The 54861-nt window shown below is 66.5% G+C and carries 59 protein-coding genes, 1 tRNA gene and 1 pseudogene (1 of these 61 running past the window's edge); 24 read left to right on the forward strand and 37 right to left on the reverse strand.

Going from position 1 to position 54861, the window contains the following annotated elements:
• Positions 1 to 205 carry the 3' portion of a response regulator gene (locus AmiPiv_RS12495; protein WP_340037795.1) on the forward strand. Its footprint begins 182 nt before the window's first position, so 205 of the gene's 387 nt are visible here — the last part of the coding sequence; the start codon falls outside the window, past its left edge; its stop codon occupies positions 203 to 205.
• Here AmiPiv_RS12495 and AmiPiv_RS12500 read toward each other — a convergent pair.
• Together AmiPiv_RS12500 and AmiPiv_RS12505 are read right to left on the reverse strand one after the other, a co-directional pair.
• Positions 191 to 739: an RNA polymerase sigma factor gene (locus AmiPiv_RS12500; protein WP_340037796.1), complete on the reverse strand. Its 549-nt coding sequence runs from the start codon at positions 737 to 739 to the stop codon at positions 191 to 193. The genes AmiPiv_RS12495 and AmiPiv_RS12500 overlap by 15 nt on opposite strands.
• Before the next feature lie 6 nt (positions 740 to 745).
• Positions 746 to 943, reverse strand: coding sequence for a NepR family anti-sigma factor (locus tag AmiPiv_RS12505; protein ID WP_340037797.1), 198 nt, complete (start codon positions 941 to 943; stop codon positions 746 to 748).
• 194 nt (positions 944 to 1137) lie between these two features.
• Between AmiPiv_RS12505 and AmiPiv_RS12510 the strand changes: the two genes are divergently transcribed.
• The 5 genes from AmiPiv_RS12510 (at position 1138) to AmiPiv_RS12530 (ending at position 4201) form a co-directional block, all read left to right on the forward strand.
• Positions 1138 to 1932: a response regulator gene (locus AmiPiv_RS12510; RefSeq protein WP_340037798.1), complete on the forward strand. Its 795-nt coding sequence runs from the start codon at positions 1138 to 1140 to the stop codon at positions 1930 to 1932.
• Positions 1933 to 2009: 77 nt separating this feature from the next.
• Positions 2010 to 2177: a DUF1328 domain-containing protein gene (locus AmiPiv_RS12515; protein ID WP_269931296.1), complete on the forward strand. Its 168-nt coding sequence runs from the start codon at positions 2010 to 2012 to the stop codon at positions 2175 to 2177.
• Positions 2178 to 2429: 252 nt separating this feature from the next.
• On the forward strand, positions 2430 to 3398 hold the full coding sequence (locus tag AmiPiv_RS12520) for a sensor histidine kinase (RefSeq protein WP_340037799.1): 969 nt from the start codon (positions 2430 to 2432) through the stop codon (positions 3396 to 3398).
• Between the two features lie 102 nt (positions 3399 to 3500).
• On the forward strand, positions 3501 to 3815 hold the full coding sequence (locus AmiPiv_RS12525) for a hypothetical protein (protein ID WP_340037800.1): 315 nt from the start codon (positions 3501 to 3503) through the stop codon (positions 3813 to 3815).
• 140 nt (positions 3816 to 3955) lie between these two features.
• Complete coding sequence (locus AmiPiv_RS12530; protein WP_340037801.1) at positions 3956 to 4201, forward strand: YMGG-like glycine zipper-containing protein; 246 nt, start codon at positions 3956 to 3958, stop codon at positions 4199 to 4201.
• A 96-nt stretch (positions 4202 to 4297) separates the two neighbouring features.
• Here AmiPiv_RS12530 and AmiPiv_RS12535 read toward each other — a convergent pair whose 3' ends face one another.
• The 4 genes from AmiPiv_RS12535 to xylF all read right to left on the reverse strand — a co-directional run bounded on the left by AmiPiv_RS12535 (position 4298) and on the right by xylF (position 9377).
• Positions 4298 to 5905, reverse strand: coding sequence for a CHASE domain-containing protein (locus AmiPiv_RS12535; RefSeq protein ID WP_340037802.1), 1608 nt, complete (start codon positions 5903 to 5905; stop codon positions 4298 to 4300).
• 126 nt (positions 5906 to 6031) lie between these two features.
• Entirely contained in the window at positions 6032 to 6823 is a 792-nt protein-coding gene (locus AmiPiv_RS12540) for an ATP-binding cassette domain-containing protein (RefSeq protein ID WP_340037803.1), read from the reverse strand.
• Positions 6824 to 6838: 15 nt separating this feature from the next.
• On the reverse strand, positions 6839 to 8155 hold the full coding sequence (locus AmiPiv_RS12545) for a sugar ABC transporter permease (protein WP_340037804.1): 1317 nt from the start codon (positions 8153 to 8155) through the stop codon (positions 6839 to 6841).
• Between the two features lie 181 nt (positions 8156 to 8336).
• Positions 8337 to 9377 (reverse strand): D-xylose ABC transporter substrate-binding protein, encoded by a 1041-nt coding sequence (xylF, locus tag AmiPiv_RS12550; RefSeq protein ID WP_340037805.1) that lies wholly within the window; start codon positions 9375 to 9377, stop codon positions 8337 to 8339.
• Between the two features lie 253 nt (positions 9378 to 9630).
• Between xylF and AmiPiv_RS12555 the strand changes: the two genes are divergently transcribed.
• Entirely contained in the window at positions 9631 to 10872 is a 1242-nt protein-coding gene (locus AmiPiv_RS12555) for an ROK family protein (protein ID WP_340037806.1), read from the forward strand.
• 32 nt (positions 10873 to 10904) lie between these two features.
• Here the strand turns inward: AmiPiv_RS12555 and AmiPiv_RS12560 are convergent, their stop codons facing one another.
• The 12 genes from AmiPiv_RS12560 to AmiPiv_RS12615 form a co-directional block, all read right to left on the reverse strand.
• A complete protein-coding gene (locus tag AmiPiv_RS12560) occupies positions 10905 to 11627 on the reverse strand; it encodes a hypothetical protein (RefSeq protein WP_340037807.1) in 723 nt (240 codons plus the stop codon).
• The gene (locus AmiPiv_RS12565; RefSeq protein ID WP_340037808.1) at positions 11624 to 12097 is read right to left on the reverse strand and encodes a hypothetical protein; all 474 of its coding nucleotides are present in this window, start codon (positions 12095 to 12097) and stop codon (positions 11624 to 11626) included. The genes AmiPiv_RS12560 and AmiPiv_RS12565 overlap by 4 nt, the downstream gene beginning before the upstream one ends.
• Positions 12098 to 12170: 73 nt before the next feature.
• Complete coding sequence (locus AmiPiv_RS12570) at positions 12171 to 12974, reverse strand: L,D-transpeptidase (protein WP_340037809.1); 804 nt, start codon at positions 12972 to 12974, stop codon at positions 12171 to 12173.
• Between the two features lie 271 nt (positions 12975 to 13245).
• Entirely contained in the window at positions 13246 to 13650 is a 405-nt protein-coding gene (locus AmiPiv_RS12575; protein WP_340037810.1) for a hypothetical protein, read from the reverse strand.
• Between the two features lie 339 nt (positions 13651 to 13989).
• The gene (gene phoB / locus AmiPiv_RS12580; RefSeq protein WP_340038101.1) at positions 13990 to 14679 is read right to left on the reverse strand and encodes a phosphate regulon transcriptional regulator PhoB; all 690 of its coding nucleotides are present in this window, start codon (positions 14677 to 14679) and stop codon (positions 13990 to 13992) included.
• Between the two features lie 98 nt (positions 14680 to 14777).
• On the reverse strand, positions 14778 to 15482 hold the full coding sequence (gene phoU / locus AmiPiv_RS12585; RefSeq protein ID WP_340037811.1) for a phosphate signaling complex protein PhoU: 705 nt from the start codon (positions 15480 to 15482) through the stop codon (positions 14778 to 14780).
• Positions 15483 to 15520: 38 nt separating this feature from the next.
• A complete protein-coding gene (gene pstB / locus AmiPiv_RS12590) occupies positions 15521 to 16342 on the reverse strand; it encodes a phosphate ABC transporter ATP-binding protein PstB (protein ID WP_340037812.1) in 822 nt (273 codons plus the stop codon).
• A 23-nt stretch (positions 16343 to 16365) separates the two neighbouring features.
• Entirely contained in the window at positions 16366 to 17682 is a 1317-nt protein-coding gene (gene pstA, locus AmiPiv_RS12595) for a phosphate ABC transporter permease PstA (RefSeq protein ID WP_340037813.1), read from the reverse strand.
• Positions 17679 to 19145, reverse strand: coding sequence for a phosphate ABC transporter permease subunit PstC (pstC, locus tag AmiPiv_RS12600; protein WP_340037814.1), 1467 nt, complete (start codon positions 19143 to 19145; stop codon positions 17679 to 17681). The genes pstA and pstC overlap by 4 nt, the downstream gene beginning before the upstream one ends.
• Before the next feature lie 98 nt (positions 19146 to 19243).
• The gene (locus AmiPiv_RS12605; RefSeq protein ID WP_340037815.1) at positions 19244 to 20281 is read right to left on the reverse strand and encodes a PstS family phosphate ABC transporter substrate-binding protein; all 1038 of its coding nucleotides are present in this window, start codon (positions 20279 to 20281) and stop codon (positions 19244 to 19246) included.
• A gap of 278 nt (positions 20282 to 20559) precedes the next feature.
• On the reverse strand, positions 20560 to 23508 hold the full coding sequence (locus tag AmiPiv_RS12610) for a response regulator (protein ID WP_340037816.1): 2949 nt from the start codon (positions 23506 to 23508) through the stop codon (positions 20560 to 20562).
• Positions 23509 to 23628: 120 nt separating this feature from the next.
• Positions 23629 to 23985: a putative quinol monooxygenase gene (locus tag AmiPiv_RS12615; protein ID WP_340038102.1), complete on the reverse strand. Its 357-nt coding sequence runs from the start codon at positions 23983 to 23985 to the stop codon at positions 23629 to 23631.
• Positions 23986 to 24739: 754 nt separating this feature from the next.
• On the opposite strand from AmiPiv_RS12615, the gene AmiPiv_RS12620 reads away from it, so the two are divergent.
• Both AmiPiv_RS12620 and AmiPiv_RS12625 read left to right on the forward strand, forming a co-directional pair.
• Complete coding sequence (locus tag AmiPiv_RS12620) at positions 24740 to 24967, forward strand: hypothetical protein (protein ID WP_340037817.1); 228 nt, start codon at positions 24740 to 24742, stop codon at positions 24965 to 24967.
• A 253-nt stretch (positions 24968 to 25220) separates the two neighbouring features.
• Positions 25221 to 25721, forward strand: coding sequence for a hypothetical protein (locus tag AmiPiv_RS12625; RefSeq protein WP_340037818.1), 501 nt, complete (start codon positions 25221 to 25223; stop codon positions 25719 to 25721).
• Between the two features lie 61 nt (positions 25722 to 25782).
• Here the strand turns inward: AmiPiv_RS12625 and AmiPiv_RS12630 are convergent, their stop codons facing one another.
• From AmiPiv_RS12630 to AmiPiv_RS12650, 5 genes are all read right to left on the reverse strand, one after another.
• Positions 25783 to 25911, reverse strand: coding sequence for a hypothetical protein (locus tag AmiPiv_RS12630; protein ID WP_340037819.1), 129 nt, complete (start codon positions 25909 to 25911; stop codon positions 25783 to 25785).
• A gap of 214 nt (positions 25912 to 26125) precedes the next feature.
• The gene (locus tag AmiPiv_RS12635) at positions 26126 to 26473 is read right to left on the reverse strand and encodes a hypothetical protein (RefSeq protein ID WP_340037820.1); all 348 of its coding nucleotides are present in this window, start codon (positions 26471 to 26473) and stop codon (positions 26126 to 26128) included.
• A 428-nt stretch (positions 26474 to 26901) separates the two neighbouring features.
• Positions 26902 to 26976: transfer RNA gene (locus AmiPiv_RS12640), tRNA-Glu, on the reverse strand.
• A 77-nt stretch (positions 26977 to 27053) separates the two neighbouring features.
• Complete coding sequence (locus AmiPiv_RS12645; RefSeq protein ID WP_340037821.1) at positions 27054 to 27464, reverse strand: VOC family protein; 411 nt, start codon at positions 27462 to 27464, stop codon at positions 27054 to 27056.
• Entirely contained in the window at positions 27461 to 27844 is a 384-nt protein-coding gene (locus AmiPiv_RS12650; protein WP_340037822.1) for a fimbrial protein, read from the reverse strand. The genes AmiPiv_RS12645 and AmiPiv_RS12650 overlap by 4 nt, the downstream gene beginning before the upstream one ends.
• Before the next feature lie 25 nt (positions 27845 to 27869).
• On the opposite strand from AmiPiv_RS12650, the gene AmiPiv_RS12655 reads away from it, so the two are divergent.
• Positions 27870 to 28898: an RluA family pseudouridine synthase gene (locus AmiPiv_RS12655; protein ID WP_340037823.1), complete on the forward strand. Its 1029-nt coding sequence runs from the start codon at positions 27870 to 27872 to the stop codon at positions 28896 to 28898.
• Between the two features lie 185 nt (positions 28899 to 29083).
• Positions 29084 to 29983, forward strand: a complete 900-nt coding sequence (gene rpoH / locus AmiPiv_RS12660; protein WP_340037824.1) for an RNA polymerase sigma factor RpoH — start codon at positions 29084 to 29086, stop codon at positions 29981 to 29983.
• Positions 29984 to 30113: 130 nt separating this feature from the next.
• Here rpoH and AmiPiv_RS12665 read toward each other — a convergent pair whose 3' ends face one another.
• Both AmiPiv_RS12665 and AmiPiv_RS12670 read right to left on the reverse strand, forming a co-directional pair.
• Positions 30114 to 30476, reverse strand: coding sequence for a cell division protein ZapA (locus tag AmiPiv_RS12665; protein ID WP_340037825.1), 363 nt, complete (start codon positions 30474 to 30476; stop codon positions 30114 to 30116).
• Between the two features lie 7 nt (positions 30477 to 30483).
• Positions 30484 to 30756 (reverse strand): DUF4164 domain-containing protein, encoded by a 273-nt coding sequence (locus AmiPiv_RS12670; protein ID WP_340037826.1) that lies wholly within the window; start codon positions 30754 to 30756, stop codon positions 30484 to 30486.
• Between the two features lie 285 nt (positions 30757 to 31041).
• On the opposite strand from AmiPiv_RS12670, the gene tkt reads away from it, so the two are divergent.
• The 5 genes from tkt (at position 31042) to ybaK (ending at position 37273) form a co-directional block, all read left to right on the forward strand.
• Complete coding sequence (gene tkt, locus AmiPiv_RS12675; protein WP_340037827.1) at positions 31042 to 33030, forward strand: transketolase; 1989 nt, start codon at positions 31042 to 31044, stop codon at positions 33028 to 33030.
• A gap of 23 nt (positions 33031 to 33053) precedes the next feature.
• Positions 33054 to 34064: a type I glyceraldehyde-3-phosphate dehydrogenase gene (gene gap, locus AmiPiv_RS12680; protein ID WP_340037828.1), complete on the forward strand. Its 1011-nt coding sequence runs from the start codon at positions 33054 to 33056 to the stop codon at positions 34062 to 34064.
• Between the two features lie 190 nt (positions 34065 to 34254).
• Positions 34255 to 36114 (forward strand): potassium/proton antiporter, encoded by a 1860-nt coding sequence (locus AmiPiv_RS12685; protein ID WP_340037829.1) that lies wholly within the window; start codon positions 34255 to 34257, stop codon positions 36112 to 36114.
• A 149-nt stretch (positions 36115 to 36263) separates the two neighbouring features.
• Positions 36264 to 36737, forward strand: coding sequence for a VOC family protein (locus AmiPiv_RS12690; protein ID WP_340038103.1), 474 nt, complete (start codon positions 36264 to 36266; stop codon positions 36735 to 36737).
• A gap of 62 nt (positions 36738 to 36799) precedes the next feature.
• Positions 36800 to 37273, forward strand: a complete 474-nt coding sequence (ybaK, locus tag AmiPiv_RS12695) for a Cys-tRNA(Pro) deacylase (RefSeq protein ID WP_340037830.1) — start codon at positions 36800 to 36802, stop codon at positions 37271 to 37273.
• A gap of 40 nt (positions 37274 to 37313) precedes the next feature.
• On the opposite strand, the gene AmiPiv_RS12700 is transcribed toward ybaK, so the two are convergent.
• Entirely contained in the window at positions 37314 to 39050 is a 1737-nt protein-coding gene (locus AmiPiv_RS12700; RefSeq protein WP_340037831.1) for an alpha/beta hydrolase, read from the reverse strand.
• A 179-nt stretch (positions 39051 to 39229) separates the two neighbouring features.
• Positions 39230 to 41137: a propionyl-CoA synthetase gene (locus AmiPiv_RS12705; RefSeq protein WP_340037832.1), complete on the reverse strand. Its 1908-nt coding sequence runs from the start codon at positions 41135 to 41137 to the stop codon at positions 39230 to 39232.
• Positions 41138 to 41378: 241 nt separating this feature from the next.
• Between AmiPiv_RS12705 and AmiPiv_RS12710 the strand changes: the two genes are divergently transcribed.
• Complete coding sequence (locus tag AmiPiv_RS12710) at positions 41379 to 41537, forward strand: hypothetical protein (protein WP_340037833.1); 159 nt, start codon at positions 41379 to 41381, stop codon at positions 41535 to 41537.
• 22 nt (positions 41538 to 41559) lie between these two features.
• Here the strand turns inward: AmiPiv_RS12710 and AmiPiv_RS12715 are convergent, their stop codons facing one another.
• Positions 41560 to 42375, reverse strand: a complete 816-nt coding sequence (locus tag AmiPiv_RS12715) for an FkbM family methyltransferase (RefSeq protein WP_340037834.1) — start codon at positions 42373 to 42375, stop codon at positions 41560 to 41562.
• A 360-nt stretch (positions 42376 to 42735) separates the two neighbouring features.
• Positions 42736 to 43419 (reverse strand): hypothetical protein, encoded by a 684-nt coding sequence (locus AmiPiv_RS12720; protein WP_340037835.1) that lies wholly within the window; start codon positions 43417 to 43419, stop codon positions 42736 to 42738.
• Positions 43420 to 43716: 297 nt separating this feature from the next.
• On the opposite strand from AmiPiv_RS12720, the gene AmiPiv_RS12725 reads away from it, so the two are divergent.
• Complete coding sequence (locus AmiPiv_RS12725) at positions 43717 to 44241, forward strand: hypothetical protein (protein WP_340037836.1); 525 nt, start codon at positions 43717 to 43719, stop codon at positions 44239 to 44241.
• A gap of 55 nt (positions 44242 to 44296) precedes the next feature.
• On the opposite strand, the gene AmiPiv_RS12730 is transcribed toward AmiPiv_RS12725, so the two are convergent.
• Positions 44297 to 45322, reverse strand: coding sequence for a class I fructose-bisphosphate aldolase (locus AmiPiv_RS12730; RefSeq protein WP_340037837.1), 1026 nt, complete (start codon positions 45320 to 45322; stop codon positions 44297 to 44299).
• A gap of 294 nt (positions 45323 to 45616) precedes the next feature.
• Entirely contained in the window at positions 45617 to 46813 is a 1197-nt protein-coding gene (locus AmiPiv_RS12735) for a phosphoglycerate kinase (protein WP_340037838.1), read from the reverse strand.
• Positions 46814 to 47000: 187 nt separating this feature from the next.
• Here AmiPiv_RS12735 and AmiPiv_RS12740 point away from each other — a divergent pair, with 187 nt between their 5' ends.
• The 5 genes from AmiPiv_RS12740 to AmiPiv_RS12760 all read left to right on the forward strand — a co-directional run bounded on the left by AmiPiv_RS12740 (position 47001) and on the right by AmiPiv_RS12760 (position 49572).
• Entirely contained in the window at positions 47001 to 47168 is a 168-nt protein-coding gene (locus AmiPiv_RS12740; protein ID WP_340037839.1) for an SDR family oxidoreductase, read from the forward strand.
• Positions 47169 to 47483: 315 nt separating this feature from the next.
• A complete protein-coding gene (locus tag AmiPiv_RS12745; protein WP_340037840.1) occupies positions 47484 to 47654 on the forward strand; it encodes a hypothetical protein in 171 nt (56 codons plus the stop codon).
• A 20-nt stretch (positions 47655 to 47674) separates the two neighbouring features.
• Positions 47675 to 48265, forward strand: a complete 591-nt coding sequence (locus AmiPiv_RS12750) for a DJ-1/PfpI family protein (RefSeq protein ID WP_340037841.1) — start codon at positions 47675 to 47677, stop codon at positions 48263 to 48265.
• Positions 48266 to 48335: 70 nt separating this feature from the next.
• Positions 48336 to 48743, forward strand: coding sequence for a hypothetical protein (locus tag AmiPiv_RS12755; protein ID WP_340037842.1), 408 nt, complete (start codon positions 48336 to 48338; stop codon positions 48741 to 48743).
• 115 nt (positions 48744 to 48858) lie between these two features.
• The gene (locus AmiPiv_RS12760) at positions 48859 to 49572 is read left to right on the forward strand and encodes a helix-turn-helix transcriptional regulator (protein ID WP_340037843.1); all 714 of its coding nucleotides are present in this window, start codon (positions 48859 to 48861) and stop codon (positions 49570 to 49572) included.
• A 10-nt stretch (positions 49573 to 49582) separates the two neighbouring features.
• Here AmiPiv_RS12760 and AmiPiv_RS12765 read toward each other — a convergent pair.
• A pseudogene (locus tag AmiPiv_RS12765) lies at positions 49583 to 49858 on the reverse strand (type II toxin-antitoxin system YafQ family toxin).
• Positions 49855 to 50112 carry a type II toxin-antitoxin system RelB/DinJ family antitoxin gene (locus AmiPiv_RS12770; protein WP_340037844.1) on the reverse strand — a complete coding sequence of 86 codons (258 nt, stop codon included), beginning with the start codon at positions 50110 to 50112 and terminating at the stop codon, positions 49855 to 49857. Before AmiPiv_RS12770 ends, AmiPiv_RS12765 begins: the two are co-directional and overlap by 4 nt.
• A gap of 172 nt (positions 50113 to 50284) precedes the next feature.
• Here AmiPiv_RS12770 and AmiPiv_RS12775 point away from each other — a divergent pair, with 172 nt between their 5' ends.
• Positions 50285 to 50713, forward strand: coding sequence for a GFA family protein (locus AmiPiv_RS12775; protein WP_340037845.1), 429 nt, complete (start codon positions 50285 to 50287; stop codon positions 50711 to 50713).
• A gap of 109 nt (positions 50714 to 50822) precedes the next feature.
• On the opposite strand, the gene AmiPiv_RS12780 is transcribed toward AmiPiv_RS12775, so the two are convergent.
• The 4 genes from AmiPiv_RS12780 to AmiPiv_RS12795 form a co-directional block, all read right to left on the reverse strand.
• Complete coding sequence (locus AmiPiv_RS12780; protein WP_340037846.1) at positions 50823 to 51527, reverse strand: DUF1013 domain-containing protein; 705 nt, start codon at positions 51525 to 51527, stop codon at positions 50823 to 50825.
• Between the two features lie 250 nt (positions 51528 to 51777).
• On the reverse strand, positions 51778 to 52266 hold the full coding sequence (locus AmiPiv_RS12785) for a GlcG/HbpS family heme-binding protein (protein WP_340037847.1): 489 nt from the start codon (positions 52264 to 52266) through the stop codon (positions 51778 to 51780).
• Positions 52267 to 52388: 122 nt separating this feature from the next.
• Complete coding sequence (locus AmiPiv_RS12790; protein ID WP_340037848.1) at positions 52389 to 52973, reverse strand: response regulator transcription factor; 585 nt, start codon at positions 52971 to 52973, stop codon at positions 52389 to 52391.
• Between the two features lie 3 nt (positions 52974 to 52976).
• Complete coding sequence (locus AmiPiv_RS12795; protein WP_340037849.1) at positions 52977 to 54725, reverse strand: sensor histidine kinase; 1749 nt, start codon at positions 54723 to 54725, stop codon at positions 52977 to 52979.
• Positions 54726 to 54861: the final 136 nt, after the last annotated feature.

The raw sequence follows: 54861 nt of genomic DNA on the forward strand, positions 1-54861 counted from the left end.
CGGCGAATCCACGCTTGATTTCGCCCGCGCCCTGCAGGCCAATGCCGTGCCGTTCGTCTTTGCCTCTGGATACGACCGTCAGGACGACATCTTCGCCAACTTTCCCAGCGTGGCGCTGGTGACCAAGCCCTATTCCGGGGCCGAACTCGTCGACGCGGTCGCCGCCAGCATCGGCGGCGCGGCCGGGCGGTCAGCCGACGGTTGAACCCATCACCTGGGCCGCGATCGCGTCGGGGCCGTAATCCGCCTCGCCCGAAATATCGAGGATCTCCTGGAGCCGGTTGCGGGCGCGGCTGACGCGGCTCTTGATCGTGCCGACGGCGCAGCCGCAGATTTCGGCCGCCTCCTCGTAGGAGAAGCCCGAAGCGCCGATCAGGATGATCGCCTCGCGCTGGTCCTCCGGCAGCTGTTCCAACGCCTTGCGGAAGTCCTCGAGGTCGAGGCGCCCCGGCTGGCTCGGATGCACGGCCAGGCGCGCCGTCATGATGCCGTCGCTGTCCTGGACCTCGCGCCCGCGCTTGCGCATCTGCGAATAGAATTCGTTGCGCAGGATGGTGAAGAGCCAGGCCTTGAGATTGGTGCCCGGCTGGAAGCTCGCCTGTTTGTCCCATGCCTTGACCAGGGTCTCCTGCACCAGGTCGTCGGCCCGGTCGGCATTCTGCGAGAGCGACATGGCGAAGGCGCGCAGGCCGGGGATCGCGGCGAGCAGGTCGGCCTTGAAGCCGGATGTGGCTGCCATGCGGGATCAGTCCTTCTGCTGTGCGGGTTCGGCTTCTTCCAGCTGGCTCAGCAACTGGGCGAAGCGGTCCGGCACGTCGTCGGACACGAGCTCATCGTAATATTGCTTGAGTTTTCGGCCGATCTCGGAATTGGTTCCCAGAAGGTCTCCGTCGCCCCGACGGTTCGGCTGGGCGTTTCGTGCGCCACTTGTCTGCCTTGTCATTTACGTGCTTTGCCCTTTGTGCCGACAGGCTGTCACCCAGAATCAGGGCCACGTGACAGCCTTGTCCGGTCGCCCGAATTCTGCATCAAACTCCCGGGAACGGGATAGGTTCCATGCGAGGAACTTTCGCAACGGCAAAACGTTGAAAGCTTTCTTCGAAGGTCTGCAACGTCACATGAGGGAGACGTCCACAAATGACCCTTTCCACGCGAATTGCACCGCATCTGCCCTATCTGCGCCGCTTTTCGCGCGCCGTGTCGGGCTCCCAGGAGAGCGGTGATGCGCTGGTCGCGGCAATGCTCGAGGCAATCATCGCCGACATCGAGATATTCCCCACGGCCTCCAATGACCGCATAGCGCTCTACCAGATGTTTGCCCGCCTCTTCACGTCGGTCTCCATCCGCATACCCCAGGAGACGGCGTCGCCCGGCTGGGAGCAGCGTGCCGCGGCCAATCTCGCAGCGGTCGCCCCACGTCCGCGGCAGGCCTTCCTGCTGGTTGCCGTCGAAGGCTTTTCCGAAGTCGAGGCAGCCGAGATCCTCGGCGTCGAGGACGACGAATTCGACCGTCTGCTCCGGGAAGCCAGCACCGAGATCTCGCGCCAGGTAGCAACCGACATCCTGATCATCGAAGACGAGCCGCTGATCGCGATGGACATCGAGGAAATGGTCGAAAGCCTCGGCCACCGCGTCGTCGGCACCGCCCGCACCCGCACGGAGGCCACCGCGCTGTTCCACAGGACGCATCCCAAGATGATCCTCGCCGACATCCAGCTCGCCGATGGCAGTTCGGGCATCGACGCGGTCAACGAAATGCTGACCTCGCGGTCCTTGCCGGTGATCTTCATCACCGCCTTCCCCGAGCGCCTTCTCACCGGCGAACGGCCCGAGCCGGCCTTCCTCGTCACCAAGCCGTTCAACCCAGAAATGGTGAAGGCGCTGATCAGCCAGGCATTGTTCTTTGACAGACAAGCAAAAGCTGCCGCATAGGCTTTTTTTACCGCCCGCCCGGGGAACCAATCGCTGGGGCGGCACGTTTTTTAGGCATCATTTGAAGGAGATAGATCATGCTTTACTGGGCGCTTGTATTCCTTGTCGTGGCGATAATCGCCGGCGCGCTCGGTTTCGGCGGGATCGCCGGAACCTCGGCCGGCATCGCACAGATACTCTTCTTCATCTTCCTGGCGTTCTTGGTCATTTCCTTGATCGCGGGCCTTTTCAGGCGCGCAGGGTGACGCCGGAAACATGGAGAATTGACTCGAAACTGGAAGCCGCTCCCCTCAATCGGTTTCCAGCACCGCCGGGTAGCGCCCTCGCAATGAGGCGCCGCCCGGCGGGACCTTCTTCGGGTGGTGCGGTCGACCGGCCGGCGGCAGCTCCTTTCGGACCTTATCCGCCGGCCCTCTGCCATTCAGGCAGGCTTGAGCAATGCTGGCATTGATCGCATGGCCACCACCTCTCCTTCCCAGGCCGGTCAACCTCCAAGGGTGAACACGGCCCTTCTGCATGCGTCGCGCAATGCCGGCATCGCGGTGCTCTACCAGGATCGCCAGCTGCGTACGGTCTGGTCGCATAATCTCCAGCCGCCATGGTCCGAGGCCCTGCAGGAAGATGGCGAAGCCGGGAACCTGCTGCCGGCCCAGCAGGCCGACCGCCTCGACGCCGCCAAGAAGAACGTGCTCGCCACCGGCAATCCCGATGGGCTGGAGATCAGCCTTGCCGATTCGGACTCGGGCATGCGCTGGTTCGAGATCTGGGTCGACGCCGACAGGGGGCCGCGCGGCCGCATCAAGGGCGTCGTCATTACCGTCGTCGAGGTGACCGACCAGAAGCGCCGCGAACAGACGCTGAAGGCGCTGCTGCGCGAGGTGAGCCACAGGTCCAAGAACCTGCTCGCCATCATCCAGAGCATCGCCAGCCAGACCGGGCGTTACTCCGGTTCGATCGACGGCTTCCTGGTGCGCTTCCGCGGGCGGCTGCAGTCGATCTCGGCGTCCCAGGATCTGGTGACGTCGTCCAACTGGCGCGGGGCGAGGTTCCGTGAGCTCGCCATCGGCCAGATCGGGCGCTACAGCGACGATACCGCCCGCGCCATCAGCTTCTCCGGAAGTGACCCTTACCTCAACCCCAACGCCGCCCTGCATGTCGGCCTCGCCATCCACGAACTGGCGGTGAACTCCGTCTCCTACGGCGCCCTCTCGCGGTCGAACGGGATCGTTGAGATCACCGCCGACATCGACGGCTCGGAACACGAGGACGGCCCGATCATGATGCTGCAATGGACCGAGGCGATCGACACGACGGGCGATCTCCAGACGCGTCAGAAGCGGTTCGGCAGCATCGCCCTGGAACGCGTCGTGCCGACGGCGCTCGGCGGCAGCGCCGAGCTCGAAATCGGCCCGGACCAGCTTCGCTATCGGCTGGCGATGCCGTCGGCGAACTACGAGCTCGATTGAGCCGCCGCCGGCGGGCGAGCCAACCCACTTCAACCGATTGAGGTACTGCCGGCCGTGGAACTTCCGGGCCGATGGGCCGTTACTTGGCCCAGGTGGTTGGCCATGGAACACATTGCTGCACTGCTGTTGCTGGTGTCCTGTTCGCAAGACCTTTCGGGCTGCCGCGAAGTCGAGCCGCCCGTCGCCCTGTTCGAAGCCTACGAGGACTGCCAGGCGACGCTGCCCGAGACGCTGCGCAGCCTCGCTCCGCAAAACCCGCGCCTGTTCGGCAAGTGCCTCGAGGTCGACCCGGCGCTGGAGGACGACTACGACCAGCTCGTCTGGAACGTCCGGGCCGACGGCACGCTCGAGGCCGAGCTCAAGGTCTCACACATCGTCGCGGTCGTCGGCAAGCCGGGCCAGCTTCCCGAGCGGTGAAAGGGTGCGCTGCGTTGCAAGCCTCCCCCGGCAGGGCTACGCGCCGAAACCACGTGCAGTATTCCGAAAATCGATTTCGGATTTTTCGCCGATGCGATAAGTATCGGCGGGGACGTTGTTAAAGTGAGAGGACCTTACACATGAAGTCTGCAATTCTGGCGCTCGTCGCCGTGGTCACACTGGCGGCCTGCACCACCACCGAACGCGACGTCGCGACCGGTGCCGGCGTCGGCGCCGTGGCCGGTGCCGTCATCGGCGGCGGCAGGGGTGCGCTGATCGGCGGCGCCGTCGGCGCGGCCTCTGGCCTGCTCGTGCGCAACCTGCGCAACGGCTACTGCGAATACCGCGACAGCCGCGGCCGGCTCTACACCGCCCGCTGCAACTAGTCTAAGCGCAAACGACCGCCCGGGGGCCGGCGATGCCGGCCTCCGGGGCTTCTGTATGCCTCGGGCTATCGACTCCGGTTCTCGCGCAGGCTTCGGTCAGGCGGGATAAGGGATGTCGATTTCGACCCTGAGCCCCTCGCCGTCATAGTGCCGATCGATTCGCCCCCCCAGTTCACGTCTGATGTTCATGTCGATCAGCTTCGTGCCGAAGCCGGTCCGCTGCGGCGCTTCCACGCCGTTGCCGTTCTTTTCCCGCCAGTTGAGCACCAGGCGCCTGTCCGCGCCCTGGCCCTGCACCCGCCAGTCGACCTTCAGGTCGCCACCGGAAATGTCAGCCTCGCCATATTTCAGCGCATTGGTGGCCAGTTCGTGGAAGGTCAGGCCGAGCGCCTGCGTCGTGGTCTCGTCCAGTTCCACCGCCGGCCCGGCCACGGCGTCATCCGGCAGATCCTTGCCGAACACCTGGCCGAGCTCGATCCTGAGCAGTTCGCCGAGGTCGGCCCGCTGCCAGCGCGACCTGGTCAGCATGTCCTGGGAGGCGGCCATGGCCTGCAGCCTGGCCGAGAAGGACGCGGAAAACTCGTCGATGTCGCGGCTGTTGGCAGCCGTCTGGCGTGACATGGCCAGCACGCGGGCGATCGAGTTCTTGATCCGGTGCTTCATCTCCTGAAGCATCAGGTCCTTCTCGAGCAGGCTCTTCTCTGTCGTTTCATGCAGCTTGGCAGCCGTCTCATAGGCGCGCTGCTGGTAGCGGGCGACCAGCGCGATGGCTGCCGCCAGCACCAGGCCGAAGATGCCCAGCATGATCGGTGCCGCCCGCGGCGACGGCGGCTCGAAGGCCGTGGTGGGCCTGAACAGGATCGTCCATGCGCGGCCGGCGACCTTGGTCTCGCGGCGCACCACGAAGTCGTCGCCCCACGAGGCATCGGGCGGCGTCGCGGTCTGGAAAAGCAGCGCGTCGTCGGCCGGCGCACCGTCGAACACCTCCGCCGTCACCGGCAGCAGCGGCCCCTTGCCGAGCGCGGCCTGGAACAGCTCCGCGGTACGGAAGGCGACATAGACGAGGCCCGTCGGCGGCGCGGCCCCTCCGTCCGCTCCATCGAGCCGCGCGAAGACCAGGATGCCGGATTGAGGGCTGGCCTTGCCGGTGATCGCACCGAGCAGGACCGGGCCCGTGGCGCGCGGCTCGCCGCCCCCTGCCATCGCCGCTTCGATCGCTGCGCGGCGCGCGTCGTCGGTGAACATGTCGTAGCCCATGGCGTCGAGGCCGACCCTGTCCATCGGTTCGAACAGCACGATCGGGGCGAGCCAGGCGCGATCGGACGGCGGAAACGGCGTGCGGTCGATGCCGTAGCCCTGCTTCAGCTCGTGTACGACCTGGGCTTCTTCGCCGCGCCGCACCAGCCGCAAAAGGCCGATGCCGCTCAGGCCCGAGAAGTTGCGGGTGACGTCGAGCGCGCCGAAGAAGGTGCGGAACTGGTCGCGCGAGATCGCGCCGCGCTGCGACAGGAACATCGCCTGGGTCGCCCGCAGCAGCGACAGGTCGAATTCCACCCTGCCCTCGATGCGGTTGAGCGCGTCGTCGGCGACCGCCTGGAACTTGATACGCGCCGCCTCGACCGTGGCGAAATAGACGAGCCCCGCCATCGCCAGGCCAACCAGCGTGACGGCCGCGAAAATGAGGCTCGGAAAATATCTCTTCAACTCGAGCTGGCCTGCGGTCTCCCCTCGACCCCATTAAAGCACGTTCTTCGGGAGAGGGAATGCCCAGGCCTTGCGATGCGGCAGGCCAGAGGCCTGGCGGCAGCGCCGCCGGCCCCCGCGCGCGACCTAAGCCGCGGCGGCCTGCATCGCTCCCGGTCCCGGGATCGCGCCAGGCGGGCACTTGCCGAGGATGATCATGCCGAGCACCTCGTCCTTGGTCACGTCCTGGGTGCGGGCGGTGCCCACCACCTGGCCGTTCTTCATCACGCAGACCCGGTCGGCGAGGTCGAACACGTCGTGGATGTCGTGGCTGATCAGGAAGATACCGATGCCGTCGGCCTTGAGCTGCTTGACCAGTTCGCCGACCTGCGCGGTCTCCTGCGGCCCGAGTGCCGCCGTCGGCTCGTCCATGATCAGGATGCGGGCGTTGAACAGGATGGCGCGGGCGATCGCCACCGACTGCCGCTGGCCGCCGGAGAGTTTCATCACCGGCTCCTTGAAGCGCTGGAAGCGCGGGTTGAGCCGGCCCATCACTTTGCGCGCCTCGGCCTCCATGGCAACATCGTCGAGCGTGCCGTAGGCGGTCATGATCTCGCGCCCGAGGAAGAGGTTGGCCGCGGCATCTACATTGTCGGCCAGCGCCAGCGTCTGGTAGATCGTCTCGATGCCGTATTTCTTGGCGTCGCGCGGGTTGGCGATATGCGCCTCCTCGCCATTGACGAAGATCGTGCCGCCGTCGCGCTTGTAGGCGCCCGACAGGATCTTGATCAGCGTCGACTTGCCGGCGCCGTTGTGGCCGAGAAGGGCTACGACTTCACCGGGGAAGAGGTCGACCGAGGCGTCGTCGACGGCACGGATGCCGCCGAAGGCGATGGAGATGTTCCTGAGGTCGACGAGCGGAATGCGGGTCTGTTCCATGATCCTGGCTCCCGGCTAGATGCGCTTGCGGTAGATGGTGTCGAGCCAGACGGCGACGACGAGCACCAGGCCCACGACGATGTTCTGCAGCGGCGTGTCGATGCCGAGCAGCACCATGCCCGACTGCAGCGACTGCATCAAAAGCGCGCCCAGCATGGCCCCGGCGATGGTGCCCGAGCCGCCGGCGAGCGAGGTGCCGCCGATGACGGCCGCGGCGATCGTCAGCAGTTCGTCGAGCGTGCCCTGCGCATTGGTCGCCGCGTTGAGGCGGGCGGTGGAGATGGCCGAGGCGACCGCCGCGAGCAGCCCCATCAGCATGAAGATCTTGAGCACCACCCAGCGCGTGTTGATGCCGGCGAGCTCCGCCGCCTCGGGGTTGCCGCCGATGGCGAAGACGTAGCGGCCGAAACGCGTGCGGGTGGTGATGAAGGTCATCACCACGCCGACGGCGATCGCGATCAGCACCGGAATGGCGATGCCATGGGCGATGAACAGGCCGCCCTCCGGAATGGCGATGCCGTTCGCCTCGGCATAGCGGCGCACGATGTTGACCGGCCAGGGATAGGAATTGACGACCCAGACGGCGGCAAGGATGGCCGCGCAGGTCACCGTGCCGAGGAAGAACTCGGCCCAGACCGGCCTGAGCGGGAACTTGAAGCGCTTGCGCTGGCGCCTGCCGTTGAGCAGCATCACCACCACCGCCGCACAGGCGACCAGGCCGATCACCCAGCTCCAGGTCGAGCCGATCGCCCCGTCGGGGCCGCCGCCCATCAGGCGGAAGGTGGCGTCCATCGGCGCCACGGTGCGGCCGCTGGTCATCCACCATGCCGCGCCGCGCCACACCAGCAGGCCACCAAGGGTGACGATGAAGGCCGGGATGCTGAGATAGGCGATGAGAAAGCCGTGCAGCGCGCCGATCGCAGCGCCGACGACGAGGCCGGTGGCCAGTGCGATCACCCAGATCCACGGGTCGCCGAGCGGCAGGCCGAGCACCCGTGGCAGGAATTCGGCCTGGGTCACGCCCATCACCATGCCGACGAAGCCGAGGATCGAGCCGACCGACAGGTCGATGTTGCGGGTGACGATCACCAGCACCATGCCGGTCGCCATCACCGCGACCGACGACGACTGGACCGACAGGTTCCACAGGTTGCGCGGTGTCAGGAACAGGCCTCCCGACAGCAGGTGCAGGCCGATCCAGATGATCAGCAGCGCGCCCACCATGCCGAGCATGCGCGTGTCGAGTTCGGTTGCCTTGAGGAAGCGGCCTACCGCTGACAGATCGGAGGCCCGCGCGCGGTCGACCGGCGCGCCTGAGGTCGTATCGGTCATCATATCCTCCCGTCCGGCCCATCGTGTGATCGGCCGGAGCACTCAATCTAGGTCAAAGGACAGTTGGATGGAACTGGAGCAGGCACTGCGGCATCTGCTTGGCCGGCGCGCATGGCGCGGCTTGCGGATGCGCCGCGGCCCTCGGGGCCACGGCGCTCGGTTTTCGGGCCGGAGCCCGTCGTCAGTTGCAGGCCGCCACGGAACCGGCGGCGACGCCCTGGCAGACCACGTCCTTGGCAACCCAGCCGGCGTCGATGACGACGTTCAGGTTATCCTTGGTGATCGGAACCGGCTTCAGGAACACCGAGTTGGTCTCGTTGCCGCCGGGCGTGGTGAACTTCTGGACGTTGGGGATCTCTTCCATCTTCTTGCCGTCGGCGAGCTGCGAGGCGATCTCGGCGGCGTTCTTGCCGAGCTCGCGCGCGTCCTTCCACACCGACACCGTCTGGGTGCCGAGTGCGACGCGGTTGAGGGCGGCATGGTCGCCGTCCTGGCCCGAAACCGGCACCGAGCCGGCCAGGCCCTGGGCCTGCAGCGCCGCGATCGCGCCACCGGCGGTGCCGTCGTTCGAAGCCACCACCGCATCGACCTTGTTGTCGTTGGTGGTCAGGAACTGCTCCATGTTCTTCTGCGCGTTCGCCGGCAGCCAGCCGTCGGTATAGGCTTCGCCGACGCTCTTGATCTTGCCGGCGTCCACCGCCGCCTTCAGCACTTCCATCTGGCCGGAGAACAGGAAGTCGGCGTTCGGGTCGGCCGACGAACCCTTGATGAAGACATAGTTGCCTTCGGGCTTGACCTTGAACACCTCGGCGGCCTGCATGCGGCCCACTTCCTTGTTGTCGAAGGTCAGGTAGAAGACGTCCTTGTTCTCGATCAGGCGGTCATAGCCGACCACCGGGATGCCTTCGGCGAGCGCCTTCTCGACGGCGGGGCCGATGGCCGAGGCGTCCTGCGACAGGATGATGAGCGCGTTGGCGCCCTGGCTGATCAGGCTCTCGACGTCGGTCAGCTGCTTGGCCGCGGAGGACTGCGCGTCGGCCGAGATGTACTTGTCGCCGGCCGCCTCGATCGCCGCCTTCATCGCCGCCTCGTCGGTCTTCCAGCGCTCCTCCTGGAAGTTGGACCAGGACACGCCGATCACCTTGCCCTTGGCTTCGGCGACGGCCGACAGCGACAGAGTCATGGCGACACCCGCCAGTATGGCGGTCGTAAACTTCTTCATGATTTCCTCCCTGCGCCCTCGGGCGCGCTGCTTTTGCCATAGCCCTTGGAGAAGCTCTTTTTTTCGAGCCTCGAAAAAATACTGTATCAACGGTCGACCGGTGTCAACCGCCTTTCAACTGGCCTCCCTATTTTTTTCGGATCGCGAAATAAATAAAGACATTTGGTTTGGCTTCTGTCACAATCAATAATGCGTGAGAGTCAGCCTGCCCTCCGGTCACCATGGCGACTCTTCGCCGGGAGGAAGCGAGCTCATGTCGGTCGGAATTCGTCACGACGATCTCAGGAAGCGCAACCGCGCCATGGTCATTTCCGCGGTACGCCGCGCCGGCCAGCCGTCGCGTACCGAGATCGCGGCGACGACCGGCCTCAGCCATTCCACCATCTCCACCATTTCCTCCGATCTCATCGCCGAGGGCATCCTCGCGGAATCGAAGGGTAGCGAGCCGGCGCTCCTGAAGCGCGGCAGGCCCCAGGTCGGCCTGGCGCTCGACCCCGGCGCCGCGACCATCGTGGCGGTGGTGCTCTCGCTCAACAGCCTTTCGGCCGCCGTCATCGACTATGCCGGAAACACCATCGTCGCCGAGACCCGCCGGCTCGTCACCCAGCGCATGCAGGCCGAAGCCCTGGTCGAGGAGTGCATCGGCATGGTGCGCAGGCTGACCGAGCGTTGCGGCGAGGCCGCGGGCACGGTGCTGCGCATCGCCGTGGCCGTCCAAGGCGTCACCGATTCGGGCTCTCGCAAGCTCCTGTGGTCGCCCATCACCCCGCACGACGACATCCCCTTCGCCGACCGCCTGGAGCGGGAATTCGGCGTGCCGGTGACGGTCGAGAACGACTGCAACATGATCGCCGAGGCGCTGCGCTGGCGCGACCCCTCGCGCTATCGCGACGACTTCATCGCCATCCTGCTCTCGCACGGCATCGGCATGGGGCTGGTGGTCAAGGGCGAGCTCTTCACCGGCACCCAGTCCTCGGGCGCGGAATTCGGCCACATGATCCATCGCCCGGACGGCGCGCTGTGCCGCTGCGGACGGCGCGGCTGCATCGAGGCCTATGCCGGCAACTACGCGATCTGGCGCAACGCCAGGCTCGGCGACGAGAACGCCGAGCCGCTCGCCGACCTCTCGGACGAGGACATCATCGCCCTGGCGGATGCCGCGCGCGACCATGACGGGCCGGAGCGGGAAGCCTTCCGCAAGGCGGGCGAGGCGATCGGCTTCGGCCTCGGCTCCATGTTCGCGCTCTTCGACCCCGCCCCGCTCGCCTTCGTCGGCGTCGGCGCCACCGCCTTCGACGTCATGGAGCCATATGTGCGGGCCGCGATCGCCAAGACGGCGGGCGGCACCCACTCCAGGGCGATCTCCTTCGACACCATGCCCAACGAGGTGCCGCTTATCCGCGAAGGCTGCATGATGCGCGCCCTGCTCTATGTCGACGACGAGATCTTCGCACCCGGCACGGCCCTTCGCCGTGCCCAGGCGGGCGTCGCCTGACCGGACTGGCGCGGTCAGGCGCCGGGCTGCCATCACCTCGAACTGTTCCTTTTCTTGCCCCAGGTCGAAACGAAGGCCGCGGCGCGCAGCAAGAGCACCGACAATATCGCCGCCACGAAGGGCCACTGCAGCGGGTTCGGCTCGGGCGTCGGGCGATGGAAGCTCAGGAAGTGCATGAACAGGAAGTAGGCCGTGTGCGCCAGGGCAAGCCCCCACAGCACCGTTGCGCCGTTCTGCAAGAACTTCCAGACCGAGGTGCCGAGCAGACGGATCGACCGGTCGTTCGAGGTGAACATGAGCATGAGTGCGTAGGCCAGGGCGGCAATCCCGATCAGGTTGGCAAGCCCGAAGCCCTGCTGGAACATCACGTACTCGCCCGTTTGCGGGATGATTTCGTAGCCGAAAAGCCGCGCGAAATCCCACTCGACCCAGCCGCCGAGGATGATGACCGTATGCACGGCCGCAAGAAGCGTCGCGTAGATGCCGGTTTCGCGCCTATAGGCCACCGCCCACAGCAACACCGGCCACAGGCGCGCCCCTGGCCCGATCGACATGGTGATCACCAGGAGCGCGAGCGACGCGTCCGCGAACGCGCGGTTCCACCGGTGCATCGGGCTCCACTGCCCGTGAACGACGGCAAACCCATAGATCAGCGCCGCCGAAAGGCCGATGACGACGAGATGGCGAAGCAGCATCCGGCGCCAGGCAAGAGGGACGAGGCCGGAGCGGGCCGGAGCGGCGGGGATGTCGGTCACTTGGGATACTCCAGTTGCGTTGGGTCAGCGGCATCCGCGCGACGAGCGCGCAGCTCGTGCCATGAAGCGATGGCGAGGAGCGCTATGCCGAGCGCGGAAATCAATGGGCGGATCGGGTCGAACCACATCAGCAGGAATTCGCCCCCGAACAGAAGCATGAGGATCTTGTTGCAGGTCGGGCAGGCGATGCCGATGAAGCCCGTCACGCCGCCTATCCCCGCGCGGCGCACCGAGCAGACGGGGCGCCGAACGGCGATGTAGAGCCCCGACAACGCCGACATGACCACCAGGGCCGGCAATTCCCAGCCCGCGACGGCGGTCATCCGGACAAAGAACGGATTGTCCCAGAGTGCCGAAACGGTTCCGAGCGCAGCGAAGGTCAACGCGGCCGCGGCCGCGCCCTTCAGGATGGCGCGTCCATGCCAACCGATGGCGGTTCCGCGCCCCAGGGCAATGATGCGGGCATTCATGTCGGATCTGCTCCATGTCTGCCGGGCGGCATTTCGCAGCCGCCCGGCGAGGACCTCAGGTGTGACCGTCGTATCAGCCGGCCTGCGGAGCGGGCCCGCTGCCGCCGGCAACCTCGTGGGTGTGGGGTTGGGTCGGGTCGCCCAGCACGAGTATGGGAGACTGGCTGGGCACCCGGTCGTACAGGTCGATGATGTCCTGGTTCATCAGCCGGACGCAGCCGCTCGAAACCGCCTTGCCGATGGTCCAGTACTCCGGCGTGCCGTGGACGCGGTAGAGCGTATCGACCTTGCCCTGGAAGACGTAGAGGGCTCGCGCTCCCAGCGGATTCGTCAGGCCGGGCGGCATGCCGCCCCGGTCGGCGCTCCACTGGGCAAGATTCGGCTGACGCGCGATCATCTCGTCCGGCGGCGTCCACTTCGGCCATTCCTGCTTCCAGCCGATACGGCCCCTGCCCGCCCAGGTGAATCCGGCCCGGCCAAGTCCGACGCCGTAGCGCATGGCCTTGCCGCCCGGCTGGACGAGGTGAAGGTAGAAATTCTCCGTGTCGACGACGAGCGTTCCGACCGGTTCTTCGGTGACGTAGTCGACCTGCCGCCGATAGAAGCGGCTCGGCACCTTTTTCAGGTCGACCGCGGGAATGGGGAACCGTTCGTTCGGGAGCGGGCCGTACATCGCAAGGGCATTGGCGTCGGCGACCGGCGCCGGTTCGACCGGTGCCTTTGCCACCGGCGCGGCCGATTCCTGGGTGCTGACGCAGCCGGACACCACGAGGGTCCCCAAGCTCGCCGCACCGGTGAGAAAGCGTCGGCGGCTCAATGCCGGGCCGTCGCCCGCGATGGGCTCCGCGGCGCTGGTTTCTATTGTGTCTGTGTTCATTAGGCAGTCTCCTGGACTCATTTCTTTCATTCAGGGCGACACGGGGTCAGGGAGGTCGGCCCCGGTCGTGATCATGCGAATGCAACCATCGTCACCGATCAGCCGATCGGTGACGGCGCATGCGCGCTTGGGACGATCCGGCATTTCGCGGCGCGGTTGCCACGAGAAGGCATGTGGGCGACGGGCGGGTTCGGGAGGTCATCCTCTTTCCCCTTCGCAGCTGATTTCGAGCGGCTTCGTCGGCGTGGACCGAGGAGCGATCGGCTGAAAATCAGGCAGCGATGGGAGGCCGCAACAGCGATGCGGTCGAGCCGACGCGCAGCAAGAGATCTGGAAGCAGCATCAGGGCCGCGGCGCGGAACGGCGCGGCAGGCTCGACATGGGTCAGCCAGGCAGGGCATTCGCCCAGGCAGTGCAGGCTGGCGAGGCTTTCGGCGGACAATTCGACGGTGCAGCGGTCCGGGGACGGCAAACACTCGTCGGCGACGGCAGTGATTTCCGCCTGCGCGGCCACCCTCGGCAACTCGGCAGCAAAATTCGTGCCTTCGGCCGCTGCCCGTTCGAGGGACAGTCCGTTTAGAATGGTGACCAACACCAGGAAGATGGCCGACAGCAAGTTACGCACGGTGCCCCAGCTACCATGAAAAGTGGCAATTTTGAGTATTTCCCCAATCAAAAAATTGTCATCTCAAGAACATCCGCGACTGTCACTGTCACGGAATCGCCGCTTGAGATATGGATTTGGGAGCGATTGTTGCGACAATAAAGCATCCAGAAACCGGAAGCTTCGAATTTATGTTCATGACAGCGCCAGGACAAACGCGTCGAACTGCAATGATTTGAGCGCCACAAAGTGCTGGAACGGCATGGCGGCGCAAAGGGCGCCAGACGTCGGTGCGACAGCGCCGGTGCCGCTGGCTGTCGCGAAGGCTCCGAGCGCGCGCAGCGGCCCCCTGTGACATTGGGACACTGGCCAGGTTGATCGTCCAGCCAGTGCCATGCCGTTTGCCGACAGCTATTCTTCCCGGATCGCGTAGCCGGCGCCGCGGATGGTGCGGATCACGTCCGGCATGCGGCCGTTGTTGACGGCCTTGCGCAGGCGCCCGACATGCACGTCGACGGTGCGCTCGTCGATGTAGATCGTCTCGCCCCAGACGTTGTCGAGCAGCTGGCTGCGCGAGAACACGCGGCCGGGATGACGCATCATGAATTCGAGCAGGCGGAACTCCGTCGGCCCGAGCTTGATCTCGCTCTTCTTGCGATAGACCCGGTGCGACTCGCGGTCGAGCACGATGTCGCCGACCTTGAGCACCGAAGACAGCACCTCGGGCTTGGCGCGGCGCAGCAGCGCCTTCACCCGCGCCATGAACTCCGGGGTCGAAAATGGCTTCACCAGGTAGTCGTCGGCGCCGGTGGAAAGCCCGCGCACCCGGTCGCTTTCCTCGCCGCGGGCCGTCAGCATGATGATCGGCAGCCGTTCGGTCTCGGGGCGCATCCTCAGCCTGCGGCAGAGCTCGATGCCGGAAAGTGCCGGCACCATCCAGTCGAGCACCAAAAGGTCCGGCACGTTTTCCTGCAGCCGCAGTTCGGCCTCGTCGCCGCGCGTCACCACTTCCACCTGGTAGCCCTCGGCCTCGAGGTTGTAGCGCAGCAGCACGCCAAGGGGCTCTTCGTCCTCGACGACCATGACCTTGGGAGCGATCATCGCCTGTACCTTGTCCTGGCGCACGGCCCGGTTCGGACCATGCGCTGATTTAACCTGTGCAGCGCCCCCGCGCCAAACGCATGCGGTTGCGGAAGATGTCAGGCCGACATGGGCGACGTGGTTTCGTCGACCTTCGGCCGATTGAGCGGCAGCTGCGTGCCGGTGACCACGAAATAGGCGTTCTCGGCGATGTTGGTGACATGGTCGCCGATGCGCTCGAGGTTCTTGGCGCAGAACAGGAGATGCGTGCAGGCGGTGATGTTGCGCGGATCCTCCATCATGTAGGTCAGGAGTTCGCGGAACACGGCCGTGTACTGCACGTCGACCTTCTGGTCGTCCGCGCGCAGGTTCTTGAGGCCTTCGGCATCGCGCGCGACATAGAGGTCGACCACGCCGCGCACCTGGCTGAGCACCAGCTGCGCCATGGCGTCGATCGAGTGCGACAGATTGCGCGGCATCGCCGACTGGCCGACGGCGCCCACCCGCTTGGCGATGTTCTTGGCGAGATCGCCGATGCGCTCGAGGTCGCCCGCCATGCGGATCGCGCCGACCACGGCGCGCAGGTCCTGCGCCATCGGCTGGCGCTTGGCGATCAGCGTGATCGCGCTGTTGTCGAGATCGCGCTGCCTGGCGTCCATGATGGTGTCGTCGGCAATGACGTTCTGCGCCAGCGGCTGGTCCGACGTCAGCAGCGCGCGGATGGCATTCGCCACCATCGTGGCCGACAGGTCGCCCATGTCGCGGATGACCTGGTCGACGTGCTGGAGTTCCTCGTCGAAGGACCGGACTGTGTGCTCGCCCATGATCGTATCCTCGTCTTTGTGATCGGAGCGGCGTTCACTCAGCCGAAGCGGCCGGTGATGTAGTCCTGCGTCCGCTTGTCGTCGGGGTTGGTGAACATCTTGTCGGTCGGGCCTTCCTCGACCAGGTAGCCGAGATGGAACATCGCGGTCCGCTGCGACACGCGCGCCGCCTGCTGCATCGAGTGGGTGACGATGACGATGGTGAAGTTCTCGCGCAGCTCGTCGATCAGTTCCTCGACCTTGGCGGTGGCGATCGGATCGAGCGCCGAGCAGGGCTCGTCCATGAGGATCACTTCGGGCGACACCGCGATGGCGCGGGCGATGCACAAGCGCTGCTGCTGGCCGCCGGAAAGGCCGGTGCCGGCTTCGTGCAGGCGGTCCTTGACCTCGTTCCACAGCGCCGCTCGCTGCAGGCTCTTCTCGACGATCTGGTCGAGATCGGCCTTGGACTTGGCGAGACCATGGATGCGCGGGCCGTAGGCTACGTTCTCGTAGATCGACTTCGGGAACGGATTCGGCTTCTGGAACACCATGCCGACGCGGGCGCGCAGCTCGACGACGTCGATCTTGGGATCGTAGATGTCCTCGCTGTCGAGGGTGATCTTGCCGCCGACGCGGGCGCTGTCGATGGTGTCGTTCATGCGGTTGAGGCAGCGCAGGAAGGTCGACTTGCCGCAGCCCGACGGCCCGATCAGCGCGGTGACCTGGTTCTCGCGCACGTCCAGGTCGACGCCGAAGAGCGCCTGCTTCTCGCCATAGTGCACGGTCACCTTGTCGCCGCGCATCTTGATGAGTTCGTTGGGTCTGTTCATCTCGGCGTTCACCGCGTTTTCGAGGGTTTTCTCGCTCATGATGTTCATAGAGGGGTGCTCCTTGTCCACGCCTACCAGCGCCGCTCGAAACGCCGCCTGAGAACGATGGCGACGATGTTCATGGCCATGAGGAAGACCAGCAGGATGATGATGGCGCCCGACATGCGCTCGACGAAGGCGCGTTCGGCCTCGTTCGCCCACATGTAGATCTGTACCGGCAGCGCCGTCGCCGGGTCGAAGGGAGTCTTCGGATAGTCGGCCACGAAGGCCACCATGCCGATGAGCAGCAGCGGCGCCGTCTCGCCCAGCGCGCGCGCCAGGCCGATGATGGTGCCGGTAAGGATGCCCGGCGCGGCCAGCGGCAGCACGTGCTGGAACACCATCTGCATCTTCGAGGCGCCGAGGCCGAGCGCGGCCGAGCGGATCGACGGCGGCACCGCGGCAAGGGCCGCGCGGGTGGCGATGATGATCGTCGGCAGCGTCATCAGCGTCAGCACCAGGCCGCCGACGAAGGAGGCCGAGCGCGGCAGGCCAAGGAAATTGATGAACACGGCGAGGCCGAGCAGGCCGAAGACGATCGACGGCACTGCGGCGAGGTTGTTTATGTTAACCTCGATCAGGTCGGTGAAGCGGTTCTTCTTGGCGAATTCCTCGAGGTAGATCGAGGCGGCGACGCCGATGGGCAAGGCGAGCAGCAGCACGATGCCCATCATGAAGAACGAGCCGATGATGGCAACGCCCAGGCCCGAGCTTTCGGGACGGCTGGAGGCGCCGAAGCTGAACAGGCCCGTGTTGAAATGCTCGCTCATGGCGCCTTCGGCCTTGAGCTTGTTCATCCACTCGACCTGCTGGTCCGAAACCTTGCGGCGGCTCTCCGGCACGCTGAGGTCGATCTGGCCCTTGTAGGCCGAGTCCATGTTCGCCGCGGCGAGGATGTCGACGTTGCGCGTGGTGCCGATCACCGAGGGGTCGGCAGCCACGATGGCGCGGAGCTGCACCCGCGAGCCCTCGGACAGGAAGCCCTTGAGCTTGCGCACCGTGGCGCGGTCCTTCGGGTCGATGCCAAGCTTTTCGATCAGCGCGTTCTCGGCGAGCTTCGGATAGTTGGCCGTGATCAGCACGTCCGGATCGGTGGCCCGCTTGTTGTCGGGGTCGATGATCTTCGCGTCGAAGCTGATCGGCAGCGTCACCGTCGTCTGCCAGAAGGCGGTGTACCCCTTGGTCACGATCGAGGTCAGCATGATCGCCAGGAACGCCAGGCCGACGGCGATCGCCAGCACGCCATAGAGGCGGAACCGGCGTTCGGCGGCGTAGCGCTTCCTGAGGCCGATGTCGCGGCGCGCGGGCGCGGTCGAACTGGTCAGCGTATCGAGCGAAATATCGGTCATTCGTACTGCTCCCGGTACTTCCGGACGATGTAGAGCGCGACGATGTTCATCACCAAGGTCAGCGCGAACAGCGTGATGCCGAGCGCGAAGGCGACGAGCGTCTGCGGGGTGTTGAACTCGAGGTCGCCCGTCAGTTGGTTGACGATCTTGACGGTGATGGTCGTCATCGCCTCGAACGGGTTGAGCGTCAGGTTGGCCGCCACACCGGCCGCCAGCACCACGATCATCGTCTCGCCGATGGCGCGCGAGGCGGTGAGCAGGATGGCGCCGACGATGCCCGGCAGCGCGGCCGGCAGGACGACGCGCTTGATCGTTTCGGAGCGCGTGGCGCCGAGGCCCAGCGAGCCGTCGCGCAGGGCGCGCGGCACCGCCGTGATGATGTCGTCGGAGAGCGACGAAACGACCGGGATCAGCATGACGCCCATCACCAGGCCGGCGGTCAGGATCGACTGCGCCTGGATGAACGGCGTGCCGCCGGCAAGGGCAGCGCTGATGTCGCGCAGGAACGGTCCCAGCGTCACCAGTGCGAAGATGCCGTAGACGATGGTCGGGATGCCGGCGAGCAGCTCCAGCGCCGGCTTGACCAGCGCGCGCACCCTGGGGGCGGCGTATTCGGACATGTAGACGGCCGACATCAGGCCGATCGGCACGGCGACCAGCAGCGCCACGAAGGCGATGTAGAGCGTGCCCGCGAGAAGCGGGATCAGGCCGAACTGGCCCTCCGCGCCACCGGAGCCGGCGGCGGCGAAGCGCGGATCCCAGACCGTGCCGAAGAAGAAGCTCATCGGCGGCACCTTCTCGAAGAAGGCGATGGTCTGGAACAGCATCGACAGCACGATGCCGATGGTGGTCACGATGGCGATGGTGGACGCGCCGACCAGGCCCCAGAGCATGATCTTTTCGACGTTGTTGCGGGCCCGGGTGCGCGGGCTGATCCTGCTCAGCCCGTAGACCGAGCCGACCAGCGCCAGGCCGATGGAGACGATCGCGGAGATCAGGCTCAGCCGGTCGGAGGTGCGGTTGGCCTCGACCGCGATCGGGATCATGTAGTCCTGCGTGTCGGGCGCCAGTGCGACGCCCTTGGCCGAAAGCATCGGCTGCAGTTCGGCGAAGGTCGAGGGCAGCGCCGCCCGCTCCTTGTCGTCGAGGCGGCCGAGCCCGTTGGCGAGGCTCTTCACCAGCCCGGCGGCCAGGTCCTCATGCGCCACCGTGCCGTCGGCGACGTCGGCGGGAAGCGCGGAATGGACGAAACTGTTGAGATAGGCGTTGGCGCCCACGCCCCAGGAAGCGAGGAAGATCACCGCCGGCACGACGCCCGTCAGGAACGCCCACCAGCCGTGATAGTGCGGCCGCGAATGCGCCTTGACCGTTCCGTCGTCCTGCGCGACCGCCCGCTGCCGCCCGATCACGAACGCAGCCAGGCCTATGGCAAGCACGATGGCGAAAACGATCAGGAAGGACATGGGCCAGCCTCGGTGAATTCAGATCGCTATGCCGAACGGGACAGCCGGCAGAATATTCCACGGGGCGCCGATTTTTTCCGGCGCCCCGCGGCAGTTCATTACATCGTCTTGCCGGCGCCGAAGGCTTCACGCTGGGCAGCGCGCTCTGCGTCCGGAGCGGCAACCAGGCCGTAGTCGGCGAGCGGGCTTTCCGGGCCGACCATCTGGTCGTCGAGGAAGAACTCGACATACTCCTTCAGGCCGGGGATCACGCCGAGATGCGCCTTCTTGACGTAGAAGAACAGCGGACGCGACACCGGATACTCGCCCTTGGCGATGGTCTCGACCGAAGGCGTGATGCCGCCGACGGTGGCGACCTTCAGCTTGTCGGCGTTGTTTTCGTAGAAGGCCAGGCCGAACACGCCGACGCCGGTCTTGTTCGAGTCGATGCGGGCCAGCGTCTCGGAATAGTCGCCGTCGATGTCGACGGCCTTGCCGTCCTTGCGGACCGCCTTGCAGGCGGCCTCGGCGGCCTTGTCGTCGAGGCCCGAAGCCTTGCCGGCTTCGACGCCGCCGAGCTTCTTGCAGCCGGCGACCAGCAGCTTCTCCTCGAACACTTCACGGGTGCCGTGCTTCTCGCCCGGGATGTAGGCGGCGATGTCCCAGTCGGGCAGGTTCGGGTTGACCTGGTTCCACTTGGTGTTGGTGTTGTCGACCAGCTTGCCGTCGACGACGATCTTGGCGGCCAGCGCCTTGTAGACGTCTTCCGGCGTCAGCGCCCAGTCCGGGCCGCTCACGTCGGTCGCGAAGACGATGCCGTCATAGCCGATCTTCACTTCCTGGATGTCCTTGACGCCGGCGTCCTGGCAGGACTTGACCTCGTCCTTCTTCATCGGCCGCGACGAGTTGGCGATGTCGATGGTGTCCTCGCCCACGCCCTTGCAGAATTCCTTGATGCCGGCGCCTGAACCGCCGGACTCGACCACCGGGGTCTTGAACTTGGTGAAGGTCTCGCCGAACTGCTCGGCAACAATCTTGGCATAGGGCAGAACGGTCGATGAACCGGCGATCTGGACCTGGTCGCGAGCCGAGGCGTAGCCTACCGAGGCGGCGAACGCGAGGGCCGCAGCCGACGCGGTGAGAAGAGCTTTTTTCATGGGGCCTGCTCCTGTTGGAGTATCTCGTTCGACGCCTTCCTTCGGCGCCCGGTGAGCCAATAGCCCCCCTCTATTACAGTTAGATGACAGTTATGTGTCACCCCTGTAACGGTCGCTGTGCATGGCCGCCAAGGCTTTGTGCGGCCGGTCCTTTGCCGGCGCGAGGCAAACTACAGACGGCGCACGAATGCAAGCCGCCTACCTAAAGGCAGGCAGCCGTTTCGCACTGCGTCCCGTCACATTTCCACAGCTTGGGCTCGGCCGGAGCCAAGACCGGCTCACACCGCGCCGCGGCGTTCCTCGTCCTGCCACGACCAGCGCTCGATCTTTTCGAGCAGCGCCCGCGGGCTGATCGGCTTGGGCAGGTAGTCGTCCATGCCGGCTTCGAGGCAGCGTTCCTTGTCGCCCTTCAGCGCGTGCGCCGTCACGCCGATGATCGGCACGCGGACGCCCGTGCCCTGCTCCAGCCTGCGTATCTCGCCTGTCGCCTCGAGCCCGTTCATCTCGGGCATCGACACGTCCATCAGGATGAGGCGGGGCCGGCGCTCGCCATAGGCGGCGACGGCGCGGCGGCCGTTGCCGACGATCTCGAAGCTCAGATTGGTCTCCGCCAGGATCTGGCTGAACACCAGCTGGTTCACCTCGTTGTCCTCGGCGACGAGGATGTCGAGCCCGTCGTCGCCGGCCGGACGCTGTCCACCATGGCGCATGCGCTTCACATTGGCCGCGGGTGCAGCCACTTCCTTCACCGGCAGCGTGGCCGCCGCGGCCTCGACCGGCGTGAACCTCGCCCCCCTGCGGCGCTGGATGGTCGCCACCAGCGCCTCGAGCAGCGCCGAGGAGCGCGCCGGCTTGATCAGCTGCGCGTCGATGGCGAGGTCGTTGTAGCCCGGCCCCGACAGCGACTGGTCGACCGAGGTCAGCATGACGATCGGCGTCTCGGCGAGCCCCGGCATGCGCCGGACGATGCGCGCCATCTCGGCGCCGGTCATGCTCGGCATCTGGTAGTCGAGCACCACGCAATCGACCTTGATGCCGCGCTCATGCGCCGCATTGAGCACCCGCAGGCCCTCGTCGCCGCTGCGCGCCGCGCAGCTGTCGAAGCCCCACGACGCCATCTGCTCGGACAGGATGGTCCGGTTGACGGCGTTGTCGTCGACGATCAGCACCCGCGCCCCGCTGACATCGATGAGCGCCGCCGGACGCGATTCGATCTCGGGCGCATCGGGCAGCACCAAGGAGAACCAGAAGGTCGAGCCGGCGCCCTCGACGCTCTCCACGCCCATCTGCCCGCCCATCATGTCGACCAGCCGCGAGGTGATGGCGAGGCCGAGCCCCGTGCCCTCGTGCCGGCGCGTCGACGAGGAATCAACCTGGCTGAACTTCTCGAACACCAGCTTGAGCTTGCTTTCGGGGATGCCGATGCCGGTGTCGGCGACTGCGATGCGCAGCTTGGTCTGGTCGCCTTCGCCGCTGCCGGTCACGTCCACCAGCACATGGCCGGAATCGGTGAACTTCACCGCATTGCCGATGAGGTTGGTGATGATCTGCCTGATGCGCCCGACATCGCCGACATAGCAATGCCGCAGCTCGGGCTGCATGCGCACGATCAGTTCGAGATCCTTCTCCTTGGCGCGCGTCGACATCAGCGTCGCCACGTCCTCGACCGCTTCCGAGAGGTTGAAGGGCGTGGGGTCGAGCACCAGCTGCCCGGCGTCGATCTTCGAGAAATCGAGGATGTCGTTGATGATGGTGAGCAACGCATTGCCCGACTTGACGATGATGTCGGTGAAGGCGCGCTGCTTAGGGTCGAGGTCGGATTTCGCCAGGAGCTCGGCCATGCCGAGCACGCCATTCATCGGCGTGCGGATCTCGTGGCTCATGTTGGCGAGGAACTCCGACTTGGCGCGGTCGGCAAGCACGGCCCGGCGCTGCGCCTCCTCCAATTCCCGCTCGCGCTGCTTGAGCTCGGTGATGTTGGTGGTCGAGCCGATCAGGTAGAGCGAGCCGTCGGACGCCATCATCGCGCTCTTGCGGGCGAACTGGTGGCGGGTCGAGCCGTCTGGCTGCGTTGCCGTCTCCTCGATCTCGAGGGTGGAGCCTGTCCGCATCACCTTGCGGTCGGCCTCCATGAAAGCCTCGCCCTCGGGGCCAAAGATCTCGGCATCCGTCCTGCCGATCGCCTCTTCCTTGGAATGGCCGGTGAGCTCGCACCATCCCTGGTTGACATACATGAGCCTGAGGTCGTCGCGCTTGGCGTAGATCGACACCGGCACGTTGTCGATCAGGCTGCGGAACACCTCGTTCTCGCGCATGCTGTCCTGCAGCGCGCGTTCGCGCTGCTTGAGCTCGGTGATGTCGACGCGGACGCCGATGAAGGTTCCGTCCGCCAGCCTCTGGTCGAAGATCTGGTACCAGCGGCCGTCCGGGTTGCGCCTTTCGCGCACCGTCTGCGTGGCATGGTAGCGGCCCGCCATGCCTTCGACCCAGGCTTTCGGGTCGGCGTCGTAGAGGCCGTCCAGCGCCGCATCGCCGGTGTCGCGGTAATAGCCGTGGCGCTGCGCCAGAATCAGGCTCTCGCGCAGCGAGCTGCCCTCCACCATGGCCGGGGCCAATGCCGGCAGCGCCTGCTTCAGCTTCCGGTTGGCGAGCACGAAACGGTCGTCGCGGTCGTAGATGACGACGCCGGCCGGCAGCGATTCCAACACCTCGGCCAACCGCCGCCGCGCCTCATCGGCTTCCATCTCGCGACGCTTCATCTCGCTGACGTCGTAGTAGGAAACAAGGCGCTTGCCGCCGGAAAGCGCTGTCACCGAATAGATCATCGTGTAGCCGTCGGCGCGGCGGAATTCGCGTGGCGTCACGTCGCCGGCGCGGATCTCGTCCTCGCGACGGGCGACATAGGCCTCCCATTCGCCGTCGGCGATGTCGTAGACGCCGTTATGGCGGTTGATGTCCATCAGCGCGCGGAAGCGGCAGCCCAGGGCAACCTGTTCTTGGGTCACCTTCCAGATGCCGTAGAATGCCCGGTTGATGAACTGCACATTGAGGTCGCCGTCGACCAGCACGACGCCCATCGTCATGGATTCGATGGTGCGCTCGAGGTCGGCATGAGGCAAGTTCACCTCATGGCCGTCCGCTGCAACGGGCCGGCCGTTCGTTCCCGTCGGGCCGCCGGCCCGCTCGTCCGCCGGCACGTCGCCGTCCGGCCCAAGGTCTTTCCGCATCCCCGTCTGCCCTGCATGCAAGGGCGGGCGCGCTCCTCCGCACACCGCCGCGGCAACCATGCCGCAGAAGCACTAACGATCGATTAACCTTAATTTGGACCGTAAGCCGGCTTATCGCCGTCAGTCGTCGTTGGCGGCGTTGAGTTCCTCGGGCCTCATTCCGCCATTGGGCTCCTTGACGATCAGCGAGGCGGCCATGATCAGCCGGCGCGACTTCAGCAGCGGCGAGATCGAGGCCTGCACGTCTGGCATGCGCGGATTGCGCTCGTGGGCGGCGACCGCCGCCTCGTCGACATAGAGCTCGTTGACCATCACCTTGTTGGCGATCGGCGTGCCGTCGCGCTCCACCGGCTTGATCACCTCGAAACGCAGGCAGCCCGGCTCCTCCTGCAGCGTCGCCCGCGCATGTTCCGAGATCAGGTCGATGAACTGTTCTTCGGCCCCGTCCAGCGTCTCGAACTCGACGATGATGGTCATTTCAGACAAGCGCGGTTCCCTTCTGCTCGAACCGGCGGTCGATCCGCCCGTTGGGTGCGCAGCCTCGCCCTGCGCCTCGGGATGAGGCTATGACAAGGCGGAATGAATGAAAAGGCTGGAAGGTCTCGCAACGCACCGGCGGGCTGAAGGGTTGTGCACCCGCCGGGCGTTGCCGAAGACGCGCACTCGATACACTGCGCAAAGGGATGGTGCGGGAGCGATGGTGAACGATCAGTGAAGAGGCGCCGCGGAATTGGATTTTTCCCGTCTCCGGCGATGGAACCATGGCCCGGCTGCGGAGTTCACCTCAGGCGCAGCCGAGCGCGGTCTTTATTCCTTTCAGCCGTGCTCGCCAGGGCCTGTCGCCTGCCCCGCGGCAGGCCCTGAACGCGGAAATGCTGGGTTTCCAACAATTGAATACAACCCAGGGTGACTCGACATCCGAGCGGTTGTGGAGCAATCTTCGCCTGAAAATAGAAAAGCGGCACCATGCAACCGTCGCGATTGGGAGGCAGGTCGATGCAATCGGCTATGGCCCGCGTTGTCCTTGAAACGGGCGGCCTGACAATCCCGGCTCATCTCGATACATGCGTAACGGCTATGGCGACGTCGCCCGATCGGAGGATCGGCGCCGCGGCGTAGGACGCCTGGTCTCCGAGACGACGCGCAATTGCGCGCGCGGTGCAGCCTTCTATTGATACGTGCAGGCGCATACCGAAAGGCGAATAACCAGGTAACCCCTTGGGAGAAGACTATGGAGCACGTACTTTTCACCCGGCCTAACTCCCCGATTTATCCCGCTGACCTCAACCTCATCCAGCGCGTGTTCGACCAGATCTGCATCGACCGCGGCGAGGACCCGAGTTCCGTGTGGGCAACCGAAATTGCCAGGACATTGATCTCCCTCTATCGGTCCGGTGTGCGCGACGAAGGCATGCTCCTGGCCAGCGTGCCGCGCTTCAGGGCGAAGACTGCGGCCTGATCCTTTCCATCCACCAATCAAGGCATGACAGCCGGAGGCGACCGTCTCCGGCTGTCATTGCCTGCGACCTGCATTCCGGCAGCACGGTCCGTTTCCCGCAGGCCAGCTGCTGCCGGCACCCGAGTTCTTGCCGCCAAGTCCCCGATAATTGTCGTGCACGTCGCGTCGCCGGGATGGACGATCTCCCCCGCAGGACCGACAATGCCGCACGTCAGTCCACGGGAATCACCGGCAAGGCCGGCAGGGGCGACAGATGGATCGGCTCGCAACGATGGTCGTCGCGATCATCGCCGCTCTTGCCGCCGGAGCGCCGGCCGAGGGCGCCGAGCACCGCGGCCGGGCGCTGCTCGTCTCCCCCGGTCAGCACGGCCTGGCAGCGCTGTACGGGCACTGGCCGCGGATCGCAGCCGACTATGCCACCGCGATGATGCGCTATCGGACGGCGGCGGAGTACGAGGGCCTCGAGCCACGGGCCTATCCCTTCATCCTCGTCGACCGGCCGCCCTATGGCGGCCCTTGGACCTGGACCGCGTCCAACGGCTCGCACATCCGCCGCCTGCGCGACGGGTCATTGCGGATCAGCCTCACCGATCGTCTCGGCAACTGGTTCGTCGAGATTTTCTGCACGGATGCCGGCTGGCCGGTCTTCTCCTGCAGCGACGGCGTCGACCGCGTTGCCGCGGCACCCGATCCCGGCCTGCTGATGGTCGACGGCCTCGAATTTTCGAGAAAGCTCCCGGCAAGCGAACCCTGAACCGGGGGCCGAGCCGTGCTAGACCAGCCCCGCCGCCTCAGGCGGCGGGGCTGGTCTCAAGTCAGTGGGTGTAGAGATAGGCGGAGGTCAGCACCACGGCCACCAGCACCAGTATGACGATCCACCCCTTGAGGGCTTCCTTGTTTCCGGAGGCAGCGACCTTGGCCTGGCCGGTTTGATTGTTGCTCATGATAATCCCTTGTCGGGCAAAAGGTCTGGAGACGGCCGCGCGGCCCGGTTCGAGGCATGATGCGGTCGAACGCTGGCGGCGGCGAAGCTGTCGATGAAAAAAGCTTGTTCCCTTGAGCATTTGGCAGCCAGACGGGATCGTCCGGCGTCGCACAGATGCAGCTAGGAGGAACAGCTAGGGCGGCGGGATTGCATCCGTCGGAGTGCCCGCCGCTCTAGACCTCGGCCGGCGGGGCTCGCGCCGAAAAGGCGACAAAGCCGGTGTTGGGCACCGTTCCGTCGCGCGGCGGCGCAACTGCCAGCCACGCTAGCCGCAGCGCGTTGCTCCATGCCACTGCTGCGTAGAGCGCCTTGCCGCCGTTTCCGGTGGCCTTGGGCTCCTGCTGCGGCCCGGAGTTGCGAATGGCACTGAGGTCGCGATCCGGATTGGCCAGGATCGGCAGCGCATCGCCGTCCGAGAGGCCTGCCTGCTGCCCGATCGGCACGGCCGTGGACAGCGGCGAAGGCGCGAGGCTCGGCAGCAGCACCAGCGCCCAGAAAAGCAGCGCCGTCAGCGCGCGCATCAACAAGGCCGCCCGCCAGTCGCGAGCGCCGGATGCGTCGGCGTGGGTGTCCTGCGGTCGGATCGTGTGGGGCCCCGTTGCGCCGTCCTTTTCGCATCTGGAGCGGCCGTGTTCAACCGCCCGCGTTTGGATCCGGCAGCGGATGCCGCGAGGGCTCCATAGCTCAAAGGAACTAGACCGCCATCGCGATAGCGCCGGGTGATGGTCTCTGGCACCATGCGTGCGTGATCCTGGGGATCGCAAGCCAGCGCTTTCGAAGGGCGCCGCAACTCCCGAAACAGGTGCTGGCAATGGCGGATCCGGTCGTGGGTGCAACCCCCCGCGACCGGCCGTTGTGTTTCTGGCCGGCGCATTCGACACGGACTCGTGCTGCACTCGCCCCACCACAAGCGATGGGACCGGAAAAAATCTAAATGAATTCGGGAAGTTGGTACGCCCAAGGGGAATCGAACCCCTGTTTGCGCCGTGAGAGGGCGCCGTCCTGACCGCTAGACGATGGGCGCAGCCGAGAGCCGCGATATAGTCGGGCGTTTCCGAAAAAGCAACAGCCCCGCCGCGGTTATTTGCAGCCGCGCACAATTCAACGTTTTGGCTCGATGAGATCCCACAGGTTGCCGTAGAGATCGGCGAAGACGGCGACGGTGCCGTAGCCCTCGCGGCGCGGCGCTTCCCGGAACGTCACGCCCCTTTCGGTCATCAGCGCATGGTCGCGGGCAAAGTCGTCGGTTTCGAGAAACAGGAAGACGCGGCCGCCGGTCTGGTTGCCGATGCTCGCCGCCTGCCTGTCGCCATCCGCCTTGGCGAGCAGCAGCCGCGCGCCCTGCCCTTCGCCCGGTTCGACCGTCACCCAGCGCTTGCCATGGCCAAGATCGACGTCCTCGACGAGCCTGAAGCCGAGCTTTTCGATGTACCAGGCGATCGCCTCGTCATAGTCGGCGACGACCACCGCGACGGTGGCGACGCGCCGGCCCGAGGCGGGGAAGTCGCTCACTGCGCCTTGACGGCGAACTGGCCGATGATCCGGCGTTCGGCCATGTCGTAGACGAAGATGGTGCGGCTGCCGTCGGCGAGCTCCGCGTCGAGCGAGAGGCGGCCGCCCGAGATCGCCTGCGACACGATCCTGGCGCCCGCGGGCAGGACGATGTCGCCGGTCAGCGGTCCGCCGGCCGGCGTCGGGATGTCGCCGCCGATCACAGGCGTCGCCGTCGCGGTCGTGCGCGATTTGTAGACAAGCGCGCCGGCGACGGCCATAACGGCCACCAGCAGCAGCCCGATATTGATGACGGCAAAGCGGACGAGCTTCCTGCGCACGCGCTCCACTGCGGGATCGAGCGGCTTTTCGTCTTCTTCGTCGTGATATGGGCCGGCCATGGGCAAAACATCCGGAATATTTGCAATGAGCGCATCAGATAGCGAAGAGGCAGGCACATTGATAGTGCTGACGGCCGACTCCGATGCCGCAGGCCAGCGCCTCGACCAGTGGCTGGCGGCGCGGCTCGCCCCCGACCTGTCGCGCAGCCGCGTCCAGGCGCTGATCAGGCAGGGCGCGGTGCGTATCGCCGGCAGGACGGTGGACGAAGCCAAGCGCAAGCTCGCGCCAGGCGACGAGATCGCCGTCGAGATGCCCGAGCCCGAGCCCGCCGAACCGCACGGCGAGAACATCCCCCTCGCCATCCTGTTCGAGGACGACGAGCTGATCGTCATCGACAAGCCCGCCGGCCTCGTCGTCCATCCCGGCGCCGGCAACTGGAGCGGCACGCTGGTCAACGCGCTGATCCACCATTGCGGCGCAAGCCTCTCCGGCATCGGCGGCGTCAGGCGTCCCGGCATCGTCCACCGCCTCGACAAGGAGACGAGCGGCGTCATGGTCGTCGCCAAGACCGACCGCGCCCACAAGTCCCTGTCCGAGGCCTTCGCCGACCACGGCCGTACCGGCGACCTCGAGCGCGCCTATTCGGCGCTCGTCTGGGGTATCCTGCCGCGCATGACCGGCACGATCGCCGCCCCGCTCGGCCGCCACGCCGACCGCGTCCGCCGCGCCGTCGTCCCCGAGCACCGCGACGATGCCCGCCACGCCGTCACCCACTACGCCGTCGAGGAGCGCTTCGGCGGGGATCAGGCCGAGTTCACCACCGCCAGCCTGGTCGAGTGCCGGTTGGAGACCGGCCGCACCCACCAGATCCGCGTGCACATGGCCCATATCGGCCACCCGGTCGTCGGCGACCCCGACTATGGCCAGGCCTTCCGCACCAAGTCGAACCGCCTGCCCGAGCCACTGCGGTCCGCCGTCAAGGCCTTCCCGCGCCAGGCCCTGCATGCCCGTCTCCTTGCATTCCGCCACCCGGCCACCCATCTGTTGATGCGGTTCGAGGCCCCGCTGCCTCGCGACATGGGGGAGCTGGTCGAGGGCTTTCGGAATCTCTGAAGGCACGATCAGGAAAGTTGACTCGCATTGTTCACTTTGGCGTGACACACTGTTTCGCGTTGAACAAAAGCTGTCTTTTCCGGTTTTGTTCCTGTATAGAACCCTTGGCGCGATAGGCGTTCGGCAGTCGCGCCACCTGCTCGCCTGGATCAGGGAGCAATTCTCGCAGAGAGGGAGGGCGCTTTATGGCCCAGTCACTACCCAGTATCGTTTCCGGTGAAGGCGGCCTCAGCCGCTACCTGGAAGAAATCCGCCGCTTTCCGATGCTTCAGCCGCAGGAAGAGTACATGCTCGCCAAGCGGTACAACGAGCATGAAGACACCACTGCCGCGCACAAGCTCGTCACCAGCCACCTGCGCCTCGTGGCCAAGATCGCCATGGGCTACCGCGGCTATGGCCTGCCCATCGGCGAGGTGATCTCGGAAGGCAATGTCGGCCTCATGCAGGCCGTCAAGAAGTTCGAGCCGGAGCGCGGCTTCCGGCTGGCCACCTATGCCATGTGGTGGATCAAGGCCTCGATCCAGGAGTACATCCTGCGCTCGTGGAGCCTGGTCAAGATGGGCACCACCGCCAACCAGAAGCGCCTGTTCTTCAACCTGCGCAAGGTCAAGGGCAAGATCCAGGCGCTCGACGACGGCGACCTCAAGCCAGACCAGATCGCCGAGATCGCCACCCGGCTCAACGTCTCCGAGGAAGAGGTGGTGTCGATGAACCGCCGCCTCTCGGGCGACGCCTCTCTCAACGCGCCGATCCGCGCCACCGAGGGCGAGTCCGGCGAGTGGCAGGACTGGCTGGTCGACGACCACGACAGCCAGGAAGAGATGCTGATCGAGCAGGACGAGCTCGAAAACCGTCGCGGCATGCTGGCGAGCGCCATGTCGGTGCTCAACGACCGCGAAAAGCGCATCTTCGAGGCCCGTCGCCTCGCCGAGGAGCCGCTGACGCTCGAGGAACTGTCGGCCGAGTTCGACATCAGCCGCGAGCGCGTCCGCCAGATCGAGGTCCGCGCCTTCGAGAAGGTGCAGGACGCGGTCAAGGCCGCCGCCAAGAAGCAGGCCCAGGCGCTCAGGACGATCGACGCCTGACACGGCCCCGACAGGAAACAAAAAACGCGCCGGCTTGGCGGCGCGTTTTGCATTTCGGCCCCACCGCCGGATGCCGGCAGCCTCTGTCCCTGCGGCGTCAGTGCCGCGCAACGTCCACTGCCGCGCCGGCTCAGGCCTTGCTCGTCAGCTTCACCGCCAGGTCTTCCATGCGCTGGGCCAGCGCGCCGAGCGCCCCGATCAGCGCGGAATCGTTCTTGTCGGCCTTGATCAGCGCGTCGTCGCGCGTCTTGCGCAGCGTCAGCACCTCGGTCTCCATGCCCTTGACGCGCTTCTGCAGTTCGTTGAGCTCGTCCATCACCATGATGCCGGCCATCACGGTCAGCCGCTGGTCGCCGATCTCGCCGAACGAATCCTTGAGATGCATGACATAGCGGTCGAACCGGCTGGCGAGATCGATCAGGTGATCTTCCTGCCCTTCGTCGCAGGCCATGCGGTATTGCTTGCCGTCGATGGTGACCGTGACTTGCGCCATCTCCACCCTACCTGTCCAGAACGGCGCGGATCGTCTCCATCGCCGTCACCAGTCGCCGCGAGACTTCCTTGTTGGCCTCTTCGAGCCGCTCGGCCCTGGCTTCGGAATTGTCGAGTTCCTGCGCCAGCCGCGCGCGGTCGGCATTCATGCGCTGGACCTCGGCCTCGGCCTCGCCGTAGTCCTGCTCTTGCTCCAGGCGCGCGCCGACGGCGCCTTCCAGCGCGTCGATTGCCCTTCCGAGCCGGCCAATGACTTCCTTGAGTGTCGTTTCCCCGGTCATGGTTCCCGTATGGACCCTCGCCCATCACCGAATCGCGCACGTTTCAGAACGCGTTATGACTGAAACATTAGGCACCGGTTGAACGGGGCGTCAACAAAGCTGTTTGGCCTTTCCCCCGCTAACGATCTTTGCCCGGCGATCGGAACGCGGCGAAGGCGTGACCTGGCGCCGCAATAAGGGGGCGAAAACGCACCGATTTGTTGACTCAAGCCCTGTGCCTGCTATGTGTCGCCCACCTTCGAGGGGCCCCCGCCGCCCCATTTTTTACGGGTTATGGGAGAGACGATGTCCTCGCGCGACAAACACGACCGGATGGCCAACGCGATCCGCTTTCTTTCGATGGATGCGGTCGAGAAGGCCAACTCCGGCCATCCCGGCCTGCCGATGGGCGCCGCCGACATCGCGACCGTGCTCTACACCCGCTTCCTGAAGTACGATCCGGCCAACCCGCACTGGCACGACCGTGACCGCTTCGTGCTCTCCGCCGGCCACGGCTCGATGCTGCTCTACTCGCTGCTCTACCTGTCGGGCTACGAGGACATGACGCTCGACGAGCTCAAGCGCTTCCGCCAGCTCGGCTCGAAGACCGCCGGCCACCCCGAATACGGCCACGCCTCCGGCATCGAGACGACCACCGGCCCGCTCGGCCAGGGTCTCGCCAACGCCGTCGGCATGGCGCTCGCCGAGCGCATCATGAATGCCCAGTTCGGCGACGCGCTCGTCGACCACTACACCTACGTGCTCGCCGGCGACGGCTGCCTCATGGAAGGCATCTCGCAGGAAGCGCTGTCCTTTGCCGGCCACCTCAAGCTCAACCGGCTGATCGTTTTCTGGGATCACAACAACATCTCCATCGACGGCCCGATTTCGCTGGCCGACTCGACCGACCAGCTCGCCCGCTTCGCCGCATCCGGCTGGAACACGCTCGCCATCGACGGACATGACCCCGAGGCGATCGCCGGCGCCATCGAGGCGGCCAAGCGTTCCGACCGCCCGACGCTGATCGCCGCCAAGACCACCATCGGCTTCGGCGCGCCGTCCAAGGCCGGCACCAACAAGGTCCACGGCTCGCCGCTCGGCGCCGCCGAGATCGAAGCCACCCGCAAGGCGCTCGGCTGGGAGTACCCGGCATTCGAGGTGCCGTCCGACATCCTCGACGCCTGGCGCCTGGCGGGCCTCAACTCGGCCAGGAAGCGCAAGGAATGGGAAGGCCGTCTCGCCGAGGCTGGCACCGATATCCGCGCCGAGTTCGAGCGCCGCATGCGCGGCGACCTGCCGGCCGGCTTCGATGCCGCGATCGCCGAGTACAAGAAGAAGCTCGCCGCCGAGAAGCCGAAGGTCGCCACCCGCAAGTCGTCGGAAATGGCGCTTGAGGTCATCAACGGCGTGGTGCCCGAGACCATCGGCGGCTCGGCCGACCTCACCGGCTCGAACAACACCAAGACAAGCCAGACCAAGCCGATCTCGGCCGGCGACTACGGCCAGCGCTTCGTCCACTACGGCATCCGCGAGCACGGCATGGCCGCGGCCATGAACGGCATGGCGCTGCATGGCGGCGTCATCCCCTACTCCGGCACCTTCCTGACCTTCTCCGACTATGCCCGCCCGGCGATGCGCCTGGCCTCGCTGATGGGCATCCGCGTCGGCTTCGTCATGACCCACGACTCGATCGGTCTCGGCGAGGACGGCCCGACCCACCAGCCGGTCGAGCACCTCGCCGCGCTGCGCGCCATCCCCAACCACATCGTCTTCCGCCCGGCAGACGCGACCGAGGCCGCCGAATGCTGGCAGCTGACGCTCGAATCGGCGAAGACGCCTTCGACGCTGGCGCTCACCCGCCAGAACCTGCCGGCGGTGCGCACCGAGTTCGTCGAGGAGAACCTCTGCGGCTACGGCGCCTATGAGCTCGCCACCGCCGACGGCGAAGCCCAGGTCACCATCTTCGCCACCGGCTCGGAAGTCGAGATCGCGCTCGAGGCCCGCAAGCAGCTTCAGGCCGCCGGCCACCCGACCCGCGTCGTCTCGGTTCCCGCCTTCGAGCTGTTCGAGAGGCAGAGCCCCGAGTACCGCAAGGCGATGATCGGCAACGCCAAGGTCAAGGTCGCGATCGAAGCCGGCATCCGCATGGGCTGGGACAGCTTCATCGGCACCGACGGCATCTTCATCGGCATGCACGGCTTCGGCGCCAGCGCCCCGATCGAAGACCTCTACAAGCATTTCGGCATCACCGCCGAGGCCGCCGTCGAGGCGGCCAAGGCCCGGCTTCAGGCTTAAGACGTCCCCCAGGAGAACCAGACATGACCGTGAGAGTTGCCATCAATGGTTTCGGCCGCATCGGCCGCAACATCGTCCGCGCCATCTATGAGTCCGGCCGCAAGGACATCGACGTCGTCGCCATCAACGATCTCGGCCCGGTCGAGACCAACGCCCACCTGCTGCGCTACGACAGCGTGCATGGCCGCTTCCCGCACGACGTGAAGGTCGACGGCGACCAGATCATCATCGGCTCCGAGAAGTTCAAGGTCACCGCGATCAAGGATCCGGCGCAGCTGCCGTGGAAGGAACTCGGCGTCGACATCGCGCTCGAGTGCACCGGCATCTTCACCTCGAAGGACAAGGCCTCGGCGCACCTCGCCGCCGGCGCCAAGCGCGTGCTCGTCTCGGCCCCGGCCGACAACGCTGACCTGACGGTGGTCTACGGCGTCAACCACGACAAGATCACCAAGGACCACCTGGTCGTCTCCAACGCCTCGTGCACCACCAACTGCCTGGCGCCGGTTGCCAAGGTCCTCAATGACGCCTTCGGCATCGAGAAGGGCTTCATGACCACGGTCCACGCCTACACCGGCGACCAGCCGACGCTGGACACCATGCACAAGGACCTCTACCGCGCCCGTGCCGCCGCGATGTCGATGATCCCGACCTCGACCGGTGCCGCCAAGGCCGTCGGCCTGGTGCTGCCGGAGCTCAAGGGCAAGCTCGACGGCGTGTCGATCCGCGTGCCGACCCCGAATGTCTCGGTCATCGACTTCAAGTTCGTGTCCAAGAAGACAGTCACCGTGGACGAGGTCAACGCAGCGCTCGTCGCCGCCGCCAACGGCTCGCTCAAGGGCATCCTCGCCTTCACCAACGAGCCGCTGGTCTCCATCGACCTGAACCACAACCCGGCCTCATCGACCTTCGCGCTCGACCAGACCAAGGTCATCGACGGCAACCTCGTCCGCGTCATGTCCTGGTACGACAACGAGTGGGGCTTCTCGAACCGCATGGCCGACACGGCCGTCGCTTTCGGCAAGACCATCGCCTGATCAGGCACACCGACCGGGACCCATCCGGTTCCACAGGAACGCCCGGCTTCGGCCGGGCGTTTTCGTTTTTGCTGCACTGCAGAAAAATCTTTGGCCCAGGCGGCAAAAAAGCATTCTTGCTTGCGCATGGCCTTTTCTTCGCCGCACTCTGAACCGACGCAGCAAATATCTGCTTCGCGGACGGGTCGGCATGGAACAGGCTGTATATCTTGTCACTCTGGTAGGCACGACGCTGGTCGTCGCCGCCGCCTTTTCGAGCCTGATCGCCTTCCGCTTCGGCGCCCCGCTGCTGCTCTTGTTCCTCGGCATCGGCCTTGCCAGCGGCGTCGATGGCCTCGGCATCGTCTTCGACAATGCCCACATTGCCTATTTCGTCGGCTCGATCGCGCTCGCCGTCATCCTGTTCGATTCCGGCTTCGGCACGTCGGTCGGCGTGCTGCGCCAGGCCGGCATGCCGGCGCTGACGCTCGCCACCGTCGGCGTCGCCATCACCACCATCATCTTCGGCGTCGCCGCCCACTACCTCACCGGCTTCAGCTGGCTCGAATCCTTCCTGCTCGGCGCGGCGGTCGCCTCCACCGACGCAGCCGCCGTGTTCTTCCTGCTGCGTGCCGGCAACATCAACCTGCGCGAGCGCGTCCGCTCGACGCTGGAGATCGAGTCCGGCACCAACGACCCGATCGCCATCTTCCTCACCATCACCCTGGTCGAGATCATCGCGCTCGGCGCCAAGCCCGACGCCGACCTCCTGCTCGTCGATCTCGTCATCGGCTTCTTCGTCCAGATGATCCTGGGCGCGGCCATCGGCCTGCTCGGCGGCTTCCTGATCGTCAAGCTGGTCGAGCGGCTCAACCTCGACCGCGGGCTCTTGCCCATCTTCGTGCTGACCCTGTCGCTGCTGGTCTTCGCCGCCGCCGGCGCCATCGGCGGCTCCGGCTTCCTCGCCGTCTATCTCGCCGGCCTCGTCGCCGGCAACTCCGACATCCGCGCCGTCTCCGCGCTCAAGCGCTTCCAGGACGGCATGTCCTGGCTCGCCCAGATCATCATGTTCCTGGTGCTCGGCCTGTTCGCCACGCCCTCGCAGTTCCCCGAGATCCTGCCGGCGGCCCTGGTGCTCGGCCTGTTCCTGATGTTCGTCGCCCGCCCGGTGGCCGTCTGGCTCTGCCTCATCCCGTTCAACATCCCGCGCCAGGAAACCGCCTTCATCTCCTGGGTCGGCCTGCGCGGCGCGGTCTCCATCCTGCTCGCCATCACGCCGCTGCTCGGCGGGCTCGAGCATGGCCGCACCATCTTCAACATCGCCTTCATCGTCGTGCTGGCGTCGCTGATGGTGCAGGGCTGGACGGTCGGCCCGCTCGCCCGCCGCCTCGGCCTCATCGTGCCGCAGCGCTACGGCCCGCTCGACAAGGTCGAGCTCGAGCTGCCCGGCTCCGCCCACCACGAACTGCTCGCCTACCGCGTCGTGTCCGGCTCGCCCGTCGCCAGGGGCCAGCGCATCCCGCGCTGGGCGCGGCCGTCGCTTGTGGTGCGCGACGGCCGCTCCATGCGCTTCCAGGACATGGGCCGCCTCATGGCCGGCGACAACGTCTACATCTTCGTGCCCGACCGCTATCCGCGCCTGCTCGACCGGCTGTTCGCCAGCCGCGCCGAGGTCGATGCCGAGGACGAGGATTTCTTCGGCGCTTTCACCGTCGACCAGACCCATCTCGCCGGCGAGCTGGAAGCCGTCTACGGCGCCTCGATCAGGGAGGAGGAGCGCAGCCTCACCATCGCCGAACTCATCACCCAGCGGCTGCGCGGCCATGTCGAATATGCCGACCGCGTCTCGCTCGGCCTGATCGACCTGATCGTCCGCGACGTCGACGAGAAGGGCCGCATCGTCTCGGTCGGCCTCTCCATCGAGCCCGCCCCCCCGCCGCCGCCGGTTCCCGTCTTCCTCAGCGCCGGCGAGATCCGCGACCGCGTCGCCGCCTTCTTCGCCCGCCGCAAGGCGCCGGCGGCAAAGGACATGGCCGCAACCACATCCGAAGGCCTTTCCGAGGACGCCTGAGGCGCCGACGTCCGTTCTTTCGGGCCTTGCCGGCGGAACGCCGGAAGCGCGAGTGCATTCTATGTCCGGGGCGCACCGTCAAGGCGGACCGCGTGCGGGCAAACGGGGCGGGAGCGGACTTCCAGCAACGAAAGGACGAGGACATGGCCATCGCCAAGAACACGATCTGCCTGTGGTACGACAAGGACGCCGAGGCCGCGGCCCGCTTCTATGCCGAGACCTTTCCCGACAGCTCGGTGCATGCCGTCCACCGCGCTCCCGGCGACTACCCGTCCGGCAAGGCGGGCGACGTGCTGACGGTCGAATTCACCGTCGCCGGCATCCCCTGCCTCGGCCTCAATGGCGGGCCCATGTTCAAGCACAACGAGGCCTTCTCGTTCCAGATCGCCACCGACGACCAAGAGGAGACCGACCGCTACTGGAACGCCATCGTCGGCAATGGCGGCGAGGAAAGCGCCTGCGGCTGGTGCAAGGACAAATGGGGCGTCTCCTGGCAGATCACGCCGCGCGTCCTGACCGAGGCGCTGGCCGTCGGCGGCGACGAAGCCAAGCGCGCCTTCGAGGCGATGTTGGACATGAGCAAGATCGACGTCGCCGCGATCGAGGCGGCGCGGCGCGGCTGACGGCCCCGGCTTGACGCGCCGCCGCCCTTGCGGAGCCCGATGCCCCTGTTGCACAACAGGGCATGTCCAGGACCACGCCCGCCACCCTCATGCTTGCCAAGGCCGGCGTTCCGTTCGCGCTCGCGACCTATGACTACGACGCCGGCGCCGAGCGCGTCGGGCTGCAGGCGGCGGAGGCGATGGGGGTGTCGCCGGCAATCGTGCTCAAGACGCTGATGGTCGAGGTCGACGGCAAGCCGGCCTGCGTGGTGGTGCCCTCCGACCAGGAGGTCAACATGAAGAAGGTCGCGGCCGCCTTCGGGGCCAGGTCGGCGCAGATGATGAAGCCGGTCGATGCCGAACGGCTGACCGGCTACAAGGTCGGCGGCATCAGCCCCTTCGGCCAGCGCAGGCAGGTCCAGACCGCGGTCGAGGAAATGGCGACGCTGGAGGACGAGATCTTCCTCAACGGCGGCCAGCGTGGCCTGCAGATCCGCATGCGCCCCGACGACCTGATCGCAGCGCTCGGCGCCAGGGCGGCCGACCTCATCCGCTAGACAGTTCCATGACGGCTACGGCGCGGGATGTGGCCCGCCCTCACTTGCGCGCGTCGATGAAATGCTGCTTCAGCCGGGCGACGTCCGCGGCCGGCCAACCCACGCCGGTCACCTCCAGCCAGGCGTCGATATAGTGCTCGGCGGCATAGACGTGGCCGTGGCCGATCGGCGACGTCGTCGCCATGGCGACGTCGAGCAGGAGCTGCAGGAAGGTGACGACCGGATACCAGCGCAGGTCCGGCGACACGTCGGGCCCGCGCGGCGCCTTCATCCAGTCCGGCTCGCTGTAGAAGGCGTGCGGGTCGAAGAAGGTGATCGGGTCGCTGGCATATTGCAGGTAGACGACGCGCAGCGGCCCCCACGTCGCGCCCGGCATGGCGAGCGCGTTCTTCTGCGCGGTGAAGCGGACATAGGAGCCGTCGCGGAACTCGGGCAGCCAGGCCGGCGTGCCGGGATTGCGGTCGGCGGTGATCGCGTTCCAGATGCGGCTGGGAAAAGGCGGTCCCACCCACAGCGCGCCCTGGTAGGGGTCGCCCAGCACCTCGAACAGTTCGTTGGAAAGCTCGGACGACAGCGCGCCGAGGCTGAGGCCGTAGAGATAGAGCTTCGGGCGCCCGTCCTTGGGCAGGGTGCGCCAGTAGCCGTAGACCTCGGCGAACAGGGCGCGCGCCTGCTCGGCGCCGTAGCCCGGTTCGACCAGCAGCGACAGCCAGCTCGCCAGATAGGAATATTGCGCGGCGACACTGGCGATGTCGCCGTCATGCAGGAACTCGACCGGATCGATTCCCTGCTCGTCGACCCAGCCCGTGCCGGTCGGCGTGATGATGACGAGTGCTGCGCGGTCGAAGCCGCCGGCCCGCTTCAGTTCCTCGAAGGCGAGGCGGGCGCGCTGCTGCGGCGTCTCCGCCGATTGCAGCCCGACATAGACCCGGATCGGCTCCTTCGCCGGCCGGCCGGTGACGGCCTCGATCTGCGCGGCCGTCGGCGCGCTGGCGATGTAGGAGCGGCCCATGCGGCCGAGGTCCTGCCAGTGCACCAGCGAGCCGGCACTGCCGGTCTTGCCCGGGTCGGCGGGCTGCTCCGTCTCGGGCGGCATCAGCGCGTCGAGCCGCTGGAACGAGCTGTCGGCGGCGCGCAGCGCGTAGCGGAAGATCACCCCGTCGGCCACCGACCAGAACAGCAGCACCGAGAGCGTGGTGCCGATGACGTAGGAGACGCGCGTCGGCACGTAGCGGCGCAGCCGCTCGGAGATGAACACCAGCGTCAGCTTGAACAGCCGGGCAAGCGCCACGATCACCGCGAAGGTGATCAGCGCGATGCCGCCGACCTCGAGCGGGTGGGCGGTGTCGAGGGGGTCGAGCCCCATGACGACGCGGATCGAGTTCTGCCACTCGGCCGCGCGCCAGAGGAAGATCAGCCCGACGATACCGCAGGCGAAGGCCGCGGCGAGCTTGCCGAGCCTCAGCGTGCGCGCCTCGAGTTCGGGCAGTTCGAGATAGCGCCACAGCCAGCGCAGGAAGAAGCCGATGCCGTAGCCCGCCGCAGCCGAACAGCCCGAAAGCACGCCCTGGGTGATATAGTTGCGCGGGATCAGCGTCGGCGTCAGCGAGAAGGCGAAGAACAGGGTGCCGATGAGCAGGCCCGTCGTCGAGAACGAGTTCCAGTATCTGATCGTCCAGTTGCGCACCGCATCCGCCCCGGTTTCCGGTCCGGGGCAACTTGCCTCGGGCTTGGCGCGCAGGCAATGCCACAGCGTCCAAATGTGGGAAGGAAGCATCAGCACCCCTACCACCGCGGTCCCCTGGGTTGGGGACCGGCAGACTTCGGCCCCAAGCGCCCTCGTGGTTCGACAGGCTCACCATGAGCAACCATTAGTTTTGGATTTGCCACGGGGTATTTCTGGCGAGCACGGTATTGGCAAAGATGACGAGCTTTCTGGCACAGGCGACGAGGGCGCTATACGCCGATCCCCCGCGCCTTCAGCGCGTCGGTGATCTCGTCGAGGATGGCCGGATCGTCGATGGTCGCCGGCATCTTCCACGCCTCGCGGTCGGCGATCTTCTGCATCGTGCCGCGCAGGATTTTTCCGGACCGCGTCTTGGGCAGGCGCTTGATGGTGACCACCATCTTGAAGGCGGCGACCGGGCCGATGCGGTCGCGCACCAGGCCGACGACCTCCTTCTCGATCAGAGTGGTGTCGCGGGCGACGCCCGAGTTCAGCACGATGAAGCCGCAGGGCACCTGTCCCTTCATGGCGTCGGCGATGCCGATGACGGCGCATTCGGCGACGTCTGGGTGCTCGGCGACCACCTCCTCCATGCCGCCGGTCGACAGGCGGTGGCCGGCGACGTTGATGATGTCGTCGGTGCGGGCCATGATGAACAGATAGCCGTCGTCGTCGATGTAGCCGGCATCCGCCGTCTTGTAGTAGCCGGGGAACTCCGCGAGATAGGCATTGAAGAAGCGCTCGTCGGCATTCCACAGCGTCGGCAGGCAGCCGGGCGGCAACGGCAGCTTCACCACCACGTTGCCGAGCGTGCCGTGCCCGACCTCATGGCCGGCATCGTCGAGCACGCGCACGTCGTAACCCGGCATCGGCACGCAGGGCGAGCCGTACTTGACCGGCAGCAGGCCGAGCCCGGCCGGGTTCTGCGAGATCGGATGGCCCGTCTCGGTCTGCCACCAGTGGTCGACGACCGGCACCTTGAGCTTCTGCTCGGCCCATTTGATCGTCTCGGGGTCGGCGCGCTCGCCGGCGAGGAACAGCGTGCGGAACTTCGCGAGGTCGTATTGCGGCACGAACAGGCCCTGCGGGTCCTCCTTCTTGATGGCGCGGAAGGCGGTGGGAGCGGTGAACAGGGCGACCACCCCATGTTCCGAAATGACACGCCAGAATGTCCCGGCATCGGGCGTGCCCACCGGCTTGCCCTCGAACAGGATGGTGGTGGCGCCGTGCAGCAGCGGGCCATAGACGATGTAGGAATGGCCGACGACCCAGCCGACGTCGGAGGCCGCCCAGAAGACCTCGCCCGGCCTGACGCCGAATTCGTTCTCCATCGACCATTTGAGCGCGACCATGTGGCCGCCATTGTCGCGCACTACGCCCTTGGGCTGGCCGGTGGTGCCGGAGGTATAGAGCACGTAGAGCGGGTCGGTGGCGGCCACCGGCACGCACGCGACGGTGCGGCCTGCGGCGCGCGCCGCCCCCACAGCCTCGGCATAGTCGACGTCGCGGCCGGCGACGAGGTCGCAAGCCAGCTGCGGCCGCTGCAGGATCAGGCAGCCGTCGGGCTTGTGGCCGGAAAGCTCGATCGCCGCGTCCAGCAGCGGCTTGTAGGCCACGACGCGGCCCGGCTCGATGCCGCAGGAGGCGGAGATGATGTATTTCGGCGTGGCGTCGTCGATGCGGGTGGCGAGTTCCTTGGCGGCAAAGCCGCCGAACACGACCGAGTGGACGGCGCCGAGCCGCGCGCAGGCGAGCATGGCGACGGCGGCTTCCGCCACCATCGGCATGTAGATGATGACGCGGTCGCCTTTCTGGACGCCCTGGTCGCGCAGCACGGCTGCCAGCGCGTTCACCTCGGCGAGCAGCTCCGCATAGGTGAACTTTTTCTGCGTGCCGGTGATCGGGCTGTCGTGGATCAGCGCCACCTGGTCGGCGCGGCCGGCAGCGACGTGGCGGTCGAGCGCGTTGTGGCAGGTGTTGCATTCGGCACCGGCAAACCAGCGGCCGTAGACGCCGCCATCGGCATCGAAGACCTTGTCCCAGGGCTTGAACCAGTCGATGTCGCGCGCCGCTTCGGCCCAGAAGCCCTCGGGGTCCCGAACCCAACCGTCATAGACCTCGTGATAGCGAGATGACATGGCGTCTCCTTCCCAGGATGTTTTTGCCCCTGCGGGCTTCTTCTTTGTTGGCTGAATTTCTACCGTCTTCGCTCTCGGGACGTCCATTTGACCTTGGTTGAACGGCAGGGCCGCAAAGCCCGTTTCGGCGCGGATTTCGACGCGCTTCCGTGCACGGCCGCTGTTCCAAAACCGTAGCGCACAATAGCAGATGCCACGCCATGCTTTGACAGGTGCGCGCCGAATTGCTCAAAGGGCGGATATGTCGAAGGCGCTGTCGCTCATCATCCTCGCCATCATGGCGATCCAGCTCATCAAGCCTCTCGGCCTGCCGGGCCTCAGGCAGCGCCGCGATTTCTGGAAGCTGGCGGTGCTGGCGCTCGCGGCAATCTCCGCGACCGCACTTCTGGGGCATGGCTAGGAGGAGCCCGGCAGGTTGGGGCCTACGACGCCTTTGCCGATGCCAGCAGATCCGACTCTATCAGTATCAGCTTCTCGCCGTTCATCAGGCTGTCGATCTTCCTGCCGGCCAGCGATGCAAAGACATGGCTCAGGCAGCCCCGGCCGGGCAGCATGAAGTCGTGCGGCTCGATGACGATGCAGGGCGTATCGCAAAGCAGCTCGCCGCAGTCGCGCGTCGCCTCGAGTTCCGCTCCTTCGATGTCCATCTTCAGCATCAGCAGTCGCGCTCGCGGTATCCTGGCAAGCAGGCTGCGAAGCGTGATCGAAGACACGCCCCCTCCGTCCAGAACGCCTCTCGACCAGGACGGACCGTCGTTCATGCGGAGCGCGACTTCGCCGTCGCGATCCCAAAGTGCGCCATGGAAGGGCACGATCCGGTCCAGTCCGGCACAGTTCGAGATCAGCATTTCGTAAGCCTGGGGATCGGGCTCGACCGCAGCGACGACGGCCTCCGGATAGCGATCGCGAAGGTAGATCGTCGAGTAGCCGACATTGGCTCCCGCATCGACGATGACCGGCGTCGATCCGCCCTGCCGCCACAGCCTCGCGAGCCGGTTGAGCGCGTCCCTGCCCTCACCGCCGATCTCGTATTCCTGGTTGCCGAAAATCTGCGACACGACGAACAGGTCGCTGTCCAGGGGCCTGATGCTGAGCAGGTGATCCTGATGGAAGGCATTGACCGGCGAAGGCAGGCGCAGTGCCCGGCGCAGCAGTACCGACGCAGACTTCCTCAAGCCGATGGCGCGGACGAGACCATCGACCTGATGTCCCTTGATGAGCAGGCTCCTGATCGTCATGGCACACCCTATGTGCCGGAAAACATGCGCTTCAATCTGCCGCGTGGCAGACGCGGCTACCAACTTCGACGGTGGTGACGGTCCGGAGGGCTGAATTCTGGATGCTGGGGAACCCGCGATCGGGGCCGGTTCGGCCGTTTTGGGGCCGATCTTGCAGGCGTTCGCGATTGCCTTGCCTGGGGATGATGGAGCCCGCCGGAGCCAAACCCCGTCCCAACTCCGGCGAGTCCATCCCTGATCTTGAGACAAATCAGGACCGGCAGTGACCGGCAAACCTTGCCGTGCACGGAACATGCCAGCCGGAGCTGTGCCGGAACGGGACAGATGCCGGGACGCCTCGCACGCGACCGGCGAGACCGGTCACCTTACCTCGCCCTGTGTCACGTCGAGCTGCTCGATCGAGAAGCGTCGCGGCGCGCCCAGCGCCCACAACAGGTCGCCGCCGGCGGACGGGGCGGTCGTCACCGAAAGGTCGATCGTCGTCAGCTCGCCGGTCGTCGACACCGGTTTCCCGTCGATGAGCACCTGGGATGTCCCGGGCGGCACCACAAGCGTCGTCTCCGAGCCGAGATCCTTGATCGCGCCGATGTCGACGATCTCGGTCTGGCCGTCCTTCGTCACCTCGGCAGAAACCGCCAGCGAAACGCTTTTTGGGATGCCGCCCTTGACGGTCGGCGACACCACCACCTTCGGCGTCGACAGGGCGTCGAGCAGGACATTGGCGCCGTCGGCCGTCTGCGCGTAGGCCGACGAAAAGAGCTCCAGCTGGGCACCCTCCACCTGCTTGCCCGTCGCACCCGCGACGATGTTCACCAGGATGGCCGGTGCGGCGACCCCGGCAAAGATGGCCTGCCTCGCCTCGTAGCTGGTATTGGTCAGCGCCACGCCGCCGCCGACGATGGCCCACAGCAGCACGCCGAGATAGAGCCCGATTTCCGGCAGGTTGGTGGACGGGGCCGCCACATAGGTGCTCGCCATGTTGGCGATGGTGGGCAACGTTCCGCCGAACGCGCCATAGGCGAAAGCATTCAGTCTCGTCGTCATTGCCGGCCCCGCCGATCCAGCTCAATCAACAGTAGCAGTACTATATTTATGCAACTATATGGCGCATCCCTCGAAATCACAAGCCCGGACCGCCGGTTCGGCATGGACGCCGCAGCCCCGGACGGCGACGGCGGCCGCGCGAAGGTTGGGGTCGAACGCAAGAGGCGCTTGGCAGCGCGCGCGCCCGGTGCTTTGGTGGCGCTTGAAGGGTGACCAACGCCATGGCGGGTGGCGGGGGCCTCGCGCCCCGGCCAAGGCCGGCCATCCAAAACTGCTTGGGAATATCCTGGACCGAAGATGACGATGGAAGCGGACCGCGAGGTCAAGATCCCCCTCGGGGCCGAGACGGCGGCGGCCATGGTCGTCGCGCTGGTGACCTACACGCTCGTCCACTACGCGGTCGTCAGCGTGGTCATGATCGGCGCGGACGTCTTTCCCGATGCGGTCGCCCTGCTTTTGTGGGGCACCCGGCCCAATGTCGTGCGCGTCGCAGCCGCCCTGCTCGGCGCCGCCGCGGGCGTGTGGTCGGCCAGGCTGGTCTGCGACTTGACGCTCGCCACCTACCAGCAGCGCCCGGTGTTCTGGATGTTCGCGGGCGTGCTGGGGGCGATGACGCTCGGCAAGATCTGGACGCCCTCGGTGGCGCAGCAACTGGCGGTGGCGGCGCAATATGCGGCGGCCATGGCGACGGCCTATCGGCTTTACTGGCGCAATGAGGCGGTCGCGCCGGCAAGCCCTGCTCTTCTCCCCGACGCGGAGAAGCTGGCCGCGAAGCGGCCGGATGAGGGGGCGTTCGGCCCTCAAGCCGAACAAGACCAGTAAGAAAAAAGCCCCGGATCGCTCCGGGGCTTTTCGCATTCTTGCCTGACGGCATGGCTTACGCCGCCTTTTCCAGCGCCGACTTCCACTGGCCGAGCGCGGCCAGGTGGTTCATGTGGGCGCGGTGGGTGAAGGCAGCCTGGCCGGCGCCGAGGTTCTCGGCCTTGCCCGACCATGCCTTCTGCGGGGCTGCCTGCAGCGCGCGGCCGTAGGAGAAGGTCAGCTTCCACGGATGCGGGCCGATGGCGTTGATGGCGTTGAGGTTGGCGGTAGCCTCCTCGTCGGACTGGCCGCCCGACAGGAAGGCGATGCCCGGCACCGCGGCCGGCACCGTCTCGCGGAACAGCCTGATGGTCTTTTCGGCGATCTCCTCGGCGCTGGCCTGCCTGGCGGCCTTCTTGCCCGAGATGACCATGTTCGGCTTCAGGATCGTGCCCTCGAGCTTCACCCGCGCGGCGTAGAGCTCGTCATAGAGCTTGACCAGCGTCGCCTTGGTGACGTCGTAGCAGGTGTCGATGTCGTGGGCGCCGTCCATCAGCACTTCCGGCTCGACGATCGGCACGATGCCGGCTTCCTGGCACAGCGCCGCATAGCGGGCGAGCGCCTGGGTGTTGGCAGAGATCGAGTAGGCCGACGGCACGTTCCTGCCGGTGTCGATGTCGATCACCGCGCGCCATTTGGCGAAGCGGGCGCCGAGCCTGTAGTAGTCGGCCAGGCGCTCGCGCAGGCCGTCGAGGCCTTCGGTGATGGTGTCGCCGGGGAAGTTGACGATCGCCTTGGCGCCGGCGTCGACCTTGATGCCGGGGATGGCGCCGGCGGCCTTGATCAGCTCGACCAGCGGCGTGCCGTCGGCTGCGTTCTGGCGAATGGTCTCGTCGTAGAGGATGACGCCGGAGATGTACTTGGTCATCGCCTCCTTGGTGCGGAACATCATCTCGCGATAGTCGCGGCGGCTGTCGGCCGTCGACTCGACGCCGATGACGTCGAAACGCTTCTTGATGGTGCCGGAGCTTTCGTCCGCAGCCAGAATTCCCTTGCCGTTCGCCACCATGGCGACGGCGATGTCCTCGAGACGTTCGCTCATACAAGTACCTCCTGAATGATGACGGGGCGCATAGCAGATGGTTTTCCCGAACGGAATGCCGCCGGGAAGCCTAAAACCGATTGAAATTTTTTCAATCGGTTTAGCAAGGATCACGAATGAGACCGGCAACGCGCCAAAGGTTATCGGCGGTGCCACACGTGTGGCGACCGGCCCTGAACACAGTCCGCCAAGACGGCTGAGGACACAGAATCAACATGTTAGAACGCCGCGCATCCCCGATTGGGAGGCGCGGCGTGCTGGAGATAAACCCTCGCGGGAAGGAGGCGCCGCGGCTCAGGCCTTGAGCACTTCCACGCCCGGCAGCTCCTTGCCTTCCATCCATTCGAGGAAGGCGCCGCCGGCGGTGGAGACGTAAGAGAAGTCGTCGGCCACGCCGGCGTGGTTGAGTGCCGCCACCGTGTCGCCGCCGCCGGCGACCGAGACGAGCTTGCCCGCCTTGGTGCGGGCCGCCGCGTGCTTCGCCGCGGCCACCGTCGCCCTGTCGAAGGGCTCGATCTCGAAGGCGCCGAGCGGACCGTTCCACACCAGCGTGGCGGCGCGGTCGATCCAGTCGTTGATCGAGGCCACGGTCTTGGCGCCGACGTCGAGGATCATGCCGTCCGCCGGCACCGCGTCGATCGCCACCGTCTCGTTGGCGGCACCCGCCTTGAACTCGCGGGCGACCACGCCGTCCGACGGCAGCACGATGGCGCAGCCGGCCTGCGCCGCCTCGATCATGATCTGCTTGGCCGTGGCGGCGAGATCGTGTTCGGCGAGCGACTTGCCGACATTGGTGCCGCGCGCGGCGAGGAAGGTGTTGGCCATGCCGCCACCGATCACCAGCGCGTCGACCTTCTTCACCAGGTTCATCAGCAGGTCGATCTTGGTCGAGACCTTGGCGCCGCCGACGATGGCGACCACCGGCTTGACCGGCTTGCCGAGGCCCTTCTCCAGCGCCTCGAGCTCGGCCTGCATGGTGCGCCCGGCATAGGCCGGCAGCTTGTGGGCGAGGCCTTCGGTCGAGGCATGCGCGCGGTGGGCGGCCGAAAACGCGTCGTTGACGAAGATGTCGCCATTGGCGGCAAGCTTCTCGACGAAGGCCGGGTCGTTCTTCTCCTCGGCCTTGTAGAAGCGGGTGTTTTCGAGAAGCAGGATGTCGCCGTCCTTCATCGCGCCGACGGCAGCCTCGGCCCTCTCGCCGATGCAGTCGGCGGCGAATGCCACGGGCCGGCCGATCACCTCGGCGGTGGCGGTGGCGATGGGCGCCAGCGACAGGGCCGGGTCCGGACCTTCCTTCGGGCGGCCGAAATGCGCGAGCAGGATCACCTTGGCGCCCTTGCCGGCGAGTTCCGTGATGGTCGGCGCCACGCGCTCGATGCGGGTCGCGTCCGTCACCTTGCCGTCGGCAACCGGCACGTTGAGGTCGACGCGGACCAGAACCCGCTTGCCGCTGACGTTGCCGATGGTGTCGAGTGTCTTGAAGCCGGCCATGGGGTTCCCTTTCCCTTAGAGATGGCGCGGACCATACCCAGCGACGCCGCGGATGCAAGGTTTGCGCGGCGGCGCGGGTGGAAAATAGTGCGGTTGTGTGCCGGAGAAGCGCGGCATCGATGCCCTCCCTCCCCCTTGTGGAGAGGGATAAAGGGTGGGGGTGCTTGGGTGAGAGCCGCAAGTACTCGTGCGGCGGCGGACCGCCCCCCCCCGCGCGCGCATCGGCGAGCCGGAGGAAATCGCCGCCGTCGCCGCATTCCTGGCTTCCGATGACGCCAGGTACATCACCGGCCAGACGATTTTCGCCGATGGCGGGCGGCTGGCGCTCAACTACATGGTGCCCATCAAAGCCTGAGCAAGGGCAATTCCAGGAAAAGTGCGCAGCGGTTTTTCGTCCGGAATTGCGTCAAAACAAGGAGATGGAGCGTTTCCAAGATTCGAAGAAAGGCGGAAGCGCTCCGGGGTGTACCGGGATTCAGGTCAGGCCGAGTCGAAAATGGCGGCCCCCGAGAACCGGAACGGAGCGTACGTTCAGGTACGCGAGTACCGGAAGCGCAGGGGGCCGCCGTTTGCAGGCCGGCCTCACCTGAATCCCGGCACACCCCTCCTGACAGACTGCTGTCAGGAGGGGTGTGAGATAGTCCTCCGGTAAGAGACAAGGAGGATAGCCATGAGCACGTTCACACCCGATATCTTCCGCGCGGTCAGGCACTATGCGGGCAAGATCAGGACCATCCACAATGAGATTCGCACCGAGCGCTTCATGAACTCGCTTCCGGACGACATCCGCAAGGACATCGGCTGGCCCGACCGTTTCGGCCGGCGCGGCGACAGCAACTGACACGCAGGGAAGGAAATCCAATGACCGCCACCAGGACCATCGGGCTGCTGTTCATCGAGGGTTATGCCGACTGGGAATACGGCCTGCTGGCGGCCTCGGCGGTCGAGTGGTTCGGTCTGCGCACGGTGTCGCTTTCGCCGCACGCATCGCCGCTGACCTCGATCGGCGGCGTCAAGCTTGTCGCCGACCGCAGCGCCGATCCTGCCTATAACGGCGACCTCGACGCCATCGCCGTCATCGGTTCCGACGGCTGGGCGGCCGAGGATGCGCCGGACGTTGCGCCGCTGCTTCGCGCGGTGGCGGAACGCGGCGGCGTGGTCGCCGGCATCTGCGGCGGCACGCTGGCGCTGGCGCGCGCCGGCCTGTTCGAAGGTGTCTCCCACACCTCCAACGGCCGCGACTGGATCCTTGGCCACGAGCCCGGCTATGCCGGCGCTTCCGGCTACCGGGACGTGCCGCATGCGGTCGCCGATGGCAGGATCGTCTCCGCCCCGGGCTCGGCCCCGGGCACCTTCGCGATCGCCGTCCTCGAGGCGTTACTGCCGGAAAACAAAGAACAATTCGGCCAGATGCGGGCGATGTTCGCGCGCGAGTTTTCCGCACGCTCCTGACACTATGCTGTCAGGAGGCCTGTGCGATGATACACTCGCAATGTCTCGCCATGCCCGCAGGAGGAATGGGGTGAAGACTTGGACCGAAAGGCTGAACACGAAAGGCATCAACGGCATCAAGCCGTCGCCGCGCAGCTTTTCGGATGTCGTCGAGGGGCAAAGCATGCTGGTGCCCACCGCGCGGCAGGTCGACGACTTCATCCGCACCATTCCGCAGGGTGTGCATCTCGACGTACGGACCCTGCGGCGGGAGTTGGCCCGATGCCACGGTGCCGAGGTCACCTGTCCGGTGACCATCGGCTACCACCTGAGAACGGTGGCGGAAGCCGCCAACGAAGACGTCGAGCGCGGTGCAGGCTTGCGTGACATCACGCCCTTCTGGCGCGTGCTCGACAAGACGACGCCCACCACGGGCAGACTGTCTTTTGGCCAGGCTTTCGGCGCTGCCCAGCGCCGGCGCGAGGGCCTGCCGGAATAGCGCATCGCCTGCGGTCGCGGCGGACCGTCGGAACCACGATGCGATGGAAAATGACGTCGGACGTCATTGCGACGCGATCCAAAGCGCGCGACGTCCCGGATTTCGAGGGACTTGCATGAGACGAGCCGACAGGCTTTTCCAGATCGTGCAGCATCTCCGCGGCGGCCGGTTGGTCACCGCGCAGAAGCTGGGTGCCTGGCTCGAGGTGTCCGAGCGCACGATCTACCGCGACATCGCCGACCTGCAGTCGACGGGCGTGCCGATCGATGGCGAGGCTGGTGTGGGCTACATCATGAGGGAGGGTTTCGACCTTCCGCCGCTGATGTTCACGCGTGACGAGATCGTTGCCCTTGTTGCCGGCGCCCGCATGGTCCGCGCCTTCGGTGGAGCGGCCATGGCCCGGGCCGCCGACGAGGCGCTGGTCAAGATCGGCGCCGTCCTGCCGGACAGCGAAAGGGACCGCATCGCCCGCACCGAGATCCACACGCCGATGTGGGTGGTCTCGGACGCCGACCGCGAGGCCATCGACCTGATCGAGCGCGCCGTCGAGAAGCGCCAGGTGCTGCGCCTCGACTACAACGACGAGGCCGGGCGCGGCTCGGCCCGCGACATCCGCCCGCTCGGGCTGTGGTTCTGGGGCAAGGTCTGGACCCTGATCGCCTGGTGCGAGATGCGCGACGATTTCCGTGCTTTCCGCATCGACCGCATCTCCGCCGTCACCTCGGCCGGCCGCACCTTCAAGCCCGAGCGCGGCAAGCTTTTGGTGGACTACTACCGTAGCGTCGAGCGCAGCGAGACTTTTGGAACCGACCGCAGCTCGCGCGGATGAGAATTTTTGCTCATTCCTGGAATAGGTCGGCGTGGGAACCGGTGCGCGCCAGCTGCAACTCTTCGCCGACGACGCGGTAGATCAGCAGCCAGTCGGGCTCGATGTGCGCATCCCGGTAGCCCTTCCAGTCGCCTTTGAGCGGATGACCCCGTTAGCGGTCAGGGAGTTCTGTGCCTTCCAGCAGAATTGTCAGCACTTCGCGCAGCTTCGCCATGTCCTTGCCGCGCTTCTCGATCCGCTTGACGTCCCGCCGGAACTGCGAGGAGCGGACCGGCGTCAGGATCAGATGCCGAGATCCTTGAACAACTCATCTGCCGAGGACAGCCGCTTGCCCTTGCCTTCTTCGAGTTCGGTCATCGCCTTGCGGGTCGTCGCGTTGGGCACTTTCACTGGAAAGGGAAACTCCTTGTCCGCGGCCACACGCATCAACAACAATCGAATTGCATCCGACACCGACAGCCCCATGGACGCAAGCGCCTCGGTCGCCTGCTCCTTGGTCGCTGCATCGATGCGAGCGCGAACAACCGTTTCCGTAGCCATTTACTGAACTCCATTGTAGCTACAATGTAGCCACGCACACTTGCTTCCGCAAGACTGCGCTCCAGAAGTCCCGCGCTGGATCGATCAGGTCCATCAAAAATCGTCGGCTGACGCTTGAGAAGCGATTGGCCGGCGATCAAGCTCGCCCCGTTGCGCAACGAGACATCCACCCATGAACATGGACATCAAGGAAATAGACGGCGCCTGCCATTGCGGCACGGTGCGCTTGCGCGTCAGGCTGTCGGACGGGCTCAATTCTGCGCGGCGCTGCACGTGCTCCTATTGCCGGATGAAGGGCGCGGTCGCGGTCTCCGCCGACCTCGGCGGCGTCGACGTGCTGTCAGGTGCCGACGCGCTCACCATCTACCAGTTCAACACCATGTCGGCGAAGCACTATTTCTGCTCGAAATGCGGCATCTACACCCACCACCAGCGCCGCTCGAATCCCAACCAGTACGGCGTCAACGCCGCCGTCCTCGCCGACGTCAGCCCCTTCGATTTCGCCGAGGTCCCGGTCATGGACGGCGTCAACCATCCCTCCGACCACGCGGGAGGCCCGCGCGTCGCCGGCACGCTGCGGTTCGTGGCTTCAGGGCAGTAGTTTCAGGGCAGTAGGGCAGTGAGTTTGGCGCCTCTGCCCTACTCACTACTCCCAACGCAAAAAGGCCCCGCAGTGCGGGGCCCTTTTCGTTGCGAACGGCACCAGCCGCTCAGAACTTGTCTTCGTCTTCCTCGTCGTCGGTCTTCTTCGACTTGAGCGCCGAGAGCTTGGCGAAGACGGCGTTGGCGTCGAGTTCCTTCTCCTCGTCCTTCGGCGCTGCTTCCTGCGGCGTCAGGCGCTCGGTCAGCGCGGCGGGCAGCAGGGTGTCGCCGACAGGCGCCGGCGCCTCGCGGCCGCGCGAGGCGCGCTGCACCTCGATGTCGAGGTCGATCTGCGAGCACAGGCCGAGCGCCACCGGGTCCATCGGCGTCAGCTGCGCGATGTTCCAGTGCTTGCGCTCGCGGATCTGCTCGATCGTCGCCTTGGTCGTGCCGACCAGGCGCGAGACCTGCGCGTCCTTGAGCTCGGGATGGTTCTTGACCAGCCAGTAGATGGCGTTCGGGCGATCCTGGCGCTTGGACAGCGGCGTGTAGCGCGGGCCCTTGCGCTTGGTCTCGGGCACCCGCACCTTCGGCTCCGACAGCTTCAGGCGATGGTTGATGTCGGCCTCGCCCTTGGCGATCTCGGCGCGGCTGAGCTGGCCGGTGATGACCGGGTCCATGCCCTTGATGCCCTGCGCCGATTCGCCGTCCGCGATCGCCTTCACCTCGAGCGGGTGCAGCGAGCAGAACTGCGCGATCTGGTCGAACGACAGCGCCGTGTTGTCGACCAGCCAGACGGCGGTCGCCTTGGGCATAAGCAGCGTATTGGCCATGCGAGATATCCTCTTCGTTCGCCCGCGTCCCTCGCGCGGGCGGTGGATAAAGACCACCAAGTTGGGAAATTCGGCCCGTATATAGACGCATTCGCCCCGATCCGCAACGACTTTGGCCGGAGCCGCCGACCGACCGCAAGGCCGGCCTTTTCCGGCCTGGTCCCGGGCCTGGGCCGACGCAAAAAGCCCCGCTTCCGGACATTCCGGAAGCGGGGCATGATCGCCGGCGGGACCGTTGCCGGCGAAGCCGTTACTTCAGCTGGTCGGCGACCGCCTCGATCGCCTTGACCGCGCAGGCTTCGTCGAAGTTGCCGCCCGGCGCGCCGCCGACGCCGATGGCGCCGATCACCGCGTCGCCGGCCTTGATCGGCATGCCGCCGGCCAGCACCAGGAAGCCGTCGATGTCGACGAGGCCGGCAGCGCCGGGGTTCTTCTGCACGTTCTCGGCCATCTTCGAGGTCGGCGTGCGCGACGAGGCCGAGGTGAAGGCCTTGTCCTGGGCGGCCGAGACCGTGTGGGTGCCGGCATTGTCGGCGCGGACCAGCGCCCGCAGCACGCCGGCGCGGTCGACCACGGCGGCGGTCACGTTGTACTTGTCGGCAGCACATGCCTGCACTGCGCGCTGGGCGATCTCGACGGCGAGGCCGGAAGAAATGTTCTTCTCGGTCAGCACCTGGGCGGAAGCGGCACCGGTGACGGCGACGGTGGCGGCGGCTGCAAGGAGGATGCTCTTGATCATGACTGGGTTCCTGTCCTGATGATGTCTCGGGAGAAAGCGTTTCGCTTGTCCGGGATCAGAACTACCCAAATCGCCGCCGCGGCAGAATCCGCGATGCCACCACCCGGCCTAGGTAGGATTACCTACTTTCCCGTCAGCGCCAGCCGCACCTGCTCGGCCACCGAGCTGGTGCCCAGCTTCTCGGCGATCTTGGCCCGGTGCGCGTCGATGGTCCGCGCCGAGACCTCGAGCGCTGCCGCGATCTCCTTGCTCGCCCAGCCGCGCGCCACCATGTCGAGCACCTCGCGCTCGCGCTCCGTCAGTTTTGCCAGCAGCACCCGCGCCTCGCGCTTCTCCAGCCCGGCGTCGAGGCTCAAAAATGCCTGCTGCAGCGCGTCGACCAGCACCTCGCCGTCGATCGGCTTGGTGAGGAAATCCTGGATGCCGGCCTTGAAGGCGCGCCGGCAGGCGGCGACGTCGCCATGGCCGGTGATCATGATCGTCGGCCAGTCGATGCCGCGCTCGGCGAGCTTCTGGTGCAGCTGCAGCCCCGACACCAGCGGCATGCGCAGGTCCACCACCAGCACGCCCGGCCTGTCCTCGTCGACATGCGCGAGGAACGTCGCCGGGTCGCCAAAGGTCTCCGCCGCGATCCCGTAGGTCGAGAGCAGGAACGCCAGCGCCTCGCGCACCGCCTCGTCGTCGTCGACCAGATAGACCCTGTGCATGCCCTACCTCTCCCCGGCCAGCGGCAGCGATATCGTGAACCGCGCCCCGCGCGGCGCGACGTTCTCCGCCTCGATGCGCCCGTCCACCCGCTCCACCAGCGACGCGCACAAGGACAGCCCCAGCCCCATGCCGTCGGCCTTGGTGGTGAAGAACGGCGTGAACAGTTTTGGCAGCACCTCCGCCGCGATCCCCGGCCCGTCGTCGCCGACCGTAAGCCTCGCCTCGCGCCCCACGGCCCGCGTCGCCACCGTCACCGTCCCGCCGGCGCCTGTCGCCTCCGCCGCGTTGCGGATCAGGTTGTGCAGCACCTGCTCCATCTCGATCGCGTCGACCACCGCATGCGGCGCCGGCTCGCCGAGCTCCAGCACCAGCGCCACCTGCCGCCGCTCGAGGTCGGTGCGGGTCAGCGCCACCACCTCGGCGACGATGGCGTTGAGGTCCTGCCGCGCCCGCTCCGGCGCCTTGTTGGAGGCATAGTCGCGCATCCGCCTCAGCATCTCGCCGGCGCGCTTGGCCTCGCGCACGTTGACGTCGAGCGCCCCCGAGATCATCGCCATGTCCGGCTTGTCCGCACGCGCCAGCCTGAGCGCCGCCTGGCTGCGGCTGAGCAGCGCGGTCAGCGGCTGCGTCAGCTCGTGCGCGATGCCCGAGGCCAGCTCGCCCATGGCGTTGACGCGCGAGGCATGCGCCAGCCGCGTCTCCCGCTCCTGCACGGCAAGCCGCTCCTCGGCCTCGCGCGCCGCAAGCTCGGAGCGCCGCACCGCCGCCCGCTGCCCGAGCGCGAACACCAGCACCAGCGTCAAAATCCCCGCCACCGCGGCAAAGCCGAGGAACCGTTCCGGCGGCACGAGTGCCGCCAGCGGCAGCGCCCGGTCGAGCGAAAGCAGAAGCCGCTGCCCCTCGCCGTCGATCACCTTTTGGAAATGCGGCACGGCCAGCCACGAAACCCCGAGCCCCAGGCCGGGCTCCGCCGGCTGCTCCACAAGAACCTCGCCGTCGAGGCTGAGCTCGAGATGCGCCCAGGCCGGCCGCTCCTCGGGCACCAGAAGCTGCGCCGCGTCGATCAGGAGAACCACCGCCAGGTGCGAGGTCCCCGAGGCGCGCTTGGCGAGCAGATAGCGCCCCTCGCCCGCCGGATAGATGCTCGCCTTGCCGCGCACCTGCGCCGCGATCTGTTGAGCCAGCGGCGCGAGGTCGACGCCGCCGCCCGGCGGCACCGTCACCACGTCGCGCACCACGACCGGCCCGCCGGCTCCATCACCTTCGGCCTGCGACCCTTGCGCGCCGCCCACGCCCGCCGGCTGAGATGCCCCGCTCCCCTCGGCCCCCGCCTGCCCCGAAACGCCTGCCGGCTGCGATCCGCCGGCGTCCGATCCCTGCGCCCCGCCACCGGCGCCGCTCGCCGCCCCTTGCGCTCCGGCTGCGCCGCCCGAACCGGCCACCGGGTCGAGCGAAACCAGCGCCAGCCAGGCGATGCGCGGATAGAAGCGCGTGATGCTTTCCATCACCTGCCGGATCGCCCCTGGCGGCGCGGGCTCGGCCCCGCTCGACAAGGCGATCAGGCTGGTCAAGTGCGCGTCATGCTGTGCCACGCGCTGCGAGATCAGCCGGTGCAGGGTCCGTCCCGTCACCTCCAGCTCGTCCGCCATCCGCGTCCGCGACGTCTCGACGGACACGGCGACGAACGCCACGAGTGCGGCGAGCCAGAGCGTGAGGCCGAGGAGGCGGGGATTGGAGAGGGGTGAGGTCACGTGGGATCAATGTTGGGCCAGAACTCGGCGCCACCATAGTCGAGGACCAATCCGAAAGGAACGGAGCAACTGGTTCGGGGCCGGAAGCAGACTGATCGCTTTGAACACACATGCCACGAAGCCAACCCAAGGATGA

It is taken from the genome of Aminobacter sp. Piv2-1 (assembly GCF_037625995.1).
Taxonomy (GTDB): domain Bacteria; phylum Pseudomonadota; class Alphaproteobacteria; order Rhizobiales; family Rhizobiaceae; genus Aminobacter.

Excerpts from the sequence above, each read along its gene's own strand:
- AmiPiv_RS12505 (WP_340037797.1), bottom strand. The coding sequence starts at position 943 with ATGACAAGGCAGACAAGTGGCGCACGAAACGCCCAGCCGAACCGTCGG.
- ybaK (WP_340037830.1), top strand. The coding sequence starts at position 36,800 with ATGTCCAGGACCACGCCCGCCACCCTCATGCTTGCCAAGGCCGGCGTT.
- tkt (WP_340037827.1), top strand. The coding sequence starts at position 31,042 with ATGTCCTCGCGCGACAAACACGACCGGATGGCCAACGCGATCCGCTTT.
- AmiPiv_RS12565 (WP_340037808.1), bottom strand. The coding sequence starts at position 12,097 with ATGAATGCCCGCATCATTGCCCTGGGGCGCGGAACCGCCATCGGTTGG.
- gap (WP_340037828.1), top strand. The coding sequence starts at position 33,054 with ATGACCGTGAGAGTTGCCATCAATGGTTTCGGCCGCATCGGCCGCAAC.
- AmiPiv_RS12510 (WP_340037798.1), top strand. The coding sequence starts at position 1,138 with ATGACCCTTTCCACGCGAATTGCACCGCATCTGCCCTATCTGCGCCGC.
- rpoH (WP_340037824.1), top strand. The coding sequence starts at position 29,084 with ATGGCCCAGTCACTACCCAGTATCGTTTCCGGTGAAGGCGGCCTCAGC.
- AmiPiv_RS12655 (WP_340037823.1), top strand. The coding sequence starts at position 27,870 with ATGAGCGCATCAGATAGCGAAGAGGCAGGCACATTGATAGTGCTGACG.
- AmiPiv_RS12530 (WP_340037801.1), top strand. The coding sequence starts at position 3,956 with ATGAAGTCTGCAATTCTGGCGCTCGTCGCCGTGGTCACACTGGCGGCC.
- AmiPiv_RS12610 (WP_340037816.1), bottom strand. The coding sequence starts at position 23,508 with ATGCGGAAAGACCTTGGGCCGGACGGCGACGTGCCGGCGGACGAGCGG.
- AmiPiv_RS12670 (WP_340037826.1), bottom strand. The coding sequence starts at position 30,756 with ATGACCGGGGAAACGACACTCAAGGAAGTCATTGGCCGGCTCGGAAGG.
- AmiPiv_RS12705 (WP_340037832.1), bottom strand. The coding sequence starts at position 41,137 with ATGTCATCTCGCTATCACGAGGTCTATGACGGTTGGGTTCGGGACCCC.
- phoB (WP_340038101.1), bottom strand. The coding sequence starts at position 14,679 with ATGATCGCTCCCAAGGTCATGGTCGTCGAGGACGAAGAGCCCCTTGGC.
- AmiPiv_RS12630 (WP_340037819.1), bottom strand. The coding sequence starts at position 25,911 with ATGAGCAACAATCAAACCGGCCAGGCCAAGGTCGCTGCCTCCGGAAAC.
- AmiPiv_RS12770 (WP_340037844.1), bottom strand. The coding sequence starts at position 50,112 with ATGGCTACGGAAACGGTTGTTCGCGCTCGCATCGATGCAGCGACCAAG.
- AmiPiv_RS12570 (WP_340037809.1), bottom strand. The coding sequence starts at position 12,974 with ATGAACACAGACACAATAGAAACCAGCGCCGCGGAGCCCATCGCGGGC.
- AmiPiv_RS12760 (WP_340037843.1), top strand. The coding sequence starts at position 48,859 with ATGAGACGAGCCGACAGGCTTTTCCAGATCGTGCAGCATCTCCGCGGC.
- xylF (WP_340037805.1), bottom strand. The coding sequence starts at position 9,377 with ATGAAGAAGTTTACGACCGCCATACTGGCGGGTGTCGCCATGACTCTG.
- AmiPiv_RS12720 (WP_340037835.1), bottom strand. The coding sequence starts at position 43,419 with ATGACGACGAGACTGAATGCTTTCGCCTATGGCGCGTTCGGCGGAACG.
- AmiPiv_RS12540 (WP_340037803.1), bottom strand. The coding sequence starts at position 6,823 with ATGGAACAGACCCGCATTCCGCTCGTCGACCTCAGGAACATCTCCATC.
- AmiPiv_RS12700 (WP_340037831.1), bottom strand. The coding sequence starts at position 39,050 with ATGCTTCCTTCCCACATTTGGACGCTGTGGCATTGCCTGCGCGCCAAG.
- AmiPiv_RS12725 (WP_340037836.1), top strand. The coding sequence starts at position 43,717 with ATGACGATGGAAGCGGACCGCGAGGTCAAGATCCCCCTCGGGGCCGAG.
- AmiPiv_RS12685 (WP_340037829.1), top strand. The coding sequence starts at position 34,255 with ATGGAACAGGCTGTATATCTTGTCACTCTGGTAGGCACGACGCTGGTC.
- AmiPiv_RS12715 (WP_340037834.1), bottom strand. The coding sequence starts at position 42,375 with ATGACGATCAGGAGCCTGCTCATCAAGGGACATCAGGTCGATGGTCTC.
- AmiPiv_RS12785 (WP_340037847.1), bottom strand. The coding sequence starts at position 52,266 with ATGATCAAGAGCATCCTCCTTGCAGCCGCCGCCACCGTCGCCGTCACC.
- pstA (WP_340037813.1), bottom strand. The coding sequence starts at position 17,682 with ATGACCGATATTTCGCTCGATACGCTGACCAGTTCGACCGCGCCCGCG.
- AmiPiv_RS12620 (WP_340037817.1), top strand. The coding sequence starts at position 24,740 with ATGGAGCACGTACTTTTCACCCGGCCTAACTCCCCGATTTATCCCGCT.
- AmiPiv_RS12780 (WP_340037846.1), bottom strand. The coding sequence starts at position 51,527 with ATGGCCAATACGCTGCTTATGCCCAAGGCGACCGCCGTCTGGCTGGTC.
- AmiPiv_RS12555 (WP_340037806.1), top strand. The coding sequence starts at position 9,631 with ATGTCGGTCGGAATTCGTCACGACGATCTCAGGAAGCGCAACCGCGCC.
- AmiPiv_RS12525 (WP_340037800.1), top strand. The coding sequence starts at position 3,501 with ATGGAACACATTGCTGCACTGCTGTTGCTGGTGTCCTGTTCGCAAGAC.
- AmiPiv_RS12710 (WP_340037833.1), top strand. The coding sequence starts at position 41,379 with ATGTCGAAGGCGCTGTCGCTCATCATCCTCGCCATCATGGCGATCCAG.
- AmiPiv_RS12750 (WP_340037841.1), top strand. The coding sequence starts at position 47,675 with ATGACCGCCACCAGGACCATCGGGCTGCTGTTCATCGAGGGTTATGCC.
- AmiPiv_RS12790 (WP_340037848.1), bottom strand. The coding sequence starts at position 52,973 with ATGCACAGGGTCTATCTGGTCGACGACGACGAGGCGGTGCGCGAGGCG.
- AmiPiv_RS12650 (WP_340037822.1), bottom strand. The coding sequence starts at position 27,844 with ATGGCCGGCCCATATCACGACGAAGAAGACGAAAAGCCGCTCGATCCC.
- AmiPiv_RS12615 (WP_340038102.1), bottom strand. The coding sequence starts at position 23,985 with ATGACCATCATCGTCGAGTTCGAGACGCTGGACGGGGCCGAAGAACAG.
- AmiPiv_RS12625 (WP_340037818.1), top strand. The coding sequence starts at position 25,221 with ATGGATCGGCTCGCAACGATGGTCGTCGCGATCATCGCCGCTCTTGCC.
- AmiPiv_RS12515 (WP_269931296.1), top strand. The coding sequence starts at position 2,010 with ATGCTTTACTGGGCGCTTGTATTCCTTGTCGTGGCGATAATCGCCGGC.
- pstB (WP_340037812.1), bottom strand. The coding sequence starts at position 16,342 with ATGAACATCATGAGCGAGAAAACCCTCGAAAACGCGGTGAACGCCGAG.
- AmiPiv_RS12745 (WP_340037840.1), top strand. The coding sequence starts at position 47,484 with ATGAGCACGTTCACACCCGATATCTTCCGCGCGGTCAGGCACTATGCG.
- AmiPiv_RS12635 (WP_340037820.1), bottom strand. The coding sequence starts at position 26,473 with ATGCGCGCGCTGACGGCGCTGCTTTTCTGGGCGCTGGTGCTGCTGCCG.
- AmiPiv_RS12730 (WP_340037837.1), bottom strand. The coding sequence starts at position 45,322 with ATGAGCGAACGTCTCGAGGACATCGCCGTCGCCATGGTGGCGAACGGC.
- AmiPiv_RS12735 (WP_340037838.1), bottom strand. The coding sequence starts at position 46,813 with ATGGCCGGCTTCAAGACACTCGACACCATCGGCAACGTCAGCGGCAAG.
- AmiPiv_RS12605 (WP_340037815.1), bottom strand. The coding sequence starts at position 20,281 with ATGAAAAAAGCTCTTCTCACCGCGTCGGCTGCGGCCCTCGCGTTCGCC.
- pstC (WP_340037814.1), bottom strand. The coding sequence starts at position 19,145 with ATGTCCTTCCTGATCGTTTTCGCCATCGTGCTTGCCATAGGCCTGGCT.
- phoU (WP_340037811.1), bottom strand. The coding sequence starts at position 15,482 with ATGGGCGAGCACACAGTCCGGTCCTTCGACGAGGAACTCCAGCACGTC.
- AmiPiv_RS12545 (WP_340037804.1), bottom strand. The coding sequence starts at position 8,155 with ATGACCGATACGACCTCAGGCGCGCCGGTCGACCGCGCGCGGGCCTCC.
- AmiPiv_RS12665 (WP_340037825.1), bottom strand. The coding sequence starts at position 30,476 with ATGGCGCAAGTCACGGTCACCATCGACGGCAAGCAATACCGCATGGCC.
- AmiPiv_RS12500 (WP_340037796.1), bottom strand. The coding sequence starts at position 739 with ATGGCAGCCACATCCGGCTTCAAGGCCGACCTGCTCGCCGCGATCCCC.
- AmiPiv_RS12775 (WP_340037845.1), top strand. The coding sequence starts at position 50,285 with ATGAACATGGACATCAAGGAAATAGACGGCGCCTGCCATTGCGGCACG.